Annotated in this window: 53 protein-coding genes (1 of these 53 cut by a window edge); 28 read left to right on the top strand and 25 right to left on the bottom strand. The window is 59.6% G+C overall.

All coding sequences use genetic code 11. From position 1 onward, the window contains the following. The 4 genes from AC3WTM_RS04020 to AC3WTM_RS04005 form a co-directional block, all read right to left on the bottom strand. Positions 1 to 630: the 5' portion of an ABC transporter permease gene (locus AC3WTM_RS04020; protein WP_057713477.1), read on the bottom strand. 279 nt of this gene lie to the left of the window's left edge; only the first 630 of its 909 coding nucleotides appear in the window; its start codon is at positions 628 to 630; its stop codon lies beyond the left edge, outside the window. A gap of 167 nt (positions 631 to 797) precedes the next feature. Beyond that, positions 798 to 1,901: an ABC transporter substrate-binding protein gene (locus tag AC3WTM_RS04015; protein ID WP_102671194.1), complete on the bottom strand. Its 1,104-nt coding sequence runs from the start codon at positions 1,899 to 1,901 to the stop codon at positions 798 to 800. 297 nt (positions 1,902 to 2,198) lie between these two features. Further along, entirely contained in the window at positions 2,199 to 3,647 is a 1,449-nt protein-coding gene (locus AC3WTM_RS04010) for an aldehyde dehydrogenase family protein (RefSeq protein WP_102671195.1), read from the bottom strand. Beyond that, positions 3,644 to 5,281 (bottom strand): 5-guanidino-2-oxopentanoate decarboxylase, encoded by a 1,638-nt coding sequence (locus AC3WTM_RS04005; protein WP_102671196.1) that lies wholly within the window; start codon positions 5,279 to 5,281, stop codon positions 3,644 to 3,646. Before AC3WTM_RS04005 ends, AC3WTM_RS04010 begins: the two co-directional genes overlap by 4 nt. Before the next feature lie 159 nt (positions 5,282 to 5,440). Between AC3WTM_RS04005 and AC3WTM_RS04000 the strand changes: the two genes are divergently transcribed. After that, entirely contained in the window at positions 5,441 to 6,322 is an 882-nt protein-coding gene (locus AC3WTM_RS04000; protein ID WP_102671197.1) for a LysR substrate-binding domain-containing protein, read from the top strand. 140 nt (positions 6,323 to 6,462) lie between these two features. Here the strand turns inward: AC3WTM_RS04000 and AC3WTM_RS03995 are convergent, their stop codons facing one another. Beyond that, positions 6,463 to 7,077 (bottom strand): NAD(P)-dependent oxidoreductase, encoded by a 615-nt coding sequence (locus tag AC3WTM_RS03995; protein ID WP_102671198.1) that lies wholly within the window; start codon positions 7,075 to 7,077, stop codon positions 6,463 to 6,465. A gap of 32 nt (positions 7,078 to 7,109) precedes the next feature. Beyond that, positions 7,110 to 7,985 (bottom strand): MBL fold metallo-hydrolase, encoded by an 876-nt coding sequence (locus AC3WTM_RS03990; protein ID WP_102671199.1) that lies wholly within the window; start codon positions 7,983 to 7,985, stop codon positions 7,110 to 7,112. 237 nt (positions 7,986 to 8,222) lie between these two features. Between AC3WTM_RS03990 and AC3WTM_RS03985 the strand changes: the two genes are divergently transcribed. After that, entirely contained in the window at positions 8,223 to 9,128 is a 906-nt protein-coding gene (locus AC3WTM_RS03985; protein ID WP_207238423.1) for a LysR family transcriptional regulator, read from the top strand. A 140-nt stretch (positions 9,129 to 9,268) separates the two neighbouring features. Then, a complete protein-coding gene (locus tag AC3WTM_RS03980) occupies positions 9,269 to 9,445 on the top strand; it encodes a hypothetical protein (RefSeq protein WP_007978514.1) in 177 nt (58 codons plus the stop codon). 9 nt (positions 9,446 to 9,454) lie between these two features. Here AC3WTM_RS03980 and AC3WTM_RS03975 read toward each other — a convergent pair whose 3' ends face one another. Continuing rightward, entirely contained in the window at positions 9,455 to 10,351 is an 897-nt protein-coding gene (locus AC3WTM_RS03975) for a helix-turn-helix domain-containing protein (RefSeq protein ID WP_102671201.1), read from the bottom strand. 181 nt (positions 10,352 to 10,532) lie between these two features. Here AC3WTM_RS03975 and pobA point away from each other — a divergent pair, with 181 nt between their 5' ends. Together pobA and AC3WTM_RS03965 are read left to right on the top strand one after the other, a co-directional pair. Continuing rightward, a complete protein-coding gene (gene pobA, locus AC3WTM_RS03970; protein ID WP_102671202.1) occupies positions 10,533 to 11,726 on the top strand; it encodes a 4-hydroxybenzoate 3-monooxygenase in 1,194 nt (397 codons plus the stop codon). Between the two features lie 78 nt (positions 11,727 to 11,804). Then, positions 11,805 to 13,322, top strand: coding sequence for an MDR family MFS transporter (locus AC3WTM_RS03965; RefSeq protein ID WP_102671203.1), 1,518 nt, complete (start codon positions 11,805 to 11,807; stop codon positions 13,320 to 13,322). 123 nt (positions 13,323 to 13,445) lie between these two features. On the opposite strand, the gene AC3WTM_RS03960 is transcribed toward AC3WTM_RS03965, so the two are convergent. From AC3WTM_RS03960 to AC3WTM_RS03945, 4 genes are all read right to left on the bottom strand, one after another. Next, positions 13,446 to 14,294 carry a cache domain-containing protein gene (locus AC3WTM_RS03960; RefSeq protein ID WP_102671204.1) on the bottom strand — a complete coding sequence of 283 codons (849 nt, stop codon included), beginning with the start codon at positions 14,292 to 14,294 and terminating at the stop codon, positions 13,446 to 13,448. Between the two features lie 136 nt (positions 14,295 to 14,430). Beyond that, complete coding sequence (locus AC3WTM_RS03955) at positions 14,431 to 15,303, bottom strand: coiled-coil domain-containing protein (RefSeq protein ID WP_102671205.1); 873 nt, start codon at positions 15,301 to 15,303, stop codon at positions 14,431 to 14,433. A gap of 116 nt (positions 15,304 to 15,419) precedes the next feature. Then, positions 15,420 to 16,412, bottom strand: a complete 993-nt coding sequence (locus AC3WTM_RS03950) for an NAD-dependent epimerase/dehydratase family protein (RefSeq protein WP_102671206.1) — start codon at positions 16,410 to 16,412, stop codon at positions 15,420 to 15,422. A 54-nt stretch (positions 16,413 to 16,466) separates the two neighbouring features. Then, entirely contained in the window at positions 16,467 to 17,360 is an 894-nt protein-coding gene (locus tag AC3WTM_RS03945) for a LysR family transcriptional regulator ArgP (protein ID WP_102671207.1), read from the bottom strand. 96 nt (positions 17,361 to 17,456) lie between these two features. Here AC3WTM_RS03945 and AC3WTM_RS03940 point away from each other — a divergent pair, with 96 nt between their 5' ends. The 3 genes from AC3WTM_RS03940 (at position 17,457) to AC3WTM_RS03930 (ending at position 19,228) form a co-directional block, all read left to right on the top strand. Continuing rightward, positions 17,457 to 17,858, top strand: coding sequence for an ACT domain-containing protein (locus tag AC3WTM_RS03940; protein ID WP_102671208.1), 402 nt, complete (start codon positions 17,457 to 17,459; stop codon positions 17,856 to 17,858). 6 nt (positions 17,859 to 17,864) lie between these two features. Continuing rightward, positions 17,865 to 18,467 (top strand): LysE/ArgO family amino acid transporter, encoded by a 603-nt coding sequence (locus tag AC3WTM_RS03935; RefSeq protein WP_102671209.1) that lies wholly within the window; start codon positions 17,865 to 17,867, stop codon positions 18,465 to 18,467. A gap of 164 nt (positions 18,468 to 18,631) precedes the next feature. Next, a complete protein-coding gene (locus AC3WTM_RS03930; protein WP_008022038.1) occupies positions 18,632 to 19,228 on the top strand; it encodes a superoxide dismutase in 597 nt (198 codons plus the stop codon). Positions 19,229 to 19,421: 193 nt separating this feature from the next. On the opposite strand, the gene AC3WTM_RS03925 is transcribed toward AC3WTM_RS03930, so the two are convergent. Then, positions 19,422 to 19,685: a DUF6124 family protein gene (locus AC3WTM_RS03925; RefSeq protein ID WP_057713459.1), complete on the bottom strand. Its 264-nt coding sequence runs from the start codon at positions 19,683 to 19,685 to the stop codon at positions 19,422 to 19,424. 1,120 nt (positions 19,686 to 20,805) lie between these two features. Here AC3WTM_RS03925 and AC3WTM_RS03920 point away from each other — a divergent pair. The 7 genes from AC3WTM_RS03920 to AC3WTM_RS03890 all read left to right on the top strand — a co-directional run bounded on the left by AC3WTM_RS03920 (position 20,806) and on the right by AC3WTM_RS03890 (position 32,723). Continuing rightward, entirely contained in the window at positions 20,806 to 22,857 is a 2,052-nt protein-coding gene (locus tag AC3WTM_RS03920; RefSeq protein ID WP_102671210.1) for a putative bifunctional diguanylate cyclase/phosphodiesterase, read from the top strand. 241 nt (positions 22,858 to 23,098) lie between these two features. Next, complete coding sequence (locus tag AC3WTM_RS03915; RefSeq protein ID WP_102671211.1) at positions 23,099 to 24,448, top strand: imelysin family protein; 1,350 nt, start codon at positions 23,099 to 23,101, stop codon at positions 24,446 to 24,448. Between the two features lie 251 nt (positions 24,449 to 24,699). Further along, on the top strand, positions 24,700 to 26,127 hold the full coding sequence (locus tag AC3WTM_RS03910) for a di-heme oxidoreductase family protein (protein ID WP_102671212.1): 1,428 nt from the start codon (positions 24,700 to 24,702) through the stop codon (positions 26,125 to 26,127). A gap of 27 nt (positions 26,128 to 26,154) precedes the next feature. Further along, positions 26,155 to 27,219, top strand: a complete 1,065-nt coding sequence (locus tag AC3WTM_RS03905) for an imelysin family protein (RefSeq protein ID WP_102671213.1) — start codon at positions 26,155 to 26,157, stop codon at positions 27,217 to 27,219. A gap of 14 nt (positions 27,220 to 27,233) precedes the next feature. Then, positions 27,234 to 28,334: a DUF1513 domain-containing protein gene (locus AC3WTM_RS03900; protein WP_102671214.1), complete on the top strand. Its 1,101-nt coding sequence runs from the start codon at positions 27,234 to 27,236 to the stop codon at positions 28,332 to 28,334. A 200-nt stretch (positions 28,335 to 28,534) separates the two neighbouring features. Continuing rightward, entirely contained in the window at positions 28,535 to 29,683 is a 1,149-nt protein-coding gene (locus AC3WTM_RS03895) for an efflux RND transporter periplasmic adaptor subunit (RefSeq protein ID WP_102671215.1), read from the top strand. 13 nt (positions 29,684 to 29,696) lie between these two features. After that, positions 29,697 to 32,723 (top strand): multidrug efflux RND transporter permease subunit, encoded by a 3,027-nt coding sequence (locus AC3WTM_RS03890; RefSeq protein ID WP_102671216.1) that lies wholly within the window; start codon positions 29,697 to 29,699, stop codon positions 32,721 to 32,723. Between the two features lie 93 nt (positions 32,724 to 32,816). On the opposite strand, the gene AC3WTM_RS03885 is transcribed toward AC3WTM_RS03890, so the two are convergent. From AC3WTM_RS03885 to colR, 5 genes are all read right to left on the bottom strand, one after another. Continuing rightward, the gene (locus AC3WTM_RS03885) at positions 32,817 to 33,044 is read right to left on the bottom strand and encodes a hypothetical protein (protein WP_102671217.1); all 228 of its coding nucleotides are present in this window, start codon (positions 33,042 to 33,044) and stop codon (positions 32,817 to 32,819) included. 2 nt (positions 33,045 to 33,046) lie between these two features. Next, positions 33,047 to 33,760 (bottom strand): lipopolysaccharide kinase InaA family protein, encoded by a 714-nt coding sequence (locus tag AC3WTM_RS03880; RefSeq protein ID WP_102671218.1) that lies wholly within the window; start codon positions 33,758 to 33,760, stop codon positions 33,047 to 33,049. Between the two features lie 4 nt (positions 33,761 to 33,764). Continuing rightward, the gene (locus tag AC3WTM_RS03875; RefSeq protein ID WP_102671219.1) at positions 33,765 to 34,433 is read right to left on the bottom strand and encodes a class I SAM-dependent methyltransferase; all 669 of its coding nucleotides are present in this window, start codon (positions 34,431 to 34,433) and stop codon (positions 33,765 to 33,767) included. 153 nt (positions 34,434 to 34,586) lie between these two features. Then, positions 34,587 to 35,861 (bottom strand): sensor histidine kinase, encoded by a 1,275-nt coding sequence (locus AC3WTM_RS03870; protein WP_102671220.1) that lies wholly within the window; start codon positions 35,859 to 35,861, stop codon positions 34,587 to 34,589. Further along, positions 35,851 to 36,534 carry a two-component system response regulator ColR gene (colR, locus tag AC3WTM_RS03865; protein ID WP_007985839.1) on the bottom strand — a complete coding sequence of 228 codons (684 nt, stop codon included), beginning with the start codon at positions 36,532 to 36,534 and terminating at the stop codon, positions 35,851 to 35,853. The genes AC3WTM_RS03870 and colR overlap by 11 nt, the downstream gene beginning before the upstream one ends. A gap of 218 nt (positions 36,535 to 36,752) precedes the next feature. On the opposite strand from colR, the gene AC3WTM_RS03860 reads away from it, so the two are divergent. Next, complete coding sequence (locus tag AC3WTM_RS03860) at positions 36,753 to 37,496, top strand: phosphatase PAP2 family protein (RefSeq protein ID WP_102671221.1); 744 nt, start codon at positions 36,753 to 36,755, stop codon at positions 37,494 to 37,496. Between the two features lie 104 nt (positions 37,497 to 37,600). Here AC3WTM_RS03860 and groL read toward each other — a convergent pair whose 3' ends face one another. From groL to AC3WTM_RS03840, 4 genes are all read right to left on the bottom strand, one after another. Next, a complete protein-coding gene (gene groL / locus AC3WTM_RS03855) occupies positions 37,601 to 39,247 on the bottom strand; it encodes a chaperonin GroEL (protein WP_102671222.1) in 1,647 nt (548 codons plus the stop codon). A gap of 50 nt (positions 39,248 to 39,297) precedes the next feature. After that, entirely contained in the window at positions 39,298 to 39,591 is a 294-nt protein-coding gene (locus AC3WTM_RS03850) for a co-chaperone GroES (RefSeq protein WP_102671223.1), read from the bottom strand. Positions 39,592 to 39,839: 248 nt separating this feature from the next. Then, entirely contained in the window at positions 39,840 to 40,316 is a 477-nt protein-coding gene (locus tag AC3WTM_RS03845) for an FxsA family protein (protein WP_057713449.1), read from the bottom strand. A gap of 66 nt (positions 40,317 to 40,382) precedes the next feature. Next, positions 40,383 to 41,114: a HugZ family pyridoxamine 5'-phosphate oxidase gene (locus AC3WTM_RS03840; RefSeq protein WP_102671224.1), complete on the bottom strand. Its 732-nt coding sequence runs from the start codon at positions 41,112 to 41,114 to the stop codon at positions 40,383 to 40,385. A gap of 162 nt (positions 41,115 to 41,276) precedes the next feature. Here AC3WTM_RS03840 and AC3WTM_RS03835 point away from each other — a divergent pair, with 162 nt between their 5' ends. Next, entirely contained in the window at positions 41,277 to 42,035 is a 759-nt protein-coding gene (locus AC3WTM_RS03835; RefSeq protein WP_102671225.1) for an SDR family oxidoreductase, read from the top strand. 133 nt (positions 42,036 to 42,168) lie between these two features. Here the strand turns inward: AC3WTM_RS03835 and apbC are convergent, their stop codons facing one another. Further along, positions 42,169 to 43,263 carry an iron-sulfur cluster carrier protein ApbC gene (gene apbC / locus AC3WTM_RS03830; protein ID WP_102671226.1) on the bottom strand — a complete coding sequence of 365 codons (1,095 nt, stop codon included), beginning with the start codon at positions 43,261 to 43,263 and terminating at the stop codon, positions 42,169 to 42,171. A 176-nt stretch (positions 43,264 to 43,439) separates the two neighbouring features. Between apbC and metG the strand changes: the two genes are divergently transcribed. The 8 genes from metG to AC3WTM_RS03790 all read left to right on the top strand — a co-directional run bounded on the left by metG (position 43,440) and on the right by AC3WTM_RS03790 (position 50,432). Further along, positions 43,440 to 45,491 carry a methionine--tRNA ligase gene (gene metG / locus AC3WTM_RS03825; RefSeq protein WP_102671227.1) on the top strand — a complete coding sequence of 684 codons (2,052 nt, stop codon included), beginning with the start codon at positions 43,440 to 43,442 and terminating at the stop codon, positions 45,489 to 45,491. A gap of 253 nt (positions 45,492 to 45,744) precedes the next feature. Then, on the top strand, positions 45,745 to 46,314 hold the full coding sequence (locus tag AC3WTM_RS03820; protein WP_102671228.1) for an electron transport complex protein RnfA: 570 nt from the start codon (positions 45,745 to 45,747) through the stop codon (positions 46,312 to 46,314). Beyond that, complete coding sequence (gene rsxB, locus AC3WTM_RS03815) at positions 46,311 to 47,324, top strand: electron transport complex subunit RsxB (protein WP_102671229.1); 1,014 nt, start codon at positions 46,311 to 46,313, stop codon at positions 47,322 to 47,324. Before AC3WTM_RS03820 ends, rsxB begins: the two co-directional genes overlap by 4 nt. Continuing rightward, positions 47,311 to 48,297 carry an RnfABCDGE type electron transport complex subunit D gene (locus AC3WTM_RS03810; RefSeq protein WP_102671230.1) on the top strand — a complete coding sequence of 329 codons (987 nt, stop codon included), beginning with the start codon at positions 47,311 to 47,313 and terminating at the stop codon, positions 48,295 to 48,297. The genes rsxB and AC3WTM_RS03810 overlap by 14 nt, the downstream gene beginning before the upstream one ends. Then, positions 48,294 to 48,905, top strand: coding sequence for an RnfABCDGE type electron transport complex subunit G (locus AC3WTM_RS03805; protein ID WP_102671231.1), 612 nt, complete (start codon positions 48,294 to 48,296; stop codon positions 48,903 to 48,905). Before AC3WTM_RS03810 ends, AC3WTM_RS03805 begins: the two co-directional genes overlap by 4 nt. Beyond that, positions 48,898 to 49,482 carry an Rnf-Nqr domain containing protein gene (locus AC3WTM_RS03800; protein ID WP_102671232.1) on the top strand — a complete coding sequence of 195 codons (585 nt, stop codon included), beginning with the start codon at positions 48,898 to 48,900 and terminating at the stop codon, positions 49,480 to 49,482. Before AC3WTM_RS03805 ends, AC3WTM_RS03800 begins: the two co-directional genes overlap by 8 nt. A 25-nt stretch (positions 49,483 to 49,507) precedes the next feature. Then, positions 49,508 to 50,146: an endonuclease III gene (nth, locus tag AC3WTM_RS03795; RefSeq protein WP_102671233.1), complete on the top strand. Its 639-nt coding sequence runs from the start codon at positions 49,508 to 49,510 to the stop codon at positions 50,144 to 50,146. A gap of 106 nt (positions 50,147 to 50,252) precedes the next feature. Next, positions 50,253 to 50,432 carry a PA3496 family putative envelope integrity protein gene (locus AC3WTM_RS03790; protein ID WP_007972325.1) on the top strand — a complete coding sequence of 60 codons (180 nt, stop codon included), beginning with the start codon at positions 50,253 to 50,255 and terminating at the stop codon, positions 50,430 to 50,432. A gap of 83 nt (positions 50,433 to 50,515) precedes the next feature. Here AC3WTM_RS03790 and AC3WTM_RS03785 read toward each other — a convergent pair whose 3' ends face one another. Continuing rightward, entirely contained in the window at positions 50,516 to 51,142 is a 627-nt protein-coding gene (locus tag AC3WTM_RS03785; protein WP_008053528.1) for a response regulator transcription factor, read from the bottom strand. A gap of 546 nt (positions 51,143 to 51,688) precedes the next feature. Between AC3WTM_RS03785 and AC3WTM_RS03780 the strand changes: the two genes are divergently transcribed. Continuing rightward, positions 51,689 to 52,387: a hypothetical protein gene (locus AC3WTM_RS03780; protein WP_102671234.1), complete on the top strand. Its 699-nt coding sequence runs from the start codon at positions 51,689 to 51,691 to the stop codon at positions 52,385 to 52,387. Between the two features lie 150 nt (positions 52,388 to 52,537). On the opposite strand, the gene AC3WTM_RS03775 is transcribed toward AC3WTM_RS03780, so the two are convergent. Together AC3WTM_RS03775 and AC3WTM_RS03770 are read right to left on the bottom strand one after the other, a co-directional pair. Further along, complete coding sequence (locus AC3WTM_RS03775) at positions 52,538 to 53,755, bottom strand: argininosuccinate synthase (protein WP_007972320.1); 1,218 nt, start codon at positions 53,753 to 53,755, stop codon at positions 52,538 to 52,540. A 129-nt stretch (positions 53,756 to 53,884) separates the two neighbouring features. After that, positions 53,885 to 54,790, bottom strand: coding sequence for a flagellar protein MotY (locus AC3WTM_RS03770; RefSeq protein WP_057713436.1), 906 nt, complete (start codon positions 54,788 to 54,790; stop codon positions 53,885 to 53,887). Positions 54,791 to 54,949: 159 nt separating this feature from the next. Between AC3WTM_RS03770 and pyrC the strand changes: the two genes are divergently transcribed. Further along, entirely contained in the window at positions 54,950 to 55,996 is a 1,047-nt protein-coding gene (gene pyrC / locus AC3WTM_RS03765) for a dihydroorotase (protein WP_090457540.1), read from the top strand. After that, complete coding sequence (gene rnt / locus AC3WTM_RS03760) at positions 55,993 to 56,670, top strand: ribonuclease T (protein ID WP_046043606.1); 678 nt, start codon at positions 55,993 to 55,995, stop codon at positions 56,668 to 56,670. The genes pyrC and rnt overlap by 4 nt, the downstream gene beginning before the upstream one ends. Positions 56,671 to 56,902: the final 232 nt, after the last annotated feature.

Here is a 56,902-nt window from a genome sequence, read left to right as displayed (position 1 = left end):
CACCTGGAAGCGACTGGCGCCCAGGGTGGCGGCAGCTTCTTCGTAGCTGCGGGCGACACCGCGCATGGCGCTGGCAATCGGCAACACGGCCAGCGGGAAGGCGGTTTGCACCAGGCCCATCAATACGCCGTTCTGGTTGTACAACAGCATGATCGGGCGCTTGATCAGGCCCAGGCCCATCAGTGCCTGGTTGAGCATGCCGCCAGGGCCGAGGATCACCAGCCAGCCGTAGCTTTGCAGCAGCAGGTTGACCAGCAATGGCAGCAACACCGCCGCCAGGAAGATCCGTCGCACGAACGGCGAGGTCAGGCGCGACATGGTGTAGGCCACCGGGATCGCCAGAATCACTGCGATCACCGCGCTGATCAGCGCCAGGCGCAGGGTCAGCATCAGCGACTTGAGGTAATAGGGTTCCAGCAACTGGGCGTAACTGGCCAGGCTGAACCCGGACCATTCCGCGCCTTTGGTGCCCACGCTCATGCGCAGTACCAAGAGGCTCGCGGCAATCAATACGCCAAGAAACAGCATCGAAGGCGTAAGGAAAAGCCAGGCACGCGCGGTCGGCGAAACACCCCGAGCGGCGCGCACGGGGGCGGCACTCAGCGGATGAGTCAGAGGTTGGTGTTCCATAGCAAAGGGTCTCGTCAATGGAAGATCAGTGGCACACGGAAGCGGGGGTGTAAGCCCCGATCCCATGTAGGAGCGAGCTCGCTCGCGAAGGAAGTGAGGGCGCCACATTCATTCAGGCAGCCCTCGTCATCGTTAACATCCATCGCGAGCAAGCTCGCTCCTACAGATCAGGAAGAAAAGATTTCCGTGTAACGACGAATCCATTGGTCATGCACGCTGGCCAGGAAGGCGTTGTCGTGCATGATCGCCTTCTCGGCAATCTGCTCCGGCGTGAGGATGTACGGGCTCTTGCGTGCTTCGGCGGAAATGATCGCCTTGGCGTTGACCGGGCCGTTGTAGATGTCTTCAGCCATCTTGCCCTGCACCAGCGGGTCCAGAGAGTGGTTGATGAAGGCGTAGGCCATGTCGGTATCGCCCGGACGGTTCTTCGGCATCACCGACAGCATCAGGTCGGTGTAGAAACCTTCCTTCATGCCGAATGTGGCGCCCAGGCCGTAGTTCGGATCGCGGATCTGTTTCGGGAAGAAGGCTGGTGCGTACAGGCCGCCCATGTCCAGGGAACCGGTACGGAACAGCTCGGCGATCTGGTTCGGGTTTTCACCCAGGGTCACCACACGATCCTTCAGCTCGGCGAGCTTCTTGAAGCCAGGCTCGATGTTGTGTTCGTCACCACCGGCCAGTTTGGCGGCGATGATGATCAGGTCCATGGCCTCGGTCCAGTTCGGCGGCGGCAGGAAGATGTTCGGTGCCAGGTCGGCGTCCCAAAGGGAAGCGTAACTGGTCGGAGCTTCTTTCTGGGTGCGGGTGCTGTAGACCAGGCTGTTGCACCACAGCAGGTAACCGATACCGTGGCCATTGGCGCCGGTGCGGTACTTCTCCGGAACGTCGACGAGGTTGGGAATGCGGTTGAGGTCGGGTTTTTCCAGCAGGTTGGCGGCGGCCAGACCTTCGGCGCCGACGCCTGCCAGGGTGATGATGTCGTATTGCGGACGATCACCGCCGGCCTTGAGCTTGGCGACCATTTCCGAGGTACTGCCGGTGCGGTCAGCGATGACCTTGCAGCCGTACTTGTCTTCGAACGTCGCGGCGATGTTGCGCAGTGCGGCCAGGCCGGTGTCATCGGACCAGGTCAGCAAACGCAGGGTCTTGCCGGCAAAACGTGTATCGCTGGCATTGGCCTTGATGAACGGCATGCTCATGGCCGCTGCTGCAACCGAGGCTACGCCCACGGTCTTGATGAATTGACGTCTGTTCAGATCATGCTCGCCCATTACGGACTCCCTTTGTTTTTGTAGGTATAAGGCAGGTCGAAACTGTTGCATCCGCGCGACCGGACCAGCGTTATCCCTCGTATTTTCGGGGGCTTGGCAGAGCCGGCGAGTGCATCCTGAGGTCGTGTAAAACACCTGACTATCGATAAAAACTCATTGAAGCCATGACGCCAGTGCATGCCTCATGTAGGAGCGAGCTTGCTCGCGAATGATGCATGAACGACGCGGGCTGTCTGACTCCCCGCGTAATCGTTGACGTCCATCGCGAGCAGGCTCGCTCCTACACAGAGCCAGGCGTCAGACAGCCCGGATCACGTGTTTGATTTCCTGGAAAGCCTGCAAGCCCCACGGCCCCAATTCGCGGCCGATGCTGCTCTGCTTGTAGCCGCCCCAGGCGGTCTGCGGGAAGATCACCTGCGGCGCGTTGATCCACACAAGCCCCGCCTGCAAAGCATTGGCAACGCGATCAGCGGTCTGTGCATTGCGCGTCACCACACTGGCGACCAACCCAAACTGGCTGTCGTTGGCCAAGGCAATCGCTTCGGCCTCGGAGGCGAAACGGCGCACGCAGATCACCGGGCCGAAAATCTCTTCATTCCACAACGCACTGTCGAGGGGCACTTCGGTGAACACTGTCGGCTGCAAAAAATATCCGCGCGGCAGGTCGGCCGGGCGATTGCCACCGCAAACGAGCCTGGCACCGGCACTCAAACCGCGATCGATATGACCGAGCACGCGCTGGTATTGCGCCTGATTGACCAGAGCGCCCATTTCCACGTTCGGGTCGAACGGGTCGGCCACACGAATGGCTTCGGCACGGGCCTTCACTCGGTTCAGGAATTCATCGGCCAGTTCATCGGCGACCAGCACGCGGCTGGTGGCGGAGCACATCTGCCCGGCGTTGAAGAAGCCACCGCCACAGGCCACTTCCACCGCCAGTTCGAGATCGGCATCGGCCAGCACCAACAGCGAAGATTTGCCGCCCAGTTCCAGACTGACGCCTTTGACGGTTTCCGCCGCCCGTTGCATGACCTGCACGCCAACGGCATTGCTGCCGGTAAACGACACCTTGGCGATGCGCGGGTCTGCCGACAGCGGAGCGCCAACGGCCAGGCCGGTACCGCACACCAGGTTAAAGACACCCGCCGGCACACCGGCTTGAGCGATGATCGCGGCCAGTTCCAGTTCCGGCAGCGGCGTCACTTCCGAAGGCTTGAGCACCACACAGCAACCGGCGGCCAGGGCCGGGGCGAGTTTCCATGCGGTGGTGACCATCGGAAAATTCCACGGCACGATCAGGCCGACCACACCGCACGGCTCGCGGCGCAGACGAGCGCTGAAGTCGGCGGTCGGCAGCTCGACCGCGCTGTCTTGTTTGGCATCCAGGCCTTCGGCCAGACCGGCGTAATACTCGAACGTGGCGATCACGTCATCGACGTCGATCGCGGCTTCGAATTGCGGCTTGCCGTTGTTGCTCGACTGCAAGTGCATCAGCTTTTCACGATTGGCCTGCACGCCCGTGGCGATTTTGCGCAGGATCGCACCGCGTTCGTTACCCGAGGTTTTCGACCAGTCGGCGAACGCCTGGGTCGCTGCGCTCACGGCTTGATCAACCGCGCGTTCGTCACCGCCATTGACGGTGGTCAACAGGGCTTCGGTCGCCGGGTTGATCACGCGCAGATGTTCGTTGCCGGCCGACCATTGGCCGTTGATGTACAGGCCATCCAGAGTCGTCGGGAAGCTCATTTCGCCACCGCCTGCATCCACTGGGCCTGGTCGATTTCAATCAGGGTCGGGCCCTGGCGATCGGTAGCCACCCGCAATGCGCCGCGCAATTGCTCGACACTGCTGACCGCTTCGGCGGCGCAACCCAATGCCTTGGCCACACCGATGAAGTTCGGGGTGTAGATGTCCACGCCCACCGGCTCGATGGCGCGGTTGACCATGTATTTCTTGATCTCTTCGTAGCCCTGGTTATTCCACAGCAACACGATGACCGGGGTGCGCGCTTCAACGGCACTGGCCAGTTCCGGCAAGGTGAACTGCAGGCCACCGTCGCCGATCAGGCACACCACCGGAGGACGCGCGCCACCTTCGATGCAGCCACCCAGCCAGGCACCAATCGCCGCCGGCAAGGCGTAGCCGAGGGTGCCGTAACCGGTGGACGAGTTGAACCAGCGACGCGGACGCTCCGGGTTGAACGTCAGGTTGCCGGTGTACACCGGCTGGGTCGAATCGCCGACGAACACCGCGTCCGGCAGTTCCTGCAAAACGGTTTCGAGGAAGCGGGTCTGGGCCAGGGTCGGTGCATCCCAGGTCGCGGCCAGGTCTTCACGCAGTCGGGCGGCACGTGCCTGACCCCAATCGTTGCCGCGCTCGGCCAGGGGTTTGTGCGACAGGGCACTGAGCAAAGCCTGGGCGGCGTTGCGCGAATCGGCCACCAGTGCCACGTGCGGCGGGTAGTTGCGCACGGTCTGGTCCGGGTCGATATCGACGCGCAGCAACTTGCCAGGAATTTCGAAGCCACCGGCGAAGGTCACGTCGTAGTCGGTTTCGGCCAGTTCGGTGCCGATGGCCAGTACCACGTCGGCCTCGGCAACCAGTGCACGGGTGGCGACCAGGCTCTGGGTCGATCCGATCAGCAGCGGGTGGCCGGAGGCAAGCATGCCCTTGGCATTGATGGTGAGGGCGACCGGCGCGTCCAGCAGTTCAGCCAGCTCTGTCAGCTCGACGGCCGCGTCGATGGCGCCGCCACCGGCTAGGATTAGCGGACGCTTGGCACCGGCCAGCAATTCAGTCATGCGCGACACGGCGCTCGGCGAAGCACCGGCGCGGTCGATATTGACCGGCAGGCTGCTGAGCAAGTCGTCGGCTTCTTCAACCAGGACATCCAGGGGAATTTCAATGTGCACCGGACGCGGACGGCCCGCCTGGAACAGCGCGAAGGCGCGGGACAACACGCCCGGCAGCTCGGAAGCCGACATCAGGGTGTGGGAGAACGCCGCCACACCGGCGCACAGTGCGCCCTGGTTCGGCAGTTCATGCAGCTTGCCGCGACCGCCGCCCAGCTGGCTGCGCGATTGCACGCTGGAGATCACCAACATAGGGATCGAATCGGCGTAGGCCTGGCCCATGGCGGTGGTGATGTTGGTCATGCCAGGGCCGGTGATGATGAAGCACACACCCGGTTTGCCGCTGGTGCGAGCGTAGCCGTCGGCCATGAAGCCGGCGCCCTGTTCATGGCGCGGCGTGACGTGGTTGATGCTCGAACGGGCCAGCCCGCGATACAGCTCCACGGTATGCACCCCTGGAATGCCGAACACCTGCTCGACCCCGTAGTTTTCGAGTAACTTGACCAATACTTCGCCGCACGTCGCCATGTCTTTGCCCTTTTTGTTCGTTTGAGACGCCGGACGTGCGCTGTGTTTATGATGGATTCGCAGGCCCGGGAATGGCCTCATTGGAACGGGCGACAGGTAGCCGCAACAATGGATAAAAAGTCATACTAGCCATGTCCTCACGTCATACCTTGGATCCCAATGAAACGACTGCCTCCCCTGCCGGCGCTGCACACTTTTCTAATTACCGCGCAGTGCTGCAATTTCACCCGGGCCGCCGAACAGCTGCACATCACCCAGGGCGCGGTGAGTCGGCAGATCGCCGGGCTGGAAGATCATCTGGGTTATGAACTGTTCATCCGCCTGGCCCGAGGCCTGGACCTGACAGCCGAGGGACGGGAATGGCTGCCACGGGTCCAACAGATTTTCGGCCTGATCGACGAGGCCGTTGAACAGATCGGCGAGAAGCGTGAAACCCTGCAACTCAAGGCACCGACCTGCGTCATGCGCTGGTTGCTGCCGCGTCTGTTGCAATGGCAAAGGGAACGCCCGGACGTGCCGGTGGAACTGACCACCACGGTCAAGCACGGGGTGGATTTTCATCGCGAGCAATTCGATGCGGCGGTGATGTACGGCGCACCGCCGGATGATTCATTGATGTCGCAAAAACTCTTCGACGAACAACTCACGCCTGTATGTTCCAGGCCGATGCTCGAAGGCCCTATGCCCCTGCAAAATCCGGCCGATCTGCAACAACACCTGTTGCTGCATCCGACCCGAGATGAACGGGACTGGAAGGCCTGGTTGAAAGCCGCGAATGTGCATTTGACCAATGTCGGCAAGGGCCAGCATTTCGAAACCCTGGACCTGGCGATGTCGATGGCGTCCCAGGGAACGGGTGTGGCGATTGGCGACTGGTCGCTGATCGGCGATGACCTGAACGCCGGGCGGCTGGTCATGCCATTCGATTTGAAGGTGACAACGGGACTGGCCTATTACCTGGTGTTCCCCGAAAAACCCGGGCCTTCGCCGAAGTTGCGAGAATTGATGGGGTGGTTGGTGGAACAAGCGCAATCGCGGTAAAACCGCAAAATCCTGGTGCACCACCCTGTGGGAGCGAGCTTGCCCGCGATGAACCTGAGAACGCTGCGGGGTATCAGGTTCCCAGCGTTATCGTTGGCGATCATCGCGAGCGAGCTCGCTCCTACAGGAGATCAGTGACCTCAATAACCGACGGTAAACCGCTGTCGCGAATGCTTCGGCGTTTCCACTTCGTCGAGCATCGCAATCGCATAATCGGCAAACGTGATCCAGCTGCGCCCTTCGTTGCTCACCAGCAAATCATCCTGACCAAGACGGAATTTCCCGCTGCGCTCGCCCTCGACAAATTCGGCCGATGGCGACAGGAAAGTCCAGTCCAGATCCCGCTCTTCACGCAGGTTTGCGAGGAATTCGGCACCGGCGCTGGCCTCTGCCTTGTAAGCCTCAGGGAAACCTGCGCTATCAATCACTCGAGTACCATCGGGCAACAGCAGCGAACCCGCCCCGCCCACTACCAGCAAACGTTTAACCCCGGCTTTTTTCACCGGACCAACGACTGCGCTGGCAGGCAGGGTCGCGAAATGTGCGGCGCTGATGACTACGTCATGGCCCGCAATTGCAGCTTGTAACGCAGCGGCATCAAGGGCATCGACGGTCTTGCCGACCACACCTTCACGCGGGTCGATTTTCGATGTGTCGCGGGCAATGGCGGTAACGCTGTGACCGCGACGCAGGGCCTCTTCCAGCAGTTGGCTACCGGCACGACCGGTGGCACCGATGATTGCGATTTTACTCATGACGTTCTCCAATGGGTGGGTAGCTCAATGGGTTACCACTTCATCTCGCCCTTGGCGACCTTGGCACTCAGCTCCAGGGAGCTTTCATCGCCCAGGGTCGGGAAGCGTTTTTTCATGGCGGCGATCAGTGCGGCAGAATCCTTGGCCTTGACGGTTTCTTCATCGAAGGCTTTGATGTAGTCGGCGGTGAACTGCACTGAGGCCAATGAACCCGTGCTGTCGCCCAGGTAATGACCCGGCACCACGGTCTGCGGTTTCAGGGTTTCAATGGCATGCAGCGTAGTCAGCCAATCGGCATGGGACTGCGGTGTTTGCGTGTCAGCCATCCAGACATGGATGTTTTGCGCCACCACGACACCACCAACCACGGCCTTGATCGATGGAATCCACACAAAGCTGCGATCCGGCTGCGGGCCATCAAGACCCACCACCTGCAACTTCTGCCCTTCGAGGATCAGGCCGTCACCCTTGAGCACGTCCGGCACGATGGTTTTCACAGGCACGTCGGCCCCCATTTTCGGGCCCCAGAATGCCAGTTTGCCGTCGACGGTGTGCTTGATGTGGTCGACGGTCGGCTGCGAGGCGAGGACCTTGGCCTTGGGGAATGCGGCCGTCAGGGTATCGAGGCCGAAGTAGTAGTCCGGGTCACCGTGGCTGATGTAGATGGTGGTCAACTGCTTGCCGCTGGTGCGGATTTTTTCCACTACCTGTTCGGCCTGGGATTTGCCGAATTGCGCATCCACCAGGATCGCTTCTTTCTCGCCACTGACCAGCACCGAGGTCACCGGAAAGATGGCTTTTTCGCCGGGGTTGTAGACATCCAGCGTCAGGGTCGAGGCGCTGGCGTGGGCGGCAAAACCGAAGGTGGTGGCCAGCAAAACTCGCTTAAGTGAGGTGAAACCGATCATCTGTTGCTCCGTGATCCCGATGCCATGTTTGGCGATGCCTTTTGTAGGAGCGAGCTTGCTCGCGATGGACTTGAAGGCGCCGCGTATAACCGGTATCCCGCGTTATCGTTAACGACCATCGTCGGAACGCCGCCCGGAGCAAGCTCGCTCCTACACAGAGGAACAGAGCTTAGTTGCCTGACTCGGTACAAAAAATGCGATGCTTGAACATAGTTTGTTTCTGAAAGCGGGCAAATCATGGATCGTCTTCAAGCAATGCGTGTGTTCGTCACGGTGGTCGACCTCGGCAGCCAGTCGGCCGCCGCCGATCATCTGGAGCTGTCACGGCCGGTGGTGTCGCGGTATCTGGCGGAGCTGGAAGACTGGATCGGCGCGCGCCTGATGCATCGCACCACACGCAAGTTGAGCCTCACCGCCGCCGGCACCGAGATCCTGCCCCGCTGTCGGCAGATGCTCGATTTATCCACCGACATGCAAGCCGCCGTCAGCGAACCGGATGACGCACCCCGCGGCCTGCTGCGGATCAGCGTCAGCACCTCCTTCGGCCAGGCGCAATTGGCCGACGCCATGGCCGCCTATGTCCGACGCTACCCCGGCGTCAGCATCGACATGCAGATGCTCGACCGCACCGTGAACCTGGTGGATGAGCGCATCGACCTGGCGATCCGCACCAGCAACGACCTGGACCCGAACCTGATCGCCCGCCGCCTGACGGTTTGCCGCTCGGTGATCTGCGCGTCCCCCGCTTACTTGCGCGAGCACCCGGCGCCGCAACGGGTCGAAGACTTGAGCCTGCACAATTGCCTGACCCACTCCTACTTCGGCAAAAGCCTGTGGCATTTCGAACAGGACGGCGAGCAGGTTTCAGTACCGGTGCAAGGCAACATCAGCGCCAACGAGGCCAGCACACTGTTGCGTGCGACGATCGCCGGTGCCGGGGTGGCGATGCTGCCCACCTACCAGGCCGGCGTGCACATCCACAGCGGTGAGTTGATTCGCCTGCTGCCGACGGCCGAACCCCGGCAAATGAACGTGTATGCGGTGTATGCCTCGCGCAAGCACATGCCGGCGGCGTTGCGCAGCTTGCTGGATTTTCTGGTGGTGAGGTTTCCGCAAGAACCGGAGTGGGACATCGGGTTGTAAATGGAAGACCTGTGGGAGCGAGCTTGCTCGCTCCCACAGGGGTGATCAGTGTTCTGAATACCGCGCTATTGCTGGTAACTCACCGGCGCTGACCTATGCTCAAAGTAATACCGAAAGGTATTCGTTCAGAGGTCAACGCCATGAACATCAGAACAAGAAGATACCTCGCTATTTTCATCACCTGTGCGGTCACGCTCGGGCTTTATGGCGCTGCGGCCTGGCGCGTCGAGCAACTGCGCAACCTGCCCCGTGAAGCCGCGAGCTGCAACTTCGAGCGCTGCATCCCCCACAACGCCACCCTCAACGCCCTCCGGTAACGAAGGGAGTCAGGCTTCGTTGTCCTGATCGGCCTTCAAGCGGTCGCGAAACGCTTTGGGCGAAATCCCCACACGACGCCGGAACAGGCGCGTGAAGTTGGTCGGATCGGAAAACCCCAACACGTCGGACATTTCATAAATGGTCATGCTGGTGTAGGTCAGCAAACGCTTGGCCTCCAGCAATTGCCGTTCGTGCACGATCTGCAACGCTGGTTGCCCCGCCAGCTCACGGCAAGTGCCGTTGAGGTGGGACACGGAAATTCCCAGCCGGTGTGCCAGATCCTCGACCTTGACGTGCTGGCGATACGTCTCTTCCACCAGTTGAATAAAGCCGTTGAGATATTCCCGGGCCCGCTGCGGTCGCGCCATGGCGGTGCGACGCTGGATCACCTGGCGGCTGATCCACACCACGATCACGCTGACCAGCGAATGCATTAGCATTTCCCGCGCCGGTTGATGGCTGGTGTATTCGTTCTGCAAGGCGCTGAACAGGCTGTTGAGGTACTCGGCGTCCTTGCCTGCCGGGTAGCTTTCGGACTGGGCCAGGGCATTGACCGATTGCCCCAACTGCATCTGCAGGTGGGCGATCAGCGGCGCGGCCAGGGTTACGACAAACCCTTCCACGTCCTCGGAAAAACGAAAGCCGTGCACCGACAGCGGTGGCAGGATCTGGACTGCCGGCTCCACCAGTTGTGTTCGTTTGCCTTCGATTTCAAGCTCGGCCTGACCTTTGAATACGAAGAGCAACTGGCACAAGTCAGCATGGCGGTGAGGTTTGATTTCCCAATGATGTTCGCGACTGCGTTTGGAAATGGTTTCACAGTGCAGCAAGTCCGGGGTCGGCCAATCCAGGCTTTCACCGTAGAGCTTGAACACCGGAATCGAAGGCAGGTCAGGCTTGTTCATCACTTCAATCCAGGCCTCGGGGTTGATCTCGGGCGATAATCGCACCGATTGGCAGAATGTACAGCTATCGGCTCAGTTTTCACCTTCAATTGACAGACTCGCAAGGGAAAAATGCAAGCACTCGATCCATAAAAATCATTCACCGGCCCAGGTCGTGTGGAGCTTGCGAGTCATAAGAACAATGAAAACGCTGAAAACCCAAGTTGCCATTATCGGTGCTGGCCCCTCAGGCTTGCTGCTCGGCCAATTGCTGCACAACGCCAGCATCGACAACATCGTTCTCGAACGTCAAACCCCCGATTATGTACTCGGTCGAATCCGCGCCGGCGTGCTTGAGCAAGGCATGGTAGAGCTGTTGCGTCAGGCCGGCGTGAGTCAGCGCATGGACGCCGAAGGACTGGTCCATGGTGGCTTCGAACTGGCCCTCGACGGGCGCCAGGTACACATCGATCTGCAAGCGTTGACCGGCGGCAAGACGGTGATGATCTACGGCCAGACCGAGGTCACCCGTGACCTGATGGCCGCTCGTCGGGAGGTGGGCGCGCAGACGATTTACCAGGCCAGCAATGTGGTTCCCCACGGCATGAAAACCGATGAAGCGTTTGTCACTTTTGAGAAGGACGGTGAGCCGTATCGACTCGATTGCGACTACATCGCCGGTTGCGACGGCTTCCACGGTGTGGCGCGACAATCGATTCCCGCCGACAGCCTGAAAGTCTTCGAACGGATCTATCCGTTCGGCTGGCTCGGGATCCTGGCCGACACCCCGCCGGTCGACGAAGAGCTGGTCTACGCCCGCCATGAGCGCGGTTTCGCCTTGTGCAGCATGCGCTCGCCGACGCGCACCCGTTACTACCTGCAAGTGCCCGCAGAGGAAAATGTCGAGGATTGGTCCGATCAACGGTTCTGGGAAGAACTCAAAAAGCGCCTGCCGGTCGATCTTGCGCAAAAACTGGTAACTGGCCCGTCCATCGAGAAAAGCATCGCGCCGCTACGCAGCTTCGTCGTCGAACCCATGCAGTACGGGCGGATGTTCCTCGTCGGTGATGCCGCGCACATTGTCCCGCCCACCGGGGCCAAGGGCCTGAACCTGGCGGCCAGTGACGTCAGCACGCTGTTCAACATCCTGATCAAGGTTTACCGCGACGATCGCCTTGATCTGCTGGAGAAATACTCGGAAATCTGCCTGCGCCGGGTATGGAAAGCCGAGCGTTTTTCCTGGTGGATGACCTCGATGCTGCACCGCTTTGATGATCACGATGCCTTTAGCCAGCGCATTGCCGAGTCGGAACTGGACTATTTTGTCGATTCGCAGGCGGGTCGCAAAACCATTGCAGAAAACTACGTCGGGCTTCCTTATGAGGCTATCGAATAGCTTCCTATCGACTTACACTGGCGAGCATCCCCGCTCGCCTTGCCTCTTGCGGGTCAATCACTGCCCGCAGGTTTTCCCGTGACCAATCTCCACCAGCCTGAAACGCCCAAACTGGCCATTCGCAGCGTGCTGATCGCCCTGATGCTGGCGATCTTTCTCGGCGCGTTGGACCAGACCATCGTCGCCGTTTCAATGCCGGCCATTTCCGCACAATTCAAGGATGTCAGCCTGCTGGCCTGGGTGATTTCCGGCTACATGGTGGCCATGACCGTGGCGGTGCCGATCTACGGCAAACTGGGTGACCTGTACGGGCGGCGCAAGCTGATGCTGTTCGGCATGGGCCTGTTCACCCTGGCGTCGGTGTTCTGCGGCATGGCCCAGAGCATGGAGCAACTGGTGCTGGCGCGAATTCTCCAGGGCATCGGGGCCGGCGGAATGATCTCGGTGAGCCAGGCGATCATCGGTGACATCGTGCCGCCACGGGAGCGCGGCCGTTACCAGGGCTATTTCAGCAGCATGTATGCCGTGGCCAGCGTGGCCGGCCCGGTGCTTGGCGGCTACATGACCGAATACCTGTCCTGGCGCTGGGTGTTCCTGATCAACCTGCCGCTGGGCCTGGGTGCCTGGCTGGTCGCCTATCGCACGCTGGTGGGCCTGCCGATTCCGCAACGCAAACCGATCATCGACTACCTGGGTACCGTGCTGATGATCATCGGGCTGACAGCATTGTTGCTGGGCATCACACAGTTCGGCCAGGGCCATTCGTGGCGCAGTGCCGAGGTGCTGGCGCTGCTCGCTTGTGCGGTGCTGGTGCTGGGGCTGTTCGTCGTCCACGAGCGGCGGGCGCGAGAACCGTTGTTGCCCATGCATCTATTCGCCAACCGCAACGCAATCCTGTGCTGGTGCACGATTTTCTTCACCAGTTTCCAGGCCATCTCGCTGATTGTGTTGATGCCGCTGCGCTTTCAGAGCGTCACCGGCGCCGGTGCCGACAGCGCCGCCCTGCACCTGCTGCCCCTGGCAATGGGTTTACCGATTGGCGCGTATTTCGCAGGCCGCCGCACCTCGGTCACAGGGCGCTACAAACCGATGATCCTTACCGGTGCGGCGCTGATGCCTGTCTCGATTATCGGCATGGCGTTCAGCCCGCCACAGGCGTTCGTCGTGAGCAGTCTGTTCATGCTGCTCTGCGGGATATCCTCGGGCATGCAGTTCCCGACGTCATTGGTCGGCACGCAGAACTCGGTGGACCAGCGGGACATCGGTGTAGCCACCAGCACCACCAACCTGTTCCGTTCGCTGGGTGGTGCCGTGGGTGTGGCGTTGATGTCGGCGCTGCTGTTGGCGTTGTTGCAGGATTCGAGTTTCGCGCACCTGGCCGGTTCGTCGCTGATTGCCGAAGGCAGCTCGGGGAATGTATTGCTGGACGGTTTGAATGCCGCGCCGGGTGACGCGCAGAACACCCTGCGTGCCGAATTGTTACTGACGTTCCGGCATTTGCTGACGGTCAGCGCGGCCGTTTCATTGCTTGGGCTGGCGGCGGCGATTGCCATGCCGAACATGTTGTTGCGCGGGCGCGAGGACAAGGTTCGATAGATAGACCAGGTCGCCTGTATTCGCGAGCAAGCCCGCTCCCACGGTTGACCGCGTGCTCATGGAGGACTCGGTCTAATGTGGGAGCGGGCTTGCTCGCGAAAACGATCTGACAGTCACTACAATTCAAGGGCTGTAATACCCGACCGCCACCAGAAAATGCCCGACCTTCTTCAGGTAGGCATGCTTGTTCTCGACCTTGCCCGTCACCGGGTTTTTCCAGCGGTATTCGTATTCGCCGTAATCCTGTTGGGCCATCAACGCCAGAATCGGCTCGCCCACCGGTTTACCTTCCGGGTCCGCGATCTTGCTGAAGTCGGTATTGATCAGCCGCAGGTTGGTGCCGTGGGCCACGTAACGCTGGGTATCCAGGTCGACGACAAACACATACAGGTCATCCTGCAGGTAACCGCCCTTGAGGGAATTGATCGCCGTCAGTGTGCCCTTTTCGTCCTTGGCCAGATCGGTGGCCGCTTTGTTCAGCAAGGCCATGGCCTGTTCGGCGGAGGCCCGTGGCAGGTAATAACCGACCGCCAGAATCCGCTCTCCAATGCGCTGGTAGTAGACGTGCTTGCGCTCGACCTTGCCGTCACTCCAGTTCTGCCAGCGATATTCCGCCTGCTGAATGCCATTGCCTTCCGGCACTTTCAGGGCGTCTTTGAAGGTTTTCTGCAAGTCCGGCCCGAGCACTTGCGATACGTCCCGGCCAATCAGCGCCGACGACGGCCCGCCACTGGCGAGCATCACGCCCTTGGTGTCGAGTACAAAGACATAACGGTCCTTGTCGACAAACTCCCCCTGGCGGCTGAATGCCGCCAGCGCCTTGTCACCGTTCTGGTGGTAGTAGGCCAGGGCTTTTTCCAGCAGGGCAATGGCCGCCTTGCTGTCCTCCTTTTCCGTCCCGGCGGCTTGCGCCTGGCCCAGGCACAACAAAAACATGCCGCACAGCAAGGCGAACCTATGCAGAAACCCCATTGCGCATCCCTCGTTCCTGGTGGTGTTTCAAGAGCGTAGACGGCAATGGGATATGTACGAATATTCACCAGAACATGGTCATAGGCTTTTGTGGGGGGGGGGGGTGTCCCCCCCCCCCCCCCCACAACTGTTCGGATTACTGCCGGGCGCGCAGTTGCTGCTGAAGGTTCTGGATCTGCGCCTGAAGGGTATTGATGTTGCGGGTGACCTGGCTGCGGAACGCATCGAACTCAGCGGTATTGGTCGAGCCCTGCGTGACCGCTGGACGGTTGTCCTGCTCGCTCTTGAGCACGATCATGTCTTGCTCGAGACGCTCGATAGCAGCGCTTGTGTTGCCTTGTTTCTTCAGCGCGGTGATATCGGCGCCCAGGCTCTTCAGTTGTGCATCGAGTTTTTCAGCGTCCGACGGGACACTTTTCAGAGTGGCCAATTCAGCACTCAAAGCTTTGACCTGGGCCTGCAACTGCGTATTGGCTGTCTGATGTTCGGTGTTCTGGGCATTCAATTGCGCCAGGCGCTTGTCCAGTTCGGTGGTTTGCGCGGTCATTTGTGCCAGTCGTTTGTCCAGGTCCGAGGCCTGGCCGGCAACACCTTGCTGCTGGGCGTTCTGGTCCTGGAGCTTGCTTTCCAGCTGGCGGATTTGCAGCTTCAAGGCCTCGCTGTCGGTGTTGACACTGGTCTGGCTGGCAACAACCCTTCCGGAAATATCCTGCAGGCGCCCTGCCGCTTCCTCACTGATTCGCGCGAAGCTTTCCTGGGTCGCCACCAGTTGCTGCTCCATCAGGGAGATCTGCTGAAAGCTCCACCAGGCCAGACCCGCGAACGCAAAGAACAACGCCCCGACCAACGCCCACAAGGCACCGGTACTCGCGGCCTTGACCTTCACCACCGGCGTCGTGCGCGAATGCACGACCGTGCGGGCGGTGGGCGCAAAGTCGTCATCGAGAACGTCTGCACGCAGGCTCGGTACATCATCGAAGTCGTCGTTGGCATCGTTTCGCATGGACATTGAATCAACCTTAGTGAATCACATAATGGCTTTATGCCGCGCAGTATAAACCCCACAGCCGCAACCATTGACCCCCAAGCCCGAATCCGGTTCAGTCGGGGGTCGTTGTTCGAGCGTCAGCGAACAGCCTGGGCCTTCCACCAGCCACAGAATTCATCGAGCGCCGTCCAGAGGCTGACCTTGGGGTCGTAATCCAGATAATGCCGCGCGCGGCTGATGTCCAAGGTGAAATTTTTATTCATGACCTGCATGCCCAAACGCGACAGCGTCGGTTCGGGACGCCCCGGCCACAACTTGCACACATCCTCGTTGAGCGCTGCCACACTGTAGGCCAGGCCGTAGGAACGGTAGCGGGTGACCTGTGGGACTTCCATGTTACGCATGACGTAATTGACCACGTCCCACAGGGGAATCGGCGTGCCGTTGCTGATGTTGTAAGCCTTGCCCAACGCAGAACCGCTGGCCAGCAAACTGCTGAGTAACGCCTCGTTGAGGTTTTGCACGCTGGTGAAATCAACTTTGTTCAAACCGTTGCCGATGATCGCCAGGCGCCCCTTGCGCTGCATGTTCAACAGGCGCGGGAAGATGCTCATGTCGCCGGCCCCGGTAACGAAACGCGGTCGCAAGGCCAGGGTTTCGAGACCGAACTCCTGGGCACCAAAGACCTTTTGCTCGGCCAGGTACTTGGTGGCGGCGTAAGGGTGTTTGAAGCGCTTGGGCACCTGTTCTTCGGTCAGGCCCAGATGATCGCGACCATCGAAGTAGATCGACGGCGACGACAAATGCACCAGCCGCCGAACCCGTTGCTTCAAGCAGGCTTCGACCACATTCTCGGTGACCTGGACGTTGCCCTGATGAAAGTCCTGATAACGTCCCCATAATCCAACAGCACCGGCGCAATGCACCACGGCCTCGACGTCCGAGCACAGCTCGCGCGCCAGTTCCGGGTCGCTCAAGTCACCCTGGATGAACTCGGCTCCCCGGCGTACCAGATGCTCCACGCTCTCGGCCCGGCGACCGTTGACCCGCACGTCCAGGCCCTGCTCCAGGGCAAAACGCGCAAAGCGCCCGCCGATGAAGCCGCTTGCGCCGGTAACCAGAATCTTCATGAATTGCTCCGAATATTTCGTTTTGCGTATTACGTGAGGTCTTGACGCTGCGCGTCAGTCCAAGGGCACCAGCCATTGCTTCGAGGCGCGTACCAATTGATCAGTGAGCAGTCCCAGCAACTGGCCACCATTACGCCAATGATGCCAGTACAGCGGCACATCGATTGGCTTATCTGGCAGCAACTCCTGCAATACGCCCCTTTCAAGTTGCTCGCGTACCTGCAGTTCCGGAACCAGCCCCCAGCCCAGACCTGCTTCCGCCAAGCGGATAAAACCTTCGGAGGACGGGCACAAATGGTGTTCGAATCCACCCTCGACGCCGAGGGACGCAAGGTAGCGATGCTGCAGGAAATCGTCCGGGCCAAATACCAGCGCCGGGGTTCGGGCCAACTGATCGGCGCGTACGCCCTGCGGAAAATGCCGGGCAATAAAGGCGGGGCTGGCCAGCGCACGGTAACGCATGGCCCCCAGCAACACACTGCGCGCCCCCGCCACCGGCCGCTCGCTGGCGCAGACACAAGCAGCCACTTCACCGGCGCGCATGCGCTTGAGGCCGACGGTCTGGTCTTCGACCACCAGATCCATCAGCAGATGCTGTTCGGCGCAAAACGCCCCCACGGCCTGCGCCCACCAAGTGGCCAGGCTGTCGGCGTTCAGGGCGATCCGCAGGCGTTCCGGCAGGCCCTCTTCATCCAGCGCCGGCACCAGGCTTTGCAAGTCCCGTTCAAGCAATCGCACCTGCTGTACGTGGTTGAGCAGCCGTCGACCGATTTCCGTCGGCGTTGGCGGCGTGGCCCGCACCAGCACCGGTTGGCCAACCCGTGCTTCCAGTAGCTTGATGCGCTGGGAGATCGCCGATTGCGACAAGCCCAGTACCTGAGCCGCCCGTTCAAAACCGGCCTGTTCGACCACGGCGGCCAAGGCAGAAAGCAATTTATAGTCGAACATCAGTTTTCCTAATGAGCGATCAGCAAGATTTGTTTTTCTTATACAACCTTCACAAGGACAATGACCAGCAAGAACTCTTGTACAAGGATCACCCACATGGCTGGCGAAACTTCATTGGCAACGCTGCTGCGCAGCATGAGCCCGCAACTCAACGCTGGCGAATACGTCTTCTGCACTCTGCGCGACGGTAAATTGCCTACGGATCTGGAGATTGTCGGCAGCTTCCGCGAGCAGGAAGGCCTGACCGTGATTCTCGAACGTTCCCACGCCGAAAAAGCCGGATTCAGCTTCGACTACATCGCCGCCTGGATCACCTTGAACGTACATTCGGCCCTCGAAGCGGTCGGCCTGACCGCCGCGTTCGCCACGGCACTGGGCAACGCCGGAATCAGCTGCAACGTGATTGCCGGCTACTACCACGACCATTTGTTTGTCGGCCAGGCCGACGCTGACCGTGCCCTGCAAGTACTGCGGGACCTGGCAGCCAACGCGGAGTAAGAAATCATGTGGCAAAGTTATGTGAACGGGCTGCTCGTGGCCTTCGGCCTGATCATGGCGATCGGCACCCAGAATGCGTTTGTCCTGGCGCAAAGCCTGCGGCGTGAACATCACCTGCCGGTGGCGGCACTCTGCGTGACCTGCGACGCCCTATTGGTGGCCGCCGGAGTGTTCGGCCTGGCGACGGTGCTGGCGCAAAACCCGACGCTGTTGGCCATCGCCCGCTGGGGCGGCGCAGCGTTCCTGTTGTGGTACGGCAGCCAGGCACTGCGCCGGGCCTTTTCAAAGCAGAGCCTTGAGCAGGGCGAAGGCCAGACCGTACGCTCGCTGCGGGCGGTGATGCTCAGCGCGCTGGCGGTGACCTTGCTCAACCCGCACGTCTATCTGGACACCGTTTTGCTGATCGGCTCCCTGGGCGCCCAACAAACCGAGCCCGGCGCTTATGTCGTCGGCGCGGCCAGTGCCTCGCTGCTGTGGTTCTTCACCCTGGCCCTCGGTGCGGCATGGCTGGCGCCGTGGCTCGCCCGGCCCGGCACCTGGCGAATTCTCGATCTGTTGGTGGCGGTGATGATGTTTGCCGTAGCGTTCCAGTTGATCGCGGCCATCTGATTGGCGGAACCTCTATTCCACACAGTTGTTGCGTGGTTATGCCGCCCCCCCGGTGCTATGATCCGACTCCCTGCGCCGCAAAGAGTACAAACTCCCCGGCGCTTGTCTGGCCGCCCGTGATCGGCCTTGCGCTCACCGCAACTGACCTGACTAGGAGAATCATCATGGCTTTCGAATTGCCGCCGCTGCCTTACGCACACGATGCCCTGCAGCCGCACATCTCCAAGGAAACCCTGGAGTTTCACCACGACAAGCACCACAACACCTACGTCGTGAACCTGAACAACCTGGTGCCAGGCACCGAGTTCGAAGGCAAGACCCTGGAAGAAATCGTCAAGACTTCCTCGGGCGGCATCTTCAACAACGCCGCTCAGGTCTGGAACCACACTTTCTACTGGAACTGCCTGGCGCCAAACGCTGGCGGCCAACCAACCGGCGCACTGGCTGAAGCCATCAACGCGGCCTTCGGTTCGTTCGACAAGTTCAAGGAAGAGTTCAGCAAGACTTCCATCGGCACCTTCGGTTCCGGTTGGGGCTGGCTGGTGAAGAAGGCTGACGGTTCCCTGGCCCTGGCCAGCACCATCGGCGCTGGCAACCCGCTGACCAACGGCGACACCCCGCTGCTGACCTGCGACGTCTGGGAACACGCTTACTACATCGACTACCGCAACCTGCGTCCGAAGTACGTCGAAGCGTTCTGGAACCTGGTCAACTGGAAATTCGTGGCTGAGCAGTTCGAAGGCAAAACCTTCACCGCTTAAGCTCGATGCCAGACAAAAACCCGGCTTTGTGCCGGGTTTTTTTATGGAAGGAATATGAGCAAAGGGACGGTGGTGATTGTCCCGCCGCCTTCGCGAGCAAGTCGGATCGCCGCACCGCCGCTCCCACAGGTCACTACCGAGCCAGTGGGAGCGGGCTTGCTCGCGAAGAACGATAACGCGGTTAGCCTGCCAACTACTGCGGATCAAGGTTATCCAGCGCGCGATTCACCGCCAGCTCCGCCAACATGACAATCTGCGAAATGGCCAGCGCCGTGTTGCGCTGGGGGCCAGCCAGGCAGGTAGCGAAATCACTCGCCATGACATTGGCTGAAGCCAGTGATTCACAGGCGTGGGCAAGCAGGCTTTCAGTGTCCATGTCGGGGACGATCATGAACATGGTGCGAGGGCTGTAGGGTTTGGTGGTGTTGTAGGGGGGATCAGGGATTAACTTATCCAAAATATGCTCCTTATCTATTGGAGCCATCTCTCGCCGTTTCTCACGCGAGCGAAGAGGTGGCAGCTATGTGCGGAGTGAGAAACCGGCAAGAGAGCAATCCGGCCAGACCGAGGTCTGCCCGCACACAGCCGCCATAAAGCATTGCTGGCAGCGGATAAGCTGGCGGCAATTATGGTGGTACTGGCGCTGGATTAACACTCTCTTGCGGGTTCTCACGCCCGATCGCTGAAGCATTTCAGCGATCGCCAAAGGTTATTCAGCCCGCTTCCGACGGACAACCTGAAAACTGCGTGGGAAACTTCTGGCGCTTTCCTACACCGCGCTAACGCCCAAAACGTAACGCGGACCGTCCCTGGCAGCACTCCCACGCGGGCGTGTAGAAACGATATGTTGGGGTGTGGCTGAAAATGCAATGTCGACTGTCCCGCCGTCTTCGCGAGCAAGCTCGCTCCCACAGAGTAGCCGAGCAAAGGCAGATCGGCGTACACCCAGGCTCTTCACCACTCAACAGGCCGAGCGTTAGCTCGCCTGCAGCTCTTGATCTTGATCCACCCGCCCCCTCGGCAGGCTGAGTGGAGGTGTTCATCCGGGGATGGGCGCGCAGCGCCGTTCGACGCAGTCGAACACATCGCATGTAGGTGCCAGCGAAGCCAACCGGAGGGCGATGCCCCCGGATGAATGCCGGAGCGAAGGAACCCCGAGCCTTGGCGAGGGGCCGTACGTTCGGGGCGAGACTTTTTGGTTCCTTTTGTGTCGTTTGACAAAAGGAACTCGCCGTAAGGGCGAAACCGCCAGCCGCCGTTACCGCAGCAATGGATATGCCCCCCCCAAAAAAACCCGCACGAAGCCAATATCCCAAGATGAAACCAGCCTCCAGTCCCTTGCTCCCCCGCCCACGCCGACTAACATCAAACAAAAGGAAAATATCTCCATCCCGCCCCTCAAGTTGAAGGACTCGACAACCGACACAGTACTAATAGGCTAACTCGCCAGGTCAACTGCAAATCGGCCAAGCAGCAGGCAAAATCCCTCAAGGATGATTGTCCCTTTGACTGCCATCACGGGATTGCCAATACTCATGGCAACTTGATGCTACCCGCACGGAACAAGGAATAACCCTTTGAAGCTGGAACTCAAGAACAGCTTGTCGGTGAAGTTGCTCCGGGTCGTACTCCTGTCGGCATTGATCGTCGGCGTGGTCTTGAGCTGCGCGCAAATTGTGTTCGATGCCTATAAAACACGCCAGGCCGTCGCCAGCGATGCCGAACGCATCCTCGACATGTTTCGCGACCCCTCGACCCAGGCCGTCTATAGCCTGGACCGGGAAATGGGCATGCAAGTGATCGAAGGTCTGTTTCAGGACGCCGCCGTGCGCAAGGCCTCCATCGGCCACCCCAACGAAGCCATGCTCGCGCAAAAAACCCGCGAGTTACAGCACTCCCACAGCCGCTGGCTGACCGACCTGATTCTTGGCAAGGAACGCACCTTCACCACCCAACTGGTCGGTCGCGGGCCCTACAGTGAGTATTACGGCGACCTGAGCATCACCCTCGATACCGCCACCTACGGCCAAGGGTTCATTGTCAGCTCGGTGATCATCTTCATTTCCGGCGTCCTGCGCGCACTTGCCATGGGACTGGTGTTGTACCTGGTCTACCACTGGCTGCTGACCAAGCCGCTGTCGCGGATCATCGAGCACCTCACGGAAATCAATCCGGATCGTCCCAGCGAACACAAGATTCCGCTGCTCAAGGGCCACGAGAACAACGAACTGGGCATCTGGATCAACACCGCCAACCAGTTGCTCGAATCCATCGAACGCAATACCCATCTGCGCCACGAAGCGGAAAACAGCCTGGTGCGCATGTCCCAGTACGATTTCCTGACGGGGCTGCCGAACCGCCAGCAATTGCAGCAGCAACTGGACAAGATCCTCATCGACGCCGGCAAATTGCAGCGCCGGGTCGCGGTGTTGTGTGTCGGCCTCGATGACTTCAAGGGCATCAACGAGCAGTTCAGCTACCAGACCGGCGACCAATTGTTGCTGGCCCTGGCCGATCGCCTGCGCGGTCATAGCGGTCGCCTGGGCGCCCTCGCCCGCCTCGGCGGCGACCAGTTCGCCCTGGTCCAGGCCGATATCGAGCAACCCTACGAAGCCGCCGAGCTGGCGCAAAGCATTCTCGATGACCTGGAAGCGGCGTTCGCCCTCGATCATCAGGAGATCCGCCTGCGCGCCACTATCGGCATCACCCTGTTCCCCGAGGACGGCAACAGCACCGAGAAGTTGCTGCAAAAGGCCGAGCAGACCATGACGCTGGCCAAGACCCGTTCGCGCAACCGCTATCAGTTCTATATCGCCAGCGTCGATACCGAAATGCGTCGCCGCCGTGAGCTGGAAAAAGACCTGCGCGATGCGTTGATCCGCAATCAGTTCTACCTCGTCTATCAACCGCAGATCAGCTACCGCGACAACCGCGTGGTGGGCGTCGAAGCCCTGATTCGCTGGCAACACCCCGAGCACGGTATGGTGCCGCCGGACCTGTTCATCCCGCTGGCCGAACAGAACGGTACCATCATCGCCATCGGCGAATGGGTGCTGGACCAGGCCTGCAAACAACTACGCGAGTGGCATGACCAGGGCTTCAGCGACCTGCGCATGGCGGTGAACCTGTCTACAGTTCAACTGCACCACGCCGAACTGCCACGGGTGGTCAACAACCTGCTGCAGATGTACCGCCTGCCACCGCGCAGCCTGGAGCTGGAAGTCACCGAAACCGGCCTGATGGAAGACATCAGCACCGCGGCCCAGCACTTGCTCAGCCTGCGCCGCTCCGGCGCGCTGATCGCCATCGACGATTTCGGAACCGGCTATTCGTCCTTGAGCTATCTCAAGAGCCTGCCTCTGGACAAGATCAAGATCGACAAGAGCTTCGTCCAGGACCTGCTCGATGACGACGACGATGCGACCATCGTTCGCGCCATCATCCAGCTGGGCAAAAGCCTGGGCATGCAGGTGATTGCCGAGGGCGTGGAAACCGCCGAGCAAGAGGCCTACATCATTTCCGAAGGCTGCCACGAAGGTCAGGGCTATCACTACAGCAAACCGTTGCCGGCACGGGAACTGGGCGTTTACCTCAAGCAGGCCCAACGCAGCAATGCGGCTATTTTCTAACCCCTGTAGGAGCGAGCCTGCTCGCGATGGTCGTGAACGATAACGCGTTCATTCTGGATGAGCGCGCTGTTCTCAGGTTCATCGCGAGCAAGCTCGCTCCTACAGGGTTGCAAACTGCGCTCTGTGAATAAGAAATATTTACAGGTACAACCCTTTACACATAATGCGAAAGATTTGCATTATGTCGCAGTTTTGCGTGTGCATAGCACGACTCCACCCCTATCGAAGCAGGATGTTCGCCATGATTCGTATGCCTCTGGCTACCGCCAGTCTGTTGGCCATCGCTATTTCCCTCGCTGGTTGCGGCGAAGGTAAAGACCAAGAAAAAGCTGCCGCGCCAACTGCCAGCACTGCAGCTGCCCCGGTTGCTCCAGCCACTGCGCCTGCCGCTGCCGGTAAAGTCGACGAAGCCGCCGCCAAAGCCGTTGTCGCCCATTACGCCGACATCGTTTTCGCTGTTTACAGCGATGCCGAATCCACCGCGAAGACCCTGCAAACCGCCGTAGACGCCTTCCTCGCCAAGCCGAACGCCGACACCCTCAAAGCCGCCAAGGCTGCCTGGGTTGCCGCTCGCGTGCCTTACCTGCAGAGCGAAGTGTTCCGCTTCGGCAACACCATCGTTGACGACTGGGAAGGTCAGTTGAACTCCTGGCCGCTGGACGAAGGCCTGATCGACTATGTCGACAAGTCCTACGAACACGCCCTGGGCAACCCGGGTGCCACCGCCAACATCATCGCCAACACCGAAGTGCAGATCGGCGAAGACAAGGTCGATGTCAAAGACATCACCCCGGAAAAGCTCGCCAGCCTGAACGAGCTGGGCGGTTCCGAGGCCAACGTCGCCACCGGCTACCACGCCATCGAATTCCTGCTCTGGGGCCAGGACCTGAACGGTACCGGCCCTGGCGCCGGCAATCGTCCGGCCTCGGACTACCTGGAAGGCAAAGGCGCTACCGGCGGTCACAATGATCGTCGTCGTGCCTACCTGAAGTCCGTGACTCAGTTGCTGGTCAGCGACCTGGAAGAAATGGTCGGTAACTGGAAGCCGAACGTAGCCGACAACTACCGCGCCACCCTCGAAGCAGAACCGGCTGAAACCGGCCTGCGCAAAATGCTGTTCGGCATGGGCAGCCTGTCCCTGGGCGAACTGGCGGGCGAGCGCATGAAGGTTTCCCTGGAAGCCAACTCCCCGGAAGACGAACAGGATTGCTTCAGCGACAACACCCACAACTCGCACTTCTACGACGCCAAGGGCATTCGTAACGTGTACCTGGGTGAATACACTCGCGTCGATGGCACCAAAATGACTGGCGCCAGCCTGTCGTCCCTGGTGGCCAAAGCCGACCCGGCTGCCGACACCGCGCTCAAAGACGACCTGGCCGCCACTGAAGCCAAGCTTCAGGTCATGGTCGACCACGCCAACAAGGGCGAGCACTACGACCAGTTGATCGCTGCCGGCAACACCGCAGGCAACCAGATCGTCCGTGACGCCATCGCGTCCCTGGTCAAGCAGACCGGTTCGATCGAAGCCGCCGCTGGCAAACTGGGTATCGCCGACCTGAACCCGGACAACGCTGATCACGAATTCTGATCAACGCTGGCTGAATGAGCCTCCCCCTGTAGGAGCGAGCTTGCTCGCGATGAACTTGAAGGCAACGCATTTTTCCAGACAGCACGCGTTATCGTTCACGTCCATCGCGAGCAAGCTCGCTCCTACATAGGGGCTCGTGGTTTGCAGATAGACTCTTGCCTCACATCAAGCAAACGATAATTCCTCTTATTCAAATTCCCATCCCCTGTTAGACTTTGCGCCCTTGTTTTGCTCGTCTTGCAGGATGTCTGATGCCCCCGCTGCCTCTTCGCTTGTCCGCACTGTTTCTGGCCCTGGGCCTGAGTGCCTGCGATGACGCCCCGAAATTCACCCAGGCCGAACCCGGTGAAGCCCGCTCCGGCGGCAGTGCGACGGTGCGCAAGACCGATCAGAACGCGTTTTCCATGCCCTCGGCAAACCTGCCGCCATCACGGCGTGTGGATTTCAGTGTCGGCAACAGCTTCTTCCGCAGCCCTTGGGTGATCGCCCCGTCGACGACGACCGCTCGCGATGGTCTCGGTCCACTGTTCAACACCAATGCCTGCCAGGGCTGCCACATCAAGGACGGCCGCGGCCATCCGCCGACGCCCGACGATGTGAACGCGGTGTCGATGTTGGTACGCCTGTCGATTCCCGATGCCCCGGCGTATGCCAAGGTCATCGAACAGCTCGGCGTGGTGCCGGAGCCCGCCTACGGCGGCCAGTTCCAGGACATGTCCGTACCTGGCGTGGCCCCCGAAGGCAAAGTGCGGGTCGATTACACCGCCGTGCCGGTTCGCTTCAAGGACGGCACCGAAGTCGAGTTACGCAAACCGAGCCTGAACATCACCCAACTGGGCTACGGCCCGATGCACCCCGACACCCGTTTCTCGGCCCGCGTGGCGCCACCGATGATTGGCCTGGGTCTGCTCGAAGCGATCCCCGAGGAGGCGATCCTGGCCAACGCCGAGGCACAGGCCAAGGCGAACAAAGGCATCAGCGGGCGACCGAACCGGGTCTGGGATGACGCGTTGCAAAAGACCGTTCTGGGACGATTTGGCTGGAAAGCCGGACAACCGAACCTCAATCAACAGAATGTCCACGCATTTTCGGGAGATATGGGGCTCACAACCAGCCTTAGACCCCTTGATGACTGCACGGACGCGCAAACGGCCTGCAAACAGGCACCTAGTGGCAACGGCCCCGATGGCGAGCCGGAAGTCAGCGACAACATCTTGCGCCTGGTGCTGTTCTACAGCCGCAACCTTGCTGTACCGGCCCGCCGTGACGTCAACGCCCCTGAAGTGCTGGCCGGCAAGACCCTGTTTTATCAGGCCGGTTGCCAGTCCTGTCACACACCGAAATACACCACCGTCGCCAACGCCGCCGAACCTGAACTGGCCAATCAAGTGATTCGCCCGTACAGCGATCTGCTGCTGCATGACATGGGCGACGGCCTGGCCGACAACCGTAGCGAATTCCAGGCCAGCGGCCGCGAATGGCGCACCCCGCCGTTATGGGGCATCGGCCTGACACAGGCGGTCAGCGGCCACACCCAGTTCCTGCACGACGGCCGCGCCCGCAACCTGCTCGAAGCAGTGCTCTGGCATGGCGGCGAGGCGACTGCGGCGCAACAACAGGTTTTGTCTTTCAATGCCGAGCAACGCGCTGCGTTGCTGGCGTTCCTGAATTCCCTTTAACACGCATTCCACTCGCGGGAGCCCGACATGTTCCGTCCCAAACTGTTGTTCACCAGCCTTGCCGCCCTCGCTCTGGGCGCCTGCTCGCCCCAGGACCCGCAAGCGGTCACGTCGGCGGCCATTGCCAAGTCGGTGATCCTGCCGACCTACACCCGCTGGGTTGAGGCCGACCGTCAATTGGCGGTCAGCGCCCTCGCCTACTGCGAAGGAAAGGAAACCCTGGAAACCGCCCGTGCCGACTTCCTGCATGCGCAAAAAGCCTGGGCCGAGCTGCAACCACTGCTGATCGGGCCTTTGGCCGAAGGCAACCGTTCGTGGCAAGTGCAGTTCTGGCCGGACAAGAAAAACCTGGTTGGCCGTCAGGTCGAGCAACTGGTCACCGCCCAACCGCAAATCGATGCCGCCGCCTTGGCCAAGTCCAGCGTCGTGGTACAGGGGCTCTCGGCCTACGAATACATCCTGTTCGACAGCAAGCCCGACGTGACCAACGCTGAGCAGAAGAGCAAGTACTGCCCGCTGCTGATCGCCATCGGCGAACGCCAGAAGCAATTGGCCGAAGAAATTCTGCAAACCTGGAACAACACCGACGGCATGCTCGCGCAAATGAGCAAGTTCCCGAACCAGCGCTACGCAGACTCCCATGAAGCGATCGCCGATCTGCTGCGCGTGCAAGTCACCGCCATCGACACCCTGAAGAAAAAACTCGGCACGCCAATGGGCCGCCAGAGCAAGGGCGTGCCGCAACCGTTCCAGGCCGATGCATGGCGCAGCCAGGCGTCCCTGACCAGCCTCGAAGCCAGCCTCGCGGCCGCCAGGACCGTCTGGGAGGGTGTGGATAACAAAGGCCTGCGCGGCCTGTTGCCGAGCGAGCAGAAGCCGTTGGCCGACAAGATCGATGCAGCCTATGCCGCCTCGCTGAAACTGTTCGCCGGCAACCAGCGCTCGCTGACCGACATGCTCAATGACGAGGCCGGCCGCCAGCAACTCAACGAGCTGTATGACAGCCTCAACGTCGTCCATCGCCTGCACGAGGCCGATCTGGCCAAGGCACTGGGCATCCAGTTGGGCTTCAACGCCAACGACGGTGACTGATGAGGGAAGGTTCCATGCTGCGACGCCAGGTTCTGACATTAGGTAGTTTGCTGCTGGGTGCAGTGACGCTGGGCGGCTGGAAGCTGTTCAAGCAAAAGGACAGGAGTCCGTTGTTGCTTTCGGCACGGGACGATACCGACGGCCGGCATTACGCTGTCGGTTACCGGCTCGATGGCACCCAAGTGTTCGCCACCCGGGTCGACCAGCGTTGCCACGACATCATCAACCACCCGACACAACCGATTGCGCTGTTCGTCGCTCGCCGTCCGGGCACCGAGAGCTACCTGATCGACCTGCGCGACGGCGCGCTCCTGCAAACCGTGGTGTCACAGCCGAACCGGCACTTCTACGGTCACGCGGTCATTCACCACAGCGGCGACTGGCTGTATGCCACCGAAAACGACACCTCCGATCCGGGTCGCGGCCTGCTCGGCGTGTATAAGTTCGAAGGCGAACGGCTGGTGCACAGTGGTGAGATTTCTACCCACGGCCTCGGTCCGCATCAGGTGTCGTGGATGCCCGATGGCGAAACCCTGGTGGTGGCCAACGGCGGGATTCGCACCGAGGCCGAAAGCCGGGTGGAGATGAACCTCAACGCCATGGAACCGAGCCTGGCCCTGATGCACCGCGACGGCACCCTACTGAGCAAGGAAACCCTCGCCCAACAGATGAATAGCGTGCGCCATCTGGCCATCGCCAGCGACGGCACCATCGTCGCCAGCCAGCAGTTCATGGGCTCGGCCCACGAGTCGTCGGAGTTGCTGGCAATCAAGCGGCCCGGTCAGCCCTTCGTCGCATTCCCGGTGCCCGAGCACCAGTTGCAGGCCATGGGGCACTACACCGCCAGCGTCGCGGTACACAGCGACTTGCGCCTGGTGGCCTTGACCGCACCGCGGGGCAACCGTTTTTTCATCTGGGACCTGGACAGCGGTGAAGTACGCCTGGACGCGCCACTGCCCGATTGCGCTGGCGTCGGCGCCGTGGCTGATGGTTTTGTCGTGACCTCGGGTCAGGGACGCTGCCGTTACTATGACTGTCGCCAGACAAACCTTGTTGCAAAACCGCTGGAGCTACCCGCAGGGCTCTGGGACAACCATCTGCATCTGATGGCCTGAATCATTGAAAAATCGCCGCCTTGGGCCGCGCCTGCATCGGGATGACCTACATCCCGCAGGCGGGACCCGAGGCGGCGAATCTTTTCAGGCTTTCCCCCCTCTAATACCTCACAACCTGTAAAAACGGCAGTTGGATTACCCTCTACACTCCCGGTAATGTGCCCCGCTGTCTCGCCTGATTTTGTCCAAGGAACTGGAATATGCTGCGTCGCCGCATGCTGATCATGTTGGGTGTTGTTCTACTGATTGTGCTGGTCCTGGCTGCATATAAAGCCTTCTCGATCTACACGATGGTTCAAGGCTTCTCTGCGCCCAGACCGGCCGTCAGCGTTGCCGTGGCCACCGCCACCGAGCGCCCATGGCAAGCCCGCCTGCCTACCGTTGGCACGCTCAAGGCATTGCAGGGCGTAGACCTGAGCCTGGAGACCGATGGCACCGTCATCGATGTCCAGTTCGAATCAGGGCAGAAGGTCAAGGCCGGCCAGCCCATCGTCCGGCTCGACAGCGCCGTGGAAAGCGCCTTGCTCGAAACCGCCCTGGCCGACCTCGGGCTGGCTCAGTTGGACTACAACCGTGGCAGCCAACTGGTCGGCAGCCAGGCGATTTCCAAAGGCGAGTTCGACCGACTCTCGGCGGTCCTGAAAAAAAGCAGGGCCACGGTCAATCAGCTCAAGGCGGCGCTCGAGAAAAAACGCATCATCGCGCCGTTCAGCGGCACCATCGGAATTCGTCAGGTGGACGTCGGCGACTATGTGGCCAGCGGCACCATGATCGCCACCCTGCAAGACCTCAGTAGCCTGTATGTCGACTTCTTCGTGCCCGAGCAGTCGGTGCCGAAGATTGCGCTCGGTCAGCCTGTGCAGGTCATCGTCGCGGCGTATCCGACCCTGGAGTACCCCGGCACCATCAGTGCAATCAACCCTAAAGTCGAGAACAGCACCCGTAACGTGCAGGTCCGCGCCACCCTGGCGAACCCCGATGGCAAGTTGATTCCAGGCATGTTCGCCAGCCTCCAGGTGCTCCTGCCCGATCCGCAGCCACGCATCGTGGTGCCGGAAAGCGCGATTGCCTACACGCTCTACGGCAACTCGGTGTATGTGGCCGTACCCAAGAAGGCCGAGGATGGCAGCCAGGTAAAGGACGACAAGGGTCAACCTGTGCTGATCGCCGAACGGCGTTTTGTCGAGACCGGTGAACGCCGCGACGGGCAAGTGATGATCACCAAAGGCGTGCAGAGCGGCGAGAAAGTGGTAACTGCCGGCCAGCTCAAACTGGATAACGGTTCACGCATCGCCATCAGCGACGACAAGACCCTGGCTGGCCAGAAGAGCCCGCCACGCGCGAACTGATCAAGGAATCTCCATGGCTTTTACCGACCCGTTCATCCGCCGTCCGGTTCTCGCTACCGTGGTCAGCCTGTTGATCGTGCTGCTGGGCTTCCAGGCCTGGAGCAAGCTGCCGCTGCGCCAGTACCCGCAAATGGAAAACGCCCTGATCACGGTGACCACCGCCTACCCCGGGGCCAACGCCGAGACCATCCAGGGCTACATCACCCAACCTATGCAGCAAAGCCTGGCCAGCGCCGAGGGCATCGACTACATGACCTCGGTCAGTCGCCAGAACTTCTCGGTGATCTCGATCTACGCGCGCGTCGGCGCCAACAGCGACCGTCTGTTTACCGAACTGCTGGCCAAGGCCAACGAGGTCAAGAACCAGCTGCCCCAGGACGCTGAAGACCCGGTGCTGAGCAAAGAGTCTGCCGATGCGTCTGTGCTGATGTACATCAGCTACTTCAGCAAGGAGTTGAGCAACCCGCAGATTACCGATTACCTGTCACGGGTGATCCAGCCCAAGCTGGCGACCTTGCCCGGCATGGCCGAAGCCGAGATCCTCGGCAACCAGGTATTTGCCATGCGCCTGTGGCTGGACCCGATGAAGCTGGCGGGCTTCGGCCTCAGTGCCAGCGATGTTACCAACGCGGTGCGCCAGTACAACTTCCTCTCGGCCGCCGGCGAGGTGAAGGGCGAATACGTGGTCACCAGCATCAACGCCAATACCGAACTCAAGTCCGCCGAAGCCTTCGGGGCGATTCCACTCAAGGTCGATGGCGACAGCCGTGTGCTGCTGCGGGATGTGGCGCGCGTGGAAATGGGTGCGGAGAACTACGACTCCATCAGCTCGTTCGGTGGCACCCCGTCGGTGTACATCGGCATCAAGGCGACGCCCGGCGCCAACCCGCTGGAAGTGATCAAGGAAGTGCGCAAGATCATGCCGGACCTGGAGGCCCAGCTACCGCCGAACCTCAAGGGTGAAATCGCCTACGACGCCACACTGTTCATCCAGGCCTCGATCGACGAAGTGGTGAAGACCCTGTTCGAAGCGGTGCTGATCGTGATCGTGGTGGTGTTCCTGTTCCTCGGTGCGCTGCGCTCGGTTGTGATCCCGGTGGTGACCATCCCGCTGTCAATGATCGGCGTCATGTTCTTCATGCAGTTGATGGGGTACTCGATCAACCTGCTGACCCTGCTGGCGATGGTATTGGCCATCGGTTTGGTGGTAGATGACGCCATCGTGGTGGTGGAAAACATTCACCGTCACATCGAGGAAGGCAAGACACCGCTCGAGGCTGCCATTGAAGGCGCCAGGGAAATCGCCATGCCGGTGGTTTCGATGACCATCACCCTGGCGGCGGTGTACGCACCGATCGGTTTCCTAACCGGTCTGACCGGGGCGCTATTCAAGGAGTTCGCCCTGACCCTGGCCGGCGCGGTGGTGATTTCCGGTATCGTCGCCCTGACCCTGTCGCCGATGATGTGTGCGTTTCTGCTGCGTCACGACGAGAACCCCAGCGGCCTGGCCCATCGCCTGGACATGATTTTCGAACGCCTCAAGCGTCGCTACCAGAGCCTGCTTCACGGCACCCTCAACACCCGGCCGGTGGTGCTGGTGTTCGCCGTGATCGTGTTGTGCCTGATTCCGGTCCTTCTCAATTTCACCAAATCGGAACTGGCACCGGATGAGGACCAGGGCATCATTTTCATGATTGCCAACGCCCCGCAACCGACCAACCTCGACTACCTGAACATCTACACCGACGAGTTCGTCTCGATTTTCAAGGCGTTTCCCGAATACTACTCGTCATTCCAGATCAACGGTTTCAGCGGCGTGCAATCGGGCATCGGCGGTTTCCTGCTCAAGCCATGGGACGATCGCAGCCGCACGCAAATGGCGATCCTGCCCGAGGTGCAGGCCAAACTGGAAAAGATTCCGGGACTGCAGATCTTCGGTTTCAACCTGCCTTCACTGCCGGGCACCGGCGAAGGCTTGCCGTTCCAGTTCGTCATCAACTCCGCCAACGATTACGAATTGCTGCTGCAAGTGGTCGACCGGGTAAAAAAACGTGCGAAGGAGTCCGGCAAGTTTGCGTTTGTCCACGTTGACCTGGCCTTCGACAAGCCAGAAGTGGTGGTGGATATCGACCGCGCCAAGGCGGCGCAGATGGGGGTTTCCATGCAGGACCTGGGGGGAACCCTGGCGACCCTGCTAGGTGAAGGCGAGATCAACCGATTCACCATTGAAGGTCGCAGCTACAAGGTCATTGCCCAGGTCGAGCGGCCGTTCCGTGACAATCCGGACTGGCTGAACAATTACTACGTGAAAAACACCAAGGGCGAATTGCTGGCGTTGTCGACCCTGATCACCATCACCGACCGTGCTCGACCGAGACAGCTGAACCAGTTCCAGCAACTCAACTCAGCCATCCTGGCCGGCGTGCCGCTGGTGAGCATGGGGGAAGCCATCGACCTCGTGCGCCAGATCGCCCGGGAAGAGGCACCCGCCGGTTTTGCCTTCGACTACGCCGGCGCATCCAGGCAGTACGTACAGGAAGGCAGTGCCCTGTGGGTCACCTTTGCCTTGGCGCTGGCGATCATTTTCCTGGTGCTGGCGGCCCAGTTCGAAAGCTTCCGCGACCCGCTGGTGATCCTGGTCACCGTGCCCCTGTCTATCTGCGGCGCATTGATTCCGCTGTTCCTGGGCTGGTCGAGCATGAACATCTATACCCAGGTCGGGCTGGTGACCTTGATCGGGCTGATCAGCAAGCACGGCATTCTGATCGTCGAGTTCGCCAACCAGCTACGCAAGGACAAGGGCCTGACTGCACGGGAAGCAGTGGAGGAAGCGGCGGCCATCCGGCTGCGTCCGGTCCTGATGACCACCGCGGCGATGGTGTTCGGCATGGTGCCATTGATCATCGCCAGCGGGGCTGGCGCGGTCAGCCGGTTCGACATCGGCATGGTCATCGCGACGGGCATGTCGATCGGGACGTTGTTCACCCTGTTTGTGTTGCCTTGCGTCTACACCTTACTGGCCAAGCCCGATAAACCCTGATGCAGAAAAACCTGTGGGAGCGTTGAAGCCCGCAGTCAGGGCAATAAAAAAGGCCTCGCATCAGCGAGGCCTTTCATTTTGGCTTCAATCGGTTCAACTCTGCGGCCTCAATCCCTGAGTAAGTCCGAACATGAACAGCAACAAGTCATTATCGGGTCGAGTGGCCACGGATGCCTTGGCAACCCGCGGCAATGGACAATGTTCTTCTGCGTTTATCGAGCTGAGAACCTGGGGGCGTGGTTGCTCCCAGGTTGCCATCGCGATCGATGCAACTGCCAAGGCTCCTACCAAAAACAAACCTCGTGCAATTTCGAGTTTCATCGCTATAAACCCTTGATAGCGCTGCCAAACGCCGTCTCATAAAAGTAGATGAGCTTTTTCCAGTCTGCATCGCTGAACGACGAGTGGCGACGCAATTGCTTCATGTCATGGACAGCTGCGCGCTGGGCCGTCAAACGCTGTCGGCATTTCTCCAGATCGATCAGGGCCACTTCGACCTTGGCCGTCTCGCCCTCACCGGTCACACCAACGAATACGTGCTTGTCGTAGAGGCAACCGTGCTGCCAGCGGCCTTTGTGCATGCGGGCCAGGTTTTCAGCCAGGTCCTTGAGCACCCGGTCGTTTATGGCTTCACCATGACGCTCGCGACCGCCACCGGCGTACCAGCGATCGATTTCCTCGAAGCCGTCCAGCGACCTGGTGACCAGCAAAGCACGCCATTTATGCACAGGATCACGCTGTGCACCGCAGAAAACGATATGCGGAACCCGTACGCCAAGCGCGGCCACACCGGTGAGCGCAGCATGCTCGCGCATGACCGTCGGCCGCCCGAAAGGATGCTGCAAGCTACGATGGATATGCCCGGTCTGGCGCTTGACGTAGAGCAGTTGACCATCACTGCCCATCAGGCGTTGAACGCCGCTTTCCCCGCCGCGACGGACGTTGGGTTCTTCTACCCATTCACCGCGCTGATTCCAAAAGTAATCGAAGCGGTCCTGGGGAACGACTTCCGTTTCTGCTGCACACTGCACTGCCATCCTGTTACCTCTTGCGTAATACGTAAACTCGCCACATGGCATAGAGCGGCAAAAAATCCAGTTGTTCCTGGATTCGGAAACCCGCCTGCTCAAATTCCTTCTCTACGGTAGCGACCGGTAACACAAACCGGTTCTGGTAACCTTCCTGCCCGCGGGTTCTCTCCGAACGCTTGCGTTTCCAGGCCTTGAAGTTGCCATCGACCCACAGCGAAAGGATCACGCTGTCACGGGTAACTCGCTCGAATTCGCTCAAAATGGCCATGCGATGCTCGGCTTGACCGATGTGGTGGAGCAAGCGCATGCAAAAAATGCTGTCGACCGCGTTGTCCGGCAAGGCGATGTCGAATGCAGAAGTGTGCAAGGGTTGTACCCGTTTCACCACGTGGGCGGGTTGCGCCTGGATTGCGACCTTCAGCATGGACTCCGAGTTATCGGCGCCGATGACCACGCGGTTGGTTTTTTCCGCCAGCAAGGGCCAGAAACGCCCTGCACCGCACGGCAAGTCGAGGACCAGGCCGGGCTCGCCAACCAGGGCCAGCGCCTTGCGCGCCAGTTGTTCTTCACGCCAATGGGACAGTCGACGGCCGAGACCTTCCTGGTGTTTGCGCAAATAGCGTTGCGCGTGTTGATCGTCGTATTTTTCGGAAAAATCGAGTTTGATCGGACCGTCCATCACCAGGTCTCCTGAACTTCTGATAGCAACTACCTTAGCTTTCACGGTGTCGGTGACAGGTGATCCACTTGTGAAAATTTCATTAGGGAAACCCGGGAGTATTACAAGCTTTTACAGAATTGATAGGGCTTGCTGGACGCCTGACTCAACAGATCAGGTTCGGGACAACTCCACCTGAAAACGACAACCATTGGGCTCCATGGTTGTCAGGCTGACGCTCCAGCCCTGGTTTTCACAGATCCGCTGCACCAGTGAAAGTCCCAAGCCCAACCCTTCCCCGCGCTTTTCGTTGCCCCGAACGAACGGTTCGAACATTGCCTCGCGTTTTTCCTCAGGAATGCCCACGCCACTGTCTTCGACCAGAAAGCCCGTGCCCGTCAGGGTCAGGCGGATGAAGCCCTGTTCGGTGTAATGCAAGGCGTTGCGCAGCAAGTTCCCCATCACCGCCTGCAAGAGCGTCGCATTGTAGCCCTTGGCCTCAGGTTTGCCCGGCTCGAAGATCAGCTTCAACCCTTTGCTTTCAATGGGCTCGCGCCACAGACCGAGCAGGCTATCGGCCACCTGACCCAGGGTCTGCTGTGGCGACATGCTCGCATCTTCACGCTGGGCACGGGCCAGCATCAGGAAGGTTTGCACCAGCTCACGCATTTCTTCACATGCCCGGGCAATGCGCTCGACCTGGGCACGACCGCGCTGATCGAGACCAGGGTTTTCCAGCAACAACTCACAAGAACTGGCCAGGATCATCAGGGGCGTACGCAATTCGTGGCTGACGTCGCTGGTGAACAAACGCTCGCGGGTCAGGGCCTGACGCAAGCGCCCGAGGGTGGCGTCGAAGGCCACGGCCAGTTCGCCCACTTCGTCGGCGGCATAATCCGGAGCCAAGGGAGGAGCCAAACCCAGCAGTTGATCGCGATGGCGTACCTGGCGGGCCAGCCGTACCACCGGCGCCATGACCTTGCGTGCCAACACCCAGCCGAGAAATACAGCCAGTGCCAGGCTCAGTACGAAACCCACCAGCACCACGGCAAACAGCACCCGCTCGCGCTCTTCAAAATCGCTCTGGTCCTGCAACAGCACGTAACGTCGGCCGTCGACGATTTCGACCATGGCGTGGTACGACAGATTTTCACGGAACACTTCGTGGAAACCCGGCTCCAGATGCCGCAAATCCTTGGGCAAATTGAAATCGCCTGGCCCATTGCTGAAGTAGAACAATTGGTCCGGTTCGGGGCGGTGGCTCCAGTCCGTGACATTGTCCATCAGCAACAGGCGCTGCAAATCGCCGCCCAGACCGGCCGAAATCAGTTTTTCCTCCACCAGGTGTACGGTCGCCACGATGCCCATGGCAAAGGCACCCGCCACCAGTGCGCTCATCAGCGCAAAGGCAATGATGATGCGTTGAGCAAGGCTCTGCTTAAACTCCATCACGGCCCTCGGCCAGGCGATAACCCACACCGTGCACGGTTTGCAGCAATGGCTTGGCGAACGGCTTGTCGATCACCTGGCGCAGTTGGTGGACATGACTGCGCAGGCTGTCGCTGTCCGGGCAGTCGTCGCCCCAGAGTGCTTCTTCAAGAATTTCACGGCGCAACACATGAGGGCTTTTCTGCATCAACACGGCCAGCAACTTCAGGCCGACCGGGTTGAGTTTCAGCAAGCGGCCTTCGCGAGTGACTTCCAATGTGTCGAGGTCGTAACTCAGGTCACCGACCTGCAAGGTCCGCCGCCCACCGCCCTGGGTTCTGCGCATGACCGCTTCGATACGCGCTGCCAGCTCAGACAGGGCGAACGGTTTAATCAGATAGTCATCGGCGCCGGATTTGAAGCCTTGCAGACGGTCATCCAGTTGATCGCGGGCCGTGAGCATGATCACCGGCGTTTCGCGGCGAGCATCCTCGCGCAGGCGCTTGCACAGGGTGTAGCCATCGATGCCGGGCAACATGATATCGAGCACGATCAAATCGTAGTGCTCGGTGGCCGCCAGATGCAGACCCGAAAGACCATCCTGAGCGCAATCGACGGTATAGCCTTTGAGCCCCAGGTAATCGGCCAGGTTGGCCAGGATATCGCGGTTGTCTTCAACCAGTAGAATTCGCATGGGTATCTCTCCGTCCACAGTAACGGCCGTCGTGGCCCGCGCAGCTTAAGGCGAAGTTCCGCTCAGGGCTAGGACTGAGTGAAGCGCAAAAGCGCGGAAATTGACCGATTACAGCCTTAACGAGTTTTTCACTGGCGATTCACGTGCCGGCGACAGAGTCGGGTTCAAACTCTGCGCGGCTGCGCATTTGAGAACATTTCACTGATCAAGGAATTAGCATGGTTTCGACCCTTGCCCGCCCTGCCCCTCGTCCGCTCAATTTCTGGATGTGCCTTGGAGTCCCCGCCGTAACTGCAATCATTCTGGTATTGCTCGAATTGACCAGTCTGGACATGGACCTGGCCAAGCTGTTTTACGACCCGGTCGCCGGAGAATTCATCGGACGCCACAGTTACTTCCTCGAGGACATCCTGCACGATCGCGCCAAGCAAGTGGTCATCGCTTTCTCGGTGATTGCCATCCTCGGCTTCATCGCTTCGTTCTTCATGGCCAGGCTCAAACCGCTCAAGCGGGAACTGGGTTGCCTGGTACTGTCCCTGGGCCTGGCAACTTCATTTGTCACGCCCATGAAGGCGGTGACCGCGGTGCAATGCCCATGGAGCCTTGAACAATTCGGCGGTCACGAGACCTACAGCGAACTGTTGAGTCCTCGCCCACACACCGAAAAGCCAGGGCGTTGCTGGCCCGGCGGCCATGCGGCCACCGGCTTCACCCTGTTTGCCCTGTTTTTCGTACTGCGTGACCGTCGCCCGCGCATGGCGCGCGCAGCGTTTGTCTTCGCCTTTGCCCTCGGCTCGGTGTTCTCCATCGGGCGGATGATGCAGGGCGCGCACTTCTTCTCGCACAACGTGTGGACGGCGGTGTTCTGCTGGCTGATTTGTTTGGGGTCGTATTACTACGTTCTGTATCGACCGGTCTTGAGGGCGGATCGCGAGGCAAGTGCAGAACCTGTCAGCGCCTGAACCACAGTTCAAATGTGGGAACGATGTGGCCTTCGGATGCCGGGCAATAAAAAACCCCGCCTGCTTTCGCAGACGGGGTTTTTTCGTACAGGGGTAAGGCTGACTTACATCATGCCGCCCATGCCGCCCATACCGCCCATGTCTGGCATACCGCCGCCAGCTGCACCTTCTTTCTTCGGTGCATCAGCAACAGCGGCTTCGGTGGTCAGGATCAGACCGCCGATCGACGATGCAGCTTGCAGCGCGGAACGGGTGACCTTGGTTGGGTCCAGGATACCCATTTCGATCATGTCGCCGTATTCGCCAGTCGCAGCGTTGTAACCGAAGTTACCTTTGCCGCTCTTGACTTCGTTGACCACAACGCTTGGTTCGTCACCGCTGTTGGCAGCGATCTGACGCAGCGGTGCTTCAACGGCACGACGCAGAACGGCGATACCTACGTCCTGATCAGCGTTGTCGCCTTTCAGATCGTTCAGGGTTTGCAGAGCACGGATCAGCGCAACGCCACCGCCAGGTACCACGCCTTCTTCAACGGCTGCACGGGTAGCGTGCAGGGCGTCTTCAACGCGGGCTTTCTTCTCTTTCATTTCAACTTCGGAACCAGCGCCAACCTTGATCACTGCAACGCCGCCGGACAGCTTGGCCAGACGCTCTTGCAGTTTTTCACGGTCGTAGTCCGAGGAAGTTTCGGCAACCTGAGCACGGATCTGAGTGATGCGTGCTTCGATGTCGCCGTGTACGCCAGCACCGTCAACGATGATGGTGTTTTCCTTGGACAGGGTCACGCGCTTGGCGCTGCCCAGGTTTTCCAGGGTTGCGCTTTCCAGGCTCAGGCCGATCTCTTCGGAGATAACGGTACCGCCGGTCAGAACGGCGATGTCCTGCAGCATGGCCTTGCGGCGATCGCCGAAGCCTGGAGCCTTGACGGCTGCGACTTTAACGATGCCACGCATGTTGTTCACAACCAGAGTCGCCAGGGCTTCGCCTTCAACGTCTTCGGCCACGATCAGCAGTGGACGGCCGGCTTTGGCAACGGCTTCCAGCACTGGCAGCATTTCGCGGATGTTCGAGATCTTCTTGTCGACCAGCAGGATCAGCGGGCCGTCCAGCTCAGCGACCATGGTCTCTGGCTTGTTGACGAAGTACGGGGACAGGTAACCACGGTCGAACTGCATGCCTTCAACAACCGACAGTTCGTTTTCCAGGCCCGAGCCTTCTTCAACGGTGATCACGCCTTCTTTACCGACTTTTTCCATGGCTTCGGCAATGATGTCGCCGATGGAGTTGTCGGAGTTGGCCGAGATGGTGCCGACCTGAGCGATAGCCTTGGTATCAGCGCATGGCTTGGACAGGTTTTTCAGCTCTTTGACGATGGCGATGGTCGCCTTGTCGATGCCGCGCTTGAGGTCCATCGGGTTCATGCCGGCAGCGACGGCTTTCAGGCCTTCGTTGACGATCGACTGAGCCAGAACGGTAGCGGTGGTAGTACCGTCACCAGCGTCATCGTTGGCACGGGAGGCAACGTCTTTGACCAGCTGCGCGCCCATGTTTTCGAAGCGGTCTTCGAGTTCGATTTCTTTGGCTACGGAGACGCCGTCCTTGGTGATGGTCGGAGCGCCGAAGCTCTTCTCGATGATCACGTTACGGCCTTTCGGGCCCAGGGTCGCTTTTACCGCGTCAGCCAGGACGTTGACGCCCTTGAGCATTTTTTTACGGGCGGAATCGCCAAACAGAACTTCTTTAGCAGCCATGATCGATATTCCTTAAATACTTTGTAGTAGCGGGAAAATGAACGGGGGTATCAGCCTTCGATAACAGCGAGGATTTCGTTCTCGCTCATTACCAGCAGGTCTTCGCCGTCGACTTTCACAGTGTTGCTGCCGGAGTAAGGACCGAACACAACCTTGTCGCCCACTTTCACGGACAGTGCACGCACTTCACCGCTGTCCAGTACGCGGCCGGTGCCTACAGCGAGGACTTCGCCGCTGTTGGCTTTTTCAGCAGCCGAACCTGGCAGGACGATACCGCCAGCGGTTTTCTTTTCTTCTTCGCTGCGACGGATGACGACGCGGTCATGCAGAGGACGAAGCTTCATTGTCGATCTCTCCTAATTGTGGTTTTCATCGGCCGGTGTAGTCCCGGCGGGTTTAACAAAGGCCGGCGGTGCCGGTTGCGGTTCGTCAAGCGAACCGCGGAAGTCTGTCTGGCGTGTTCGCCAGAAACCTTGCGGTGACCGTTACATAAGGGCGCATAAGCTTATTACAAGGGCGGCGATGAAAATTTTTTCGGGTCGATGCCCCGCAAACGAACACGGCATCCGAAGGTGCCGTGTTCGTTTGCGTATTACTTGGTATCGCGGTGTTCGAACTCACCTTCGATCACGTTGGGCTCGCGGCCCAGCGGCTCGCGAGGCGCCGGGCCGCCACGGGCCTGGAGGTCGTCGGCGAACGCTCGCTGACGCATCGCCTGCTCTTCGGCCCGCTGGCGCATTTTACCCGCCAGCAGGCGACGACTGAACGGCAGCAGCATGAACAGGCCGATGACATCGCTGATGAAGCCCGGAAGAATCAGCAGGCCACCGGCCAATGCCAGCATCAGGCCTTCGAGCATGGTCTGGGCTGGCAGTTCGCCGCGGCTCAGGCTTTCACGGGCACGCAGGGCCGTGGCCAGGCCGGCGATGCGCAGCACAAACACGCCGAACATCGAGCCGAGAATGATCAGCAGCAGGGCCGGGAAAAACCCGATGGACCCTGCCACCTTGACGAATACGAACAGCTCCAACACCGGGAACAGCAGAAAGAGCAACAAAAAAGGGCGCATCAAATGGTTCCTCAACGCAAGAATGCCTTGCCAGTTCACCCTAGATGACGTCGCCGTTTCGTGAATTCAAGCGTCGGCCACTTCATTTTTCGGCCAATGATCGGCATGGGCCAGAGAAACCAAGGCTTCGCGAACTTGTGTCGGCGTATTACAAGGCGCCTGGAACGGTAACCAGTACAGACTTTGACCGATGCGCAGGTGCATGCCTTCGCAATCGATGCCGACCATTTGCGCCGGCACGTTTTTCGGCAGCCCGGCCAGATCGACGTAATGGGCGATGGCCTTGGCGTGATCGGCGTTCATGTGCTCGACCATGCCCACTTCGGCCTTGCCGGCGAACGGGTTGGCCAGGGTCAGGTCGTTGACCCAATGAATCGCGCCAAAACCGCCGATGTAACGGTGGCGTACAGGCTCAAGCACCCAGAAATCGAAATCGTGGGCCTTGTGATAACCCTTCGACTCCGGGAAGTAGCGGTAGTAACGCTCGGAGGCAGCGTCGATGGCGGCTTCGTCTTCGAGCTGTTGCGCCTCAGCCAGGTAAGTCAGTCGACCAACGGCCTGGACATCTTCGGCACCCCGTTCGCCGACAAAGAGCGAGCATTTCGGATCTTTTTGCAGATTATGAGTGTGTTGGGCGATGCGGCTGATCAGGATCAGCGGCCGGCCCTGCTCGTCCAGGCAGTACGGAACCACGGAACCGAACGGAAAACCGGGCATTGATTTGGAGTGCGTCGAGAGCACCCCACGGTATTCCTTGAGAAGCAATTCTCGTGCATGCTTAGCCGCTTCAACGCTCAATTTATGACTCCTTAAATAGAATCCGTCAGAAAAATGGACGGGCTGCTGGCGAAAGTCCCAGCACGCCATCGGGGCAGTTCTCATGTGCAGCCAAGCCAGGTCAGGCGCAGATCGAGAGGCCCTCTAAGGGAAACCACTCAGACCTGCTACCGGGGCATGCGAATGCAACTCACTGACAAAGTAATCATTATAACTGGCGGTTGCCAGGGTTTAGGCCGCTCCATGGCCGAGTATTTCGCAGGCCTGGGCGCGAAACTCGCGCTGGTGGACCTCAACCAGGAAAAACTCGACGACGCCGTCGCGGCCTGCAAGGCCCAAGGTGTCGAGGCCCGCGCCTACCTGTGCAACGTGGCCAACGAAGAGCAAGTGACCCACATGGTTGCCCAGGTCGCTGAAGACTTCGGCGCGATCCATGGCTTGATCAACAACGCAGGGATCCTGCGCGACGGCCTGTTACTCAAGGTCAAGGATGGCGAAATGACCAAGATGAGCCTGGCCCAGTGGCAGGCCGTCATCGACGTCAACCTGACCGGCGTGTTCCTGTGCACCCGTGAAGTCGCGGCGAAAATGGTCGAGCTGAACAACAGTGGCGCGATCATCAATATCTCGTCGATTTCCCGCGCCGGCAACGTCGGTCAGACCAACTACTCCGCCGCCAAGGCCGGTGTTGCTGCGGCGACCGTGACCTGGGCCAAGGAGCTGGCACGCTACGGCATTCGCGTCGCCGGCATTGCACCGGGCTTCATCGAAACCGAAATGACCCTGGGCATGAAGCCTGAAGCGCTGGAGAAGATGACTGCGGGGATCCCGCTCAAGCGCATGGGCAAGCCTGAGGAAATCGCCCATTCGGCGGCTTACATCTTCGAGAACGACTATTACACCGGTCGGATTCTGGAGATGGATGGCGGGTTGCGGATCTAAGCCCAACCCCAAACAACTGTGGGAGCGGGCTTGCTCGCGAAGGCGATAGATCAGTCAACTTGTTGGTTGAATGACACACCGCTTTCGCGAGCAAGCCCGCTCCCACATTTGGTCAGCGTTTATCTGGCGAACATTAGTCGTCGCTGACGCTGATGTTCGGCATCGCCGGCGTCAACGCTTCCTGCAACACGATCCGCGCGCCGACATGGCGGGCCAGTTCCTGGTAAACCATCGCAATCTGGCTATCAGGCTCGGCGATCACTGTTGGCTTGCCGCCATCGGCCTGCTCGCGGATGACCATCGACAGCGGCAGCGAAGCCAGCAGTTCAACGCCATACTGGTTGGCCAGTTTCACACCACCGCCTTCGCCAAACAGATGCTCGGCATGCCCACAGTTGGAGCAGATGTGCACGGCCATGTTCTCCACCACGCCCAGCACCGGGATGTTGACCTTGCGGAACATTTCCACGCCCTTGCGTGCGTCCAGCAATGCCAGGTCCTGTGGGGTGGTCACGATCACCGCACCGGCCACCGGCACTTTCTGCGCCAGGGTCAACTGGATGTCACCGGTGCCTGGCGGCATGTCGATGACCAGATAATCGAGGTCACCCCACGCGGTCTGGGTGACCAGTTGCAACAGGGCGCCCGAAACCATCGGCCCGCGCCAGACCATCGGCGTGTTGTCGTCGGTGAGGAAAGCCATGGACATCACTTCGACGCCATGGGACTTGAGCGGAACGAACCATTTCTGATCCTTGACCTCGGGGCGGGTGCGCTCGGGGATGCCGAACATGATGCCCTGGCTCGGGCCGTAGATATCCGCATCGAGAATCCCGACCTTGGCGCCTTCCCGGGCCAGAGCCAGGGCCAGGTTGGCCGCGGTGGTGGATTTGCCCACGCCGCCCTTGCCGGACGCCACGGCCACCACGTTTTTCACGTTCGCCAAGCCCGGAATCTGCGCCTGAGCCTTGTGCGCGGCGATCACGCTGGTGATTTCGACCTTGGCAATTGCCACGCCATCCAGCCCCTGAATGGCCATTTCCAGCATCTGCGCCCAGCCACTCTTGAACAGACCGGCGGCGTAACCCAGTTCAAGCTGAACGCTGACGCGGTCGCCCAGGATCTCGATGTTGCGCACGCACCCGGCGCTGACCGGGTCCAGGTTCAGGTAAGGGTCGGTGTATTGGCGAAGGACGGCTTCCACCGCTGCGCGATTGACGGCGCTCATGGGCAACTCCGAAAACAGGACTGGAAAAGATAGTGGCTATCGTACCTGTTCCGAGCGTTCGGCGGGATGTTGAACCTTCACCTGTTACTCATCCAATGAAACAGGCTCACAGGGTGAAAAATATGCGCCGGCGCTTTATAGTGGCCGACCTCCGTTTCATCAAGTAGCCGAGCCCCATGTCCGAGCCACGCAAGATCCTCGTCACCAGCGCCCTGCCCTATGCCAATGGTTCGATTCACCTCGGCCATATGCTGGAATACATCCAGACCGATATGTGGGTGCGCTTCCAGAAGCACCGCGGCAATCAATGCATCTATGTCTGCGCCGACGACGCCCACGGTTCGGCGATCATGCTGCGCGCGGAAAAGGAAGGCATCACCCCGGAACAACTGATCGCCAACGTCCAGGCTGAGCACAGCGCCGACTTTGCCGACTTCCTGGTGGACTTCGACAATTTCCACTCCACTCACGCCGAAGAAAACCGTGAGCTGTCGAGCCAGATCTACCTGAAGCTGCGTGACGCCGGGCACATCGCCACACGTTCGATCACCCAGTACTTCGACCCGGAAAAGAAAATGTTCCTGGCCGACCGCTTCATCAAGGGCACCTGCCCGAAATGCGGCACCGAAGACCAGTACGGCGACAACTGCGAAAAATGCGGTGCGACCTACGCACCGACCGACCTGAAGGATCCGAAGTCGGCGATCTCCGGCGCCACCCCGGTGCTCAAGGATTCCCAGCACTTCTTCTTCAAGCTGCCAGACTTCCAGCAAATGCTGCAAACCTGGACCCGCAGCGGCACCCTGCAGGATGCCGTGGCCAACAAGATCGCCGAATGGCTGGACGCCGGCCTGCAACAGTGGGACATCTCCCGCGATGCGCCGTATTTCGGTTTTGAAATCCCCGACGAGCCGGGCAAGTACTTCTACGTGTGGCTGGATGCGCCGATCGGTTACATGGCCAGCTTCAAGAACCTGTGCAACCGCACGCCGGAGCTGGACTTCGACGCGTTCTGGGGCAAGGACTCCACCGCCGAGCTGTACCACTTCATCGGCAAGGACATCGTCAACTTCCACGCGCTGTTCTGGCCAGCCATGCTCGAAGGCGCGGGCTACCGCAAGCCGACCGGCATCAACGTGCACGGCTACCTGACCGTCAACGGCCAGAAAATGTCCAAGTCCCGCGGCACCTTCATCAAGGCCCGGACCTACCTGGACCACCTGTCGCCGGAATACCTGCGCTATTACTACGCGGCCAAGCTGGGCCGTGGCGTTGATGACCTCGATCTGAACCTCGAAGACTTCGTGCAGAAGGTCAACTCCGACCTGGTGGGCAAGGTCGTCAACATCGCCAGCCGTTGTGCCGGTTTCATCAACAAGGGCAATGCCGGCGTAATGGTCGACACCAACGCCGCGCCTGAACTGACCGAAGCCTTCCTGGCCGCCGCGCCAGGTATCGCCGACGCCTATGAAGCCCGCGACTTCGCCCGTGCCATGCGCGAGATCATGGGCCTGGCCGACCGCGCCAACGCCTGGATCGCCGACAAGGCGCCGTGGTCGTTGAACAAACAGGAAGGCAAACAGGATGAAGTCCAGGCCATCTGCGCCACAGGCGTCAACCTGTTCCGCCAACTGGTGATCTTCCTCAAGCCGGTGCTGCCGCTGCTGGCCGCTGACGCCGAGGCGTTCCTCAACGTCGCGCCGCTGACCTGGAATGATCACGCGACCTTGCTCAGCAATCACCAGCTGAACGAGTTCAAGCCGTTGATGACCCGAATCGACCCGGTCAAGGTGCAAGCCATGACCGACGCCTCGAAAGAAGACCTGACCGCCAGCCAGACCGACACCGGCGAAGCCGCACCTGCCGGCAACGGCGAACTGGCCAAGGATCCGCTGTCACCGGAAATCGAGTTCGACACCTTTGCCGCTGTCGACCTGCGTGTCGCGCTGATCGTCAAGGCTGAACACGTGGAAGGTGCCGACAAGCTGTTGCGCCTGACTCTGGATATCGGTGACGAGCGACGCAACGTGTTCTCCGGGATCAAGAGCGCTTACCCGGACCCGTCCAAGCTCGATGGGCGCCTGACCATGATGATCGCCAACCTCAAGCCACGGAAAATGAAGTTTGGTATCTCCGAAGGCATGGTGATGGCGGCAGGCCCTGGCGGAGAAGAAATCTACCTGCTCAGCCCTGACAGCGGCGCCAAGCCTGGCCAGCGCATCAAGTAAGGTCTGCGGCAAATCGATCCCACAGTCGTGCCTGGCGCGGCTGTGGGATTTTCATGTCTGGCCCACCCTCCCGCCTTGCCGGATAATGCCTAAGCTTTTTAGACCATCTCCTGTAGGAGCGAGCTCGCTCGCGATGGGCGTTAACGATTATGCGTGTCCACAGGTTGAACGCAGCGCTATTGAGTCCATCGTCGGAACGCCGCCCGGACCAAGCTCGCTCCTGCAAAAACCACCGTTCTTGTCGGCACGAACAATGACCGAAATCCTGCTTACGCTTATCAGCGCTGCCTTGATCAACAACCTTGTGTTGCAATGGCCATTGGCCGTCGATCCACTGTTGGCCAGTCAGCGTCGTCAGGTACATGCTCTGGGCATTGCGACGACCTGCCTGATGCTGGTCGTGGGCATGCTCGGCTACGCGCTCTATCAATGGCTGTTGGTGCCACTGCAATTGACGCCGCTGCGTCTGTTTGTGTTTCTACCATTGAGCGTGCTGCTGATCAGCCCGTTGCTGAAGTTGCTGACGCGTTTTTTTTCGACACTACCATTCGAAGGCCTCTGGCCGTTGCTGTTGGGCAATGCTGGCGTACTCGGCGTGGCCCTGCTCAATGCTCAGGAAGACAAGGGCTTTTTTCACGCCACTGCCTTGAGCCTCGGTGCAGGGTTGGGCTTCTGGCTGGTGTTGAGCCTGTTCACTGATTTGCGTGAACGCACGGCCGACAACGATGTTCCCCTGCCCTTTCGCGGCTTGCCGATCGACCTGATTGGTGCCGGCCTGATCGCAGTGGCTTTTCTCGGATTCAGCGGACTGATCAAAACATGAGTCTGATTCAATGCATCGACGCACTCTTGCCGCAAACCCAATGTGGCAAGTGCGGGCACCCCGGGTGCAAGCCGTATGCCGAAGGCATCGCCAGCGGTGAGCCAATCAACAAGTGCCCTCCCGGAGGCAACGAAACCATCGCGGCCCTGGCTGAACTGCTGAAGGTGCCGGTGCTGGAACTGGACATCACTCGCGGCTCGGCACCCGCGCAGATCGCCTATATCCGCGAGGCCGAGTGCATTGGTTGCACCAAGTGCATTCAGGCCTGCCCGATCGATGCCATCGTCGGCGCGGCCAAGCTGATGCACACGGTGATCATTGATGAGTGCACCGGTTGCGACCTCTGCGTGGCACCGTGCCCGGTGGACTGCATCGAAATGCGCCCACTGCAGTCGAACACTGTACTGCCTGTTGTCGGGGGCCTGGCCCACACACCGCAGGCGCGGCAGGCCCGCAACCTCAAGCGCGATCACGCACGGCGCCGCTTCGAACAACGCAATGCCCGCTTGCAGCGTGAGGAGCAACAGAAAATCGCCGAGCGCCAGGCAAGGCAGCGAGCAGCACAACCTGCCGAGACGACAGCCGACCCGGTGCAGGCGGCCCTCGAGCGCGTCCGCGCACAGAAAACCGCCAATGCCGATGCCGCGCTGAAAAAGGCCAAGATCGAGGTAGCGATGAGTCGGGCGCAGTTGCACAAATCGCTGAAGGCCTTCGGGCATCCGCCGACCTTCGAACAGCAATCGCAGTTGATCGCACTGCAGGAACAGTTCGAAGTCGCCGAACAAAAGCTGGCGCAACTGGAAAGCGCCGCCCCACCTCCCCCTGCGCCGACGGCCGCGGCTGGGTCGTCAAATGATGCCGATCTGAAACGGGCCAAAATCCAGTTGGCCATGCGCCGCGCCGAACTCAAGAAGGCTCAGGCCAACGAAGCACCAGCGGAACAAATTGAAGCCCTGGAGCGCGCACTCGGTGAAGCCGAACGCCAGGTGGACGCCCATGCCAGCCCTTGACGTGGTGGATGATCGCCTGCAACAGGCGATGAAACTGGTGCTGTTGGCCACGCTGCCGGGAATCCTCGCGGCGTTCTGGCTGTACGGCTGGGGGGTATTGATCAATCTGGTTCTGGCGGCCACTGCCGCGTTGACCGTCGAGGCCGCCGTCGTGCAATGGCGCAAGCAGCCGCCGGGGCCAACTTTGAGTGACGGTAGCGCGCTGGTCAGTGCCACATTGCTGGCTCTGGCGCTGCCGCCTTACTGCCCATGGTGGCTGACCCTCAGTGCCGCCGCTTTTGCGATGGTGTTTGGCAAGCACTTGTATGGTGGCGTCGGTTCGAATCCCTTTAACCCGGCGATGCTCGGCTTGGCTCTGGTGCTGGTGACTTTTCCCCAACCAATGACCCATTGGCCATTGCCCCATGGCATGGATCTGCTGAGCGGCCTGCAGCATGTGTTTGGCATCGGCCGTGTGCCGGATGCGTGGGTGCAGGCCACGGCACTGGACAGTCTGCGGATCAACCGAAGCCTGACCATGGATGAACTGTTTGCCGGCAACCCGGCATTCGGCCACTTTGGCGGCCGGGGGGTGGAATGGGTGAACCTGGCCTTTGTGGCGGGTGGAGCGTTTCTCCTGCAACGAAGGGTGATCAGCTGGCATGCACCGGTCGGCATGCTGGCCAGCCTGTTCATCATCAGCCTGTTGTGTTGGAACGGTTCGGGCTCCGACTCCCATGGCTCGCCGTTGTTTCATTTGCTGACCGGCGCGACCATGCTGGGAGCGTTCTTCATCATCACCGAACCGGTGTCCGGCGCCAGAAGCCCTGGCGCAAAACTGTTGTTCGGCGCTGGTGTTGGGCTTCTGACTTATCTGATTCGTACCTGGGGTGGCTACCCGGACGGCATCGCCTTCGCTGTGCTGTTGATGAACCTGTGCGTGCCGGCGCTGGAGCGGTTCGTGGCGGCCAGGCAACAGCCGGAGGCGCCATGAACCGGACATCAAGCATCGCGCTTGTGGTGCTTTTGGCCGCACTGGGCCTTGGCGTGACGTACTTCGTACAACTCGGCAGCGCGCCACGCATTGCAGCCGAACAGCGCCTGATCGACAGCCGTAACCTGCTGGACCTGATCGCGCCAGACAGCTACGACAATCAACCACTCGAACACCCCATAACGATTGAAGCAGCCGCACTGACCAACAGCACCTTGCTGGGTGGTTATCTGGCGACCCGGGCCGATCACCCCGTCGCGGTCTTGCTGCGCAGTCAAACCCTTGGCTACGCCGGTACCATCAACCTGTTGATCGCAGTCGACGCCAATGGCAGGTTGCTGGGAGTCAAAACTCTCAAACAGTCGGAAACACCAGGACTGGGAGCTCGGATCGCCGACTGGCCCAATGCCTGGCTCCAGGTTTTTTCCGGCAAGTCTCGAACAGAACCTGGTGACAGCGGCTGGGCGCTGAAAAAGGATCAGGGACAGTTCGATCAGATCGCAGGCGCAACCATCACCTCAAGAGCGGTGATCAATGCCGTCCACGATGCCTTGCGCTACTTCGATGAACACCGGCAACAATTGCTCGGAATCCCTGTCCATGGATAACTCATCGACCCTGCGCAACGCCTTGATGCTGACGCCACTGATCGGCGTCACCCACTCGCTGATGGCTGCAGTTGGCCTGTGCCTGATGTTCATGGTGGTGACTCAGTTGTTCGGTCTGGCCATGGGTGCCCTGCGATCTCGACTGATCCCCGCGACCCGTATGCTGGCCAGCATCCTGTTGGCAGCCACACTCACCAGTTGCGCGGAACTCATGGCACAAGCCTGGTCGCTGCAATGGCAGCAGCATCTGGGGATTTATGGAGCCTTGATCGCCTTGCAATGCGTCGTACTGGAACACACCGGGGTCTTTCAGAGCGATTGGCGTCAACGACTGCGACTCAATAGCCTGTTTGCCACGCTGATGATCGCGCTGGGCTTGCTGCGCGAACTCATCGGCAACGGAACACTTGGAAACCATCTATCGTGGCTGTTCGGCGCAACGCAAACTGACTGGCATGGCTGGGTGCTGGTGGCTGACGGCGGACTGCGTCTGACCACTCTGGTCCCTGGCGGGTTCATCCTGCTCGGACTCCTGATCGCCGCCTGGCAGGCCTGGCGGCCCACCCCCACACATTAATTGCCTTCGAGGAAACGCACAGCCCATGAATGCCGCAAAACGTCTGGAGATTTTCCGCCGACTGCACGAGGACAACCCGGAACCAAAGACCGAACTGGCCTATTCCTCTCCCTTCGAATTACTGATTGCCGTGATTCTCTCGGCGCAGTCCACCGATGTCGGCGTCAACAAGGCCACAGCCAGGCTTTTCCCGGTCGCCAATACCCCGGCAGCGATGCATGCCCTGGGTGTCGAAGGACTGTCGGAGTACATCAAGACCATCGGGCTGTACAACAGCAAAGCGAAAAACGTGATCGAAACCTGCCGTTTGCTGGTCGAGCGTCACGCCGGCGAGGTCCCACAAACCCGCGAAGAGCTGGAAGCACTGCCCGGCGTCGGCCGCAAGACCGCCAATGTGGTACTCAATACGGCATTCCGTCAGCTGACCATGGCCGTCGACACGCATATTTTCAGGGTCAGCAACCGGACTGGCATTGCTCCCGGCAAGAATGTGGTGGAAGTCGAGAAAAAACTGATGAAATTCGTGCCCAGGGAGTACCTGCTCGACTCCCATCACTGGCTGATCCTTCATGGTCGCTATGTTTGCCTGGCCCGCAAGCCCCGATGCGGAAGCTGCCGGATCGAGGATTTGTGCGAATACAAGCACAAAACCTCCGACGATTGAGGCGCTATTAGGTTTATTGATTTGTCGATTGAAAAAATCTTTTTTACCCGCCAGGAGAATGTCGATATAAGGGGCGCCAAAGGCCTTCTTAGCCTGGAGCAACTAAATGAGTACTGGCAAAGAGCAATTAGACGTAGAAGACGATTTCACCACCGCCGAAACCGATGACGCTGAACCGGTGGTTGAAGTAGCGAAAACTAATCTGAGCAAACGCCGCACCATCGACAACCTGCTAGAGGAGCGCCGACTGCAAAAGCAATTGGCCGATTACGATTTTGATTTATGACACCTGAAAGCCTCCCGAAACGGAGGCTTTTTTTTGCTAAGTGCCGTGCCCCGATAAGCGCCCCTTGTCGCGCAGTTATGCCATCACACCAGACCATTGCGTTGTGCCAGTTCGATCAGATCGACCAGAGACCGCGCATTCAGCTTGAGCAACAGGCGAGTCTTGTAAGTACTGACTGTTTTATTGCTGAGAAACATCCCATCGGCAATCTCTTTATTGGTCTTTCCTCTGGCCAACTGCTGCAGGACCATCATTTCCCGCCCCGACAACCGGTCAACCATATCGGCCTCACTGGCATTCCCCAAACTGCAACGTACGGTATGTAAGGCTTGATTAGGAAAGTAACTGTAGCCTGACAAAACGGCCTTTATTGCACTGAGCAACTCCGTGAGGTCTTGTTGTTTGCAGACATAACCAGCTGCACCGGATTGCATGCAGCGCATCGAAAAATGTCCCGGCGCCTGGGAAGTTAAAATCAGCACTTTCATCGGCATTGAGGTCGAAGACAAACGCGCGATGACTTCCAACCCGTCCAGCTTCGGAATCCCGATATCCAGAATGACGATATCCGGCATAAGTTCACGGGCTAGTTGCAGTGCGTCCACACCATTATCGGTTTCTGCAATAACTTCGTAGCCATGACGTTCCATTAGCATACGTACCGCAAGACGAATGACGGGGTGATCATCCACGATCAGCACTTTATTCATGGGCAAGTCCAATTTTCGCTGTTCGAATTTTTAGAGCCCGCACAATAGCCTAGTCGTTTCACCCATGGCATGTCGCCCCTCCCGGCCACCCACACCAAGAGACATCCCCTACAAACAACACGGATTCCTCCTACAAAAACCCCTCGAACAGAATGAATTTAAAACTGTATCAGCGTCAGTGTGTCGCACTTTCCAGCAGCCATCCGTGTCGATTTACGACCAAAATTTTCCGAGAGCCAGCTTGATCTGGTCGCGCCCTGACAACTACTAGCCACTACCTTTCCGCTATAACGTAACTGATATTTACACACTCAACACTCACACCAGAAATATCACACACCTCGCATCCAATTACTCTTACAGCAAATAATATTTTTTGAGCAATCATTAAAATACGCCAAAAATTCATGAAACCGACGAGCGATACAACAAACAAATAAAAACCTATCAAAAACCAGCAGACAATCAAAAGCACTACAATAACCACCACACCAAGCCAACTTCATAAACCACTCGAGAACAGACAACCCGACATGAGTACAGAATATGATAAAGAAACGAATCACCAATCCAATGACAATTATCGCGATATTCGCAGCGCTCTCTGAAACTTCGGCAGCCGTCTCTCTACCCTTCCTTGATCAGGAGGAAAGAGAACTCTACGTCTGGTTCCTTATCAGTTTTCCGTTCTATTTACTTTTGCTTTTTTTCGCGACACTCAACTTCAACTATAAATCACTTTATGCACCCTCCGATTTTGAGAAGGGAAAGCACTTCATGAAGGTCATGGATGATGTTGGGCGCTCGGAAAAAAAAGCGTCCGCAAAACCGTCTGAAAACCCCACACTGGAAACGTCAGCGAATGACTGGCAGTCAGCCCGAACGCCCTGTGGCGCACAGGACCCGCCAACCGGGATTGGTCTGCAAACCGTTGTCTCTGTTCAGCATCACCTTCAGTTACCGGAGCCGGTAAAAGACCTGTACATCGTTGATGTACGCTGGATGAGCGAAGAGGTCGAGTTTGGAGCGCTGCTGGAAAAAATCCAGAGGCCACGGGAAAAGACGGCGCACGTGATTCTGTTTGTCACTTGTGCCGTTTCGGAGAAACTACTGAAGGCCAGTGCGCTTGGACATACAAAGCAGGCCAGCAAGCGCGGTGCCGCCTTTTATGTGACCTACAATCTGGACTCGCACAGGTTGTCGGTCATTGATCACGCCGGGCAACCGGCGAACAGCAACCTGTAGTACAGCTCAGGCCATCGAGAAGGAGAAAAACAGGAAATCATCAACGGAAACGAAAACACCCAACAACGCAGTAACTGGCATCACACCCCGTTTTCAGGTACCTGACCTCGTCGAGGACGAGGTCAGGTACCCATCACGATGTCAAAGGTCTCAGAACAGCTTCCGGCCTTTGTTCGCCGCAATGCGCATGCGCAGGGCGTTGAGCTTGATGAAGCCCGCGGCATCCGCCTGGTTGTACGCGCCGCCATCTTCTTCGAAGGTAGCGATGTTGGCGTCGAACAGCGAGTCGTCGGACTTGCGGCCAGTGACGATCACATTGCCCTTGTACAGTTTCAGGCGCACAACGCCGTTCACGTTGACCTGGGACGCATCGATCATCTGTTGCAGCATCAGACGCTCAGGGCTCCACCAGTAGCCGGTATAGATCAGGCTGGCGTACTTGGGCATCAGCTCGTCCTTGAGGTGAGCCACTTCCCGGTCCAGGGTGATCGATTCGATCGCACGGTGGGCACGCAGCATGATGGTGCCGCCAGGGGTTTCGTAGCAGCCACGGGACTTCATGCCCACGTAGCGGTTCTCGACGATGTCGAGACGGCCGATACCGTGCTCACCACCGATACGGTTCAGGGTCGCCAGCACGGTGGCTGGAGTCATTTCGACGCCGTCCAGCGCGACGATGTCGCCGTTGCGGTAGGTCAGTTCCAGGTACTGCGGCTTGTCTGGTGCGTTTTCCGGGGAAACGGTCCAGCGCCACATGTCTTCTTCGTGCTCGGTCCAGGTGTCTTCCAGCACGCCGCCTTCATAGGAGATGTGCAGCAGGTTGGCATCCATGGAGTACGGGGACTTCTTCTTGCCGTGGCGCTCGATCGGAATCGCGTGCTTCGCGGCGTAATCCATCAGCTTTTCACGGGACAGCAGGTCCCACTCGCGCCAAGGAGCGATCACTTTCACACCTGGCTTCAAGGCGTACGCACCGAGCTCGAAACGAACCTGGTCGTTACCCTTGCCGGTGGCGCCATGGGAAATGGCGTCTGCACCGGTTTCGTTGGCAATTTCGATCAGGCGCTTGGCGATCAGCGGACGAGCGATGGAAGTACCCAGCAGGTACTCGCCTTCGTAAACGGTGTTGGCGCGGAACATCGGGAAAACGAAATCGCGCACGAACTCTTCGCGCAAGTCGTCGATGTAGATCTCTTTGACGCCCATGGCCTGAGCCTTGGCGCGTGCAGGTTCGACCTCTTCGCCCTGACCCAGGTCAGCGGTGAAGGTCACTACTTCACAGTTATAAGTATCCTGCAGCCACTTGAGGATCACCGAAGTGTCCAGGCCGCCGGAATACGCCAGAACGACCTTGTTTACGTCCGCCATGCCATCACTCCACGGGGTTCTACGGAAAGCCGGGAAGTCTACCGCTCATGCAAAATAATTTACAGTGGCGCGACAGCTTATGACGACGAAGCGACAGATTATGTCGATGGCGCGACGATTACAGCCGGGTCAGGAAGTGGCCGAAGTGGCCGCCTTCGTCGCTTGCGGGGCGACTTGTTCCGCGGGTGCTCCGCGCTCCAGGCGCACTGCTACTCGACGGTTCTTCGCGCGGTTGGTGTTGTTGGTGTTAGGCGCCACCGGATAACGCTCGCCATGGAAACGCAGGGTGATTTGCGATTCCTGGATGCCGTTGGCCTTGAAGAACTCCATCACTGCCAGGGCTCGGCGCCGCGACAGGTCGCGGTTGGTCAGGCGGTTGCCGCTGTTGTCGGAGTGACCGTCGAGCTCGATGTGATTGACCGTCGGATCGGCCTTCATGTACTCCAGCATTACCTGCAGTTTGGCTTTTGCGGCGCTGTCGAGTTCGATTCCGCCGCCGGGGAAGCCGATTTCCGATTGCTTCACCTGTTCGAAATTCTGTGGCAACAGTTTCGCCACGCAACCCTGGTAGTCGGCAAACGCCTTGGTGAACCTGACCGGCAACAAGCGTACTTCCGACACCCGCCCATCCCCTGAGGAATGTCGAACGACCGGACTGCGACCGTCCATCAGGCCACTGATCAGACGCCCGGCCTGAACCTGTGAGCTATTGAACAATACGTTGCCGCTGCCGATTCTCACCGTGCCCAGGTTGATATCGTCACGGCCCGGTTGCCACGGCGCAGCAGCGGCCAGCAAGGTGGCCGAACCACCGCCGATCATCGGGTTGTAGGCTTTCAGACGGAAAGTCGCCTGCTCGCCGGCACGACGCACGAACTCGCCCGAACCGAAATCGGTAACCGGTTGAGTCAGGCGGCATTCGAACTTGTCGCCTTCGACCGTCCACTCAATGTTCTCCAGACGTGTCTGGAAAGTGAGTGCCATCGCCGGAAGGCTGGCAAACACACTGAGCAAGGCTAAATAACGCTGGCGCACGGGAGGCTCCACTGGCTTCTACAACAAAAAGACCGACACACACATGTTTACGGCATACCTGTTGGATATCGGAAGCTTCCTGCAAAACTTGATAGCGAGTGCCTGCAAGAGTCTTTTCCGGTAGCATTCCCTTGAGTTTGACCCGCCTGGAATCCCCTCATGTCCGACCGCCTGACCCTGCTGCGTCCCGACGACTGGCATATTCATCTTCGCGATGGTGCCGTGCTGACCAATACCGTCGCGGATGTCGCGCGCACCTTTGGCCGCGCCATCATCATGCCCAACCTGGTTCCACCGGTACGCAATGCGGCCGAAGCCGACGGCTATCGGCAGCGGATTCTCGCTGCCCGCCCGGCCGGCAGCCTGTTCGAACCACTGATGGTCCTGTACCTGACCGACCGCACCCAGCCTGAAGAAATTCGCGAGGCCAAGGCCAGCGGGTTCATTCACGCCGCCAAGCTGTACCCGGCTGGCGCGACCACCAACTCGGATTCTGGCGTCACCAGCATCGACAAGATCTTCCCTGCACTCGAGGCCATGGCCGAAGTCGGGATGCCGTTGTTGGTCCACGGTGAAGTCACCCGGGGCGATGTCGACGTGTTCGACCGGGAAAAAATCTTCATCGACGAGCACATGCGTCGTGTGGTCGAGCGTTTCCCGACCCTCAAAGTGGTCTTCGAACACATCACCACCGCGGACGCCGTGCAGTTCGTCAACTCGGCTTCGGCCAATGTGGGCGCGACCATCACCGCGCATCACCTGCTGTACAACCGCAACCACATGCTGGTGGGCGGGATTCGGCCGCACTTCTATTGCCTGCCGATCCTCAAGCGCAATACCCACCAGGAAGCCTTGCTCGACGCGGCCACCAGCGGTAGCGACAAGTTCTTCCTCGGCACCGACTCGGCTCCCCACGCCCAGCATGCCAAGGAAGCGGCCTGCGGCTGCGCCGGTTGCTACACCGCCTATGCGGCGATCGAGATGTACGCCGAAGCCTTCGAACAGCGCAATGCGCTGGACAAGCTCGAGGCCTTCGCCAGCCTCAACGGCCCTCGGTTCTATGGTCTGCCGGCCAACACCGATCGCATCACCCTGGTCCGCGAAGAGTGGACCGCCCCGACCAGCCTGCCATTTGGCGAGCTGACCGTTATCCCGCTGCGCGCCGGTGAAAAACTGCGCTGGCGCCTGCTGGAGGAACACGCGTGAGTGAAGACCATTTCGACGACGAACTGGAAGGCAATGGCGGCGGAGGCGGCCCTCGTCATCCAATGGCGGCAAGGTTTCGTGGTTACCTGCCGGTTGTCGTCGACGTAGAGACCGGTGGCTTCAACTCGGCCACCGATGCCCTGCTGGAGATCGCCGCGACCACCATCGCCATGGATGAAAAGGGTTTTGTTTACCCGGATCACACCTACTTTTTCCGTGTCGAGCCGTTCGAAGGCGCGAACATCGAAGCGGCAGCCCTGGAATTCACCGGGATCAAGCTCGATCACCCGCTGCGCATGGCGGTGAGTGAAGAGTCTGCCCTGAACGATATCTTCCGCGGCGTGCGCAAGGCCCTCAAGGCCAACGGTTGCAAACGGGCGATCCTGGTCGGGCATAACAGCAGTTTCGACCTGGGCTTCCTGAATGCGGCGGTTGCGCGGCTGGACATGAAGCGCAATCCGTTCCATCCGTTCTCCAGCTTCGATACCGCAACGCTGGCCGGTCTCGCTTACGGCCAGACCGTGTTGGCCAAGGCGTGCCAGGCAGCGGACATCGACTTCGACGGTCGCGAGGCTCACTCGGCTCGCTACGACACCGAGAAGACGGCAGAGCTGTTCTGCGGCATCGTCAATCGCTGGAAACAGATGGGTGGTTGGGAAGATTTCGACGATTGATTGCGGTCCCTGATACACCTGTAGGAGCGAGCTTGCTCGCGATGGATTCAAGAACGCCACGGGGAACCAGACAGCCCGCGTTATCGTTAACCACCATCGCGAGCAAGCTCGCTCCTACAGGGACTTCAGCACATAAAAAAACCGGCCTCGAAGGCTAATGCCGATCAGTTAAGCCCTCTCGCTTGACCTTTGGCCGCAAGAAATCAAAATCCGATGCCTGTACTGGCATCGG

This window comes from Pseudomonas sp. EU05-FHT14B02, assembly GCF_058791055.1.
Note: the sequence above shows the minus strand (reverse complement) of the source record. Positions and strands in the feature narration are given on the sequence as shown.

Excerpts from the sequence above, each read along its gene's own strand:
- AC3WTM_RS03870 (WP_102671220.1), bottom strand. The coding sequence starts at position 35,861 with ATGGAGTTTAAGCAGAGCCTTGCTCAACGCATCATCATTGCCTTTGCG.
- AC3WTM_RS03945 (WP_102671207.1), bottom strand. The coding sequence starts at position 17,360 with ATGTTCGACTATAAATTGCTTTCTGCCTTGGCCGCCGTGGTCGAACAG.
- apbC (WP_102671226.1), bottom strand. The coding sequence starts at position 43,263 with ATGAGCGCCGTCAATCGCGCAGCGGTGGAAGCCGTCCTTCGCCAATAC.
- pobA (WP_102671202.1), top strand. The coding sequence starts at position 10,533 with ATGAAAACGCTGAAAACCCAAGTTGCCATTATCGGTGCTGGCCCCTCA.
- pyrC (WP_090457540.1), top strand. The coding sequence starts at position 54,950 with ATGTCCGACCGCCTGACCCTGCTGCGTCCCGACGACTGGCATATTCAT.
- AC3WTM_RS03860 (WP_102671221.1), top strand. The coding sequence starts at position 36,753 with ATGGTTTCGACCCTTGCCCGCCCTGCCCCTCGTCCGCTCAATTTCTGG.
- nth (WP_102671233.1), top strand. The coding sequence starts at position 49,508 with ATGAATGCCGCAAAACGTCTGGAGATTTTCCGCCGACTGCACGAGGAC.
- groL (WP_102671222.1), bottom strand. The coding sequence starts at position 39,247 with ATGGCTGCTAAAGAAGTTCTGTTTGGCGATTCCGCCCGTAAAAAAATG.
- AC3WTM_RS03875 (WP_102671219.1), bottom strand. The coding sequence starts at position 34,433 with ATGGACGGTCCGATCAAACTCGATTTTTCCGAAAAATACGACGATCAA.
- AC3WTM_RS03900 (WP_102671214.1), top strand. The coding sequence starts at position 27,234 with ATGCTGCGACGCCAGGTTCTGACATTAGGTAGTTTGCTGCTGGGTGCA.
- AC3WTM_RS03910 (WP_102671212.1), top strand. The coding sequence starts at position 24,700 with ATGCCCCCGCTGCCTCTTCGCTTGTCCGCACTGTTTCTGGCCCTGGGC.
- AC3WTM_RS03885 (WP_102671217.1), bottom strand. The coding sequence starts at position 33,044 with ATGAAACTCGAAATTGCACGAGGTTTGTTTTTGGTAGGAGCCTTGGCA.
- AC3WTM_RS03880 (WP_102671218.1), bottom strand. The coding sequence starts at position 33,760 with ATGGCAGTGCAGTGTGCAGCAGAAACGGAAGTCGTTCCCCAGGACCGC.
- AC3WTM_RS03940 (WP_102671208.1), top strand. The coding sequence starts at position 17,457 with ATGGCTGGCGAAACTTCATTGGCAACGCTGCTGCGCAGCATGAGCCCG.
- AC3WTM_RS03835 (WP_102671225.1), top strand. The coding sequence starts at position 41,277 with ATGCAACTCACTGACAAAGTAATCATTATAACTGGCGGTTGCCAGGGT.
- AC3WTM_RS04000 (WP_102671197.1), top strand. The coding sequence starts at position 5,441 with ATGAAACGACTGCCTCCCCTGCCGGCGCTGCACACTTTTCTAATTACC.
- rsxB (WP_102671229.1), top strand. The coding sequence starts at position 46,311 with ATGAGTCTGATTCAATGCATCGACGCACTCTTGCCGCAAACCCAATGT.
- AC3WTM_RS03950 (WP_102671206.1), bottom strand. The coding sequence starts at position 16,412 with ATGAAGATTCTGGTTACCGGCGCAAGCGGCTTCATCGGCGGGCGCTTT.
- AC3WTM_RS03805 (WP_102671231.1), top strand. The coding sequence starts at position 48,294 with ATGAACCGGACATCAAGCATCGCGCTTGTGGTGCTTTTGGCCGCACTG.
- AC3WTM_RS03905 (WP_102671213.1), top strand. The coding sequence starts at position 26,155 with ATGTTCCGTCCCAAACTGTTGTTCACCAGCCTTGCCGCCCTCGCTCTG.
- AC3WTM_RS03785 (WP_008053528.1), bottom strand. The coding sequence starts at position 51,142 with ATGAATAAAGTGCTGATCGTGGATGATCACCCCGTCATTCGTCTTGCG.
- AC3WTM_RS03895 (WP_102671215.1), top strand. The coding sequence starts at position 28,535 with ATGCTGCGTCGCCGCATGCTGATCATGTTGGGTGTTGTTCTACTGATT.
- metG (WP_102671227.1), top strand. The coding sequence starts at position 43,440 with ATGTCCGAGCCACGCAAGATCCTCGTCACCAGCGCCCTGCCCTATGCC.
- AC3WTM_RS04005 (WP_102671196.1), bottom strand. The coding sequence starts at position 5,281 with ATGGCGACGTGCGGCGAAGTATTGGTCAAGTTACTCGAAAACTACGGG.
- AC3WTM_RS03775 (WP_007972320.1), bottom strand. The coding sequence starts at position 53,755 with ATGGCGGACGTAAACAAGGTCGTTCTGGCGTATTCCGGCGGCCTGGAC.
- AC3WTM_RS03890 (WP_102671216.1), top strand. The coding sequence starts at position 29,697 with ATGGCTTTTACCGACCCGTTCATCCGCCGTCCGGTTCTCGCTACCGTG.
- AC3WTM_RS03980 (WP_007978514.1), top strand. The coding sequence starts at position 9,269 with ATGAACATCAGAACAAGAAGATACCTCGCTATTTTCATCACCTGTGCG.
- AC3WTM_RS03990 (WP_102671199.1), bottom strand. The coding sequence starts at position 7,985 with ATGATCGGTTTCACCTCACTTAAGCGAGTTTTGCTGGCCACCACCTTC.
- AC3WTM_RS03985 (WP_207238423.1), top strand. The coding sequence starts at position 8,223 with ATGGATCGTCTTCAAGCAATGCGTGTGTTCGTCACGGTGGTCGACCTC.
- AC3WTM_RS03935 (WP_102671209.1), top strand. The coding sequence starts at position 17,865 with ATGTGGCAAAGTTATGTGAACGGGCTGCTCGTGGCCTTCGGCCTGATC.
- AC3WTM_RS03850 (WP_102671223.1), bottom strand. The coding sequence starts at position 39,591 with ATGAAGCTTCGTCCTCTGCATGACCGCGTCGTCATCCGTCGCAGCGAA.
- AC3WTM_RS03915 (WP_102671211.1), top strand. The coding sequence starts at position 23,099 with ATGATTCGTATGCCTCTGGCTACCGCCAGTCTGTTGGCCATCGCTATT.
- AC3WTM_RS04015 (WP_102671194.1), bottom strand. The coding sequence starts at position 1,901 with ATGGGCGAGCATGATCTGAACAGACGTCAATTCATCAAGACCGTGGGC.
- AC3WTM_RS03820 (WP_102671228.1), top strand. The coding sequence starts at position 45,745 with ATGACCGAAATCCTGCTTACGCTTATCAGCGCTGCCTTGATCAACAAC.
- AC3WTM_RS03975 (WP_102671201.1), bottom strand. The coding sequence starts at position 10,351 with ATGAACAAGCCTGACCTGCCTTCGATTCCGGTGTTCAAGCTCTACGGT.
- AC3WTM_RS03800 (WP_102671232.1), top strand. The coding sequence starts at position 48,898 with ATGGATAACTCATCGACCCTGCGCAACGCCTTGATGCTGACGCCACTG.
- AC3WTM_RS03810 (WP_102671230.1), top strand. The coding sequence starts at position 47,311 with ATGCCAGCCCTTGACGTGGTGGATGATCGCCTGCAACAGGCGATGAAA.
- AC3WTM_RS03845 (WP_057713449.1), bottom strand. The coding sequence starts at position 40,316 with ATGCGCCCTTTTTTGTTGCTCTTTCTGCTGTTCCCGGTGTTGGAGCTG.
- AC3WTM_RS03930 (WP_008022038.1), top strand. The coding sequence starts at position 18,632 with ATGGCTTTCGAATTGCCGCCGCTGCCTTACGCACACGATGCCCTGCAG.
- AC3WTM_RS03790 (WP_007972325.1), top strand. The coding sequence starts at position 50,253 with ATGAGTACTGGCAAAGAGCAATTAGACGTAGAAGACGATTTCACCACC.
- AC3WTM_RS04010 (WP_102671195.1), bottom strand. The coding sequence starts at position 3,647 with ATGAGCTTCCCGACGACTCTGGATGGCCTGTACATCAACGGCCAATGG.
- colR (WP_007985839.1), bottom strand. The coding sequence starts at position 36,534 with ATGCGAATTCTACTGGTTGAAGACAACCGCGATATCCTGGCCAACCTG.
- AC3WTM_RS03960 (WP_102671204.1), bottom strand. The coding sequence starts at position 14,294 with ATGGGGTTTCTGCATAGGTTCGCCTTGCTGTGCGGCATGTTTTTGTTG.
- AC3WTM_RS03955 (WP_102671205.1), bottom strand. The coding sequence starts at position 15,303 with ATGTCCATGCGAAACGATGCCAACGACGACTTCGATGATGTACCGAGC.
- AC3WTM_RS03995 (WP_102671198.1), bottom strand. The coding sequence starts at position 7,077 with ATGAGTAAAATCGCAATCATCGGTGCCACCGGTCGTGCCGGTAGCCAA.
- AC3WTM_RS03780 (WP_102671234.1), top strand. The coding sequence starts at position 51,689 with ATGATAAAGAAACGAATCACCAATCCAATGACAATTATCGCGATATTC.